A 57,671-nucleotide genomic window follows, 5' to 3' on the forward strand; every position below is an offset into this window, starting at 1 on the left:
AGCTATTTTATATAGAGAAAGGCAAAATTATAACGCAGGGCTTAGGCAATAAGCTGCGCGTTATGGGTTTAACATCGCCTCTATTGCCTTTCTATGGCTCTTATATTTTCAGCTTTATTAACCCTGTTTTAGCACCGGTGCTGGCATCGGCCGTTGGTACCGCCATTTTGTTCTACATTATGGCTACCTCATTGGTTAAGCGTAATAAAGATAATTTCTACTTGTATTTACTGGCTGCCTTGTTCATTTTGCATCCGGGTTTAATTTATACTGCAGCATCGGGCAAGTCGGTATATATGATATTGATATTTTTTTTCCTGTTCTTTTTAAATATGCTGAGGTTTTATAATTCAAACACTACCTATCACGTGAGTATTGCCAGCATATTCTTTGTTTTGCTTGTATTCAGCGATTATAAGTGTATTTGGTTAGCTTTATTTTTTATTCCACTGGTGCTATCCATATCATTGCACAGCTTAAACCTGAGCGAAAAGGAATCGGTGTTCAGGTTGCATTTGAGTTTTAATAACCCCTCATTAAGACGTAAGCTCATTAATAAGACGTTTTCTATTTACAGTATCATCTTTATATTGCCGGTTGCCTCAATAGCTATTTACAAAGTGCTTAATTTAACTCATGCTGATGATTTAAATTACTTTTTGGAAAGTCCGTACGCAACCTGGAATATCATTGCCGAAAAGTTTGAGTATAGTGCAGCTCAAACAGCAGCGCGTTTTGCCATCCCCGAACTTTCTATCCTGGTATCATTAAAGGCAATAGTTTTTTGCCCTATGATTGTGCTGGCTATTTATTTGTTCAAGCAAAACACGTATCAAATACTTACGCTATTAACACCCTTTGGCCTTATCGAATTTTTAAAGGTAAAGTATGATGGTGTAAATTTGGTTTACCAGTATTACCTGCTGTTTTTAATTCTGGCAATGCTATGTATCATTTTCAGGGCAAGGTTTATTAAAAACCAGCAAATGTTAAAGGCAGCACTCACTATTATTGTTGCCGTGCAATTGTATATAGGCTACGTCTTCCTAACCAAATCATATATACCCGAGGAGAGTAACTTTGCAAGTGTACTGCTTAATCGCACCAGTAATAAGGTTGATGAGCAAAATCGTGAAATTGCAGATTATATAAACACTTTACGTGATACCGACCATATTTTAGTTGATGATGCAGTAGCTTACTCGGTGGCATGTTATGTGAAAAATATTAAAACGCTAACCATGCCTTACCAGGAAAGCTATTTAAGCGCAGTGGAGGCGCCTGAAAAATATGATGGTTACGTGCTTATTGCCAACGAGGCCAACCCCATGTTGGGTTATACGCAGCTTACCGATTTTTATTTGGACGGTATACGTCGAAAGAACCGCAATTTGAACATCTACAAAATATACGTAACCGATTATTGGACGTTGTATAAAATACTTTAAACACATTAATTAAAGCCCCGGTACTTGGTACCGGGGCTTTCGTTTTTTAAGGTGTGTGGCTTTAAATGTAGTGCATGTGAGCGGGGTTGCTTATCTTAGTGTGCTGTACTATTAACATAAATCAATGAATAAATTTTTTTTCCTGCTTACGGTTGCTGTTATATGCTGTATTAATGCTTACTCACAGGTAACCGGCAGCTATGCTAAAGACAACTATACTAAAAAAGACTACTACATTACCATGCGCGATGGTGTTAAGCTTTTTACATCGGTTTACACCCCTAAAAACGCATCGACGGGTAAAAGGTATCCCATTATTATGCAGCGCACCTGTTACAGTGTTGCGCCCTACGGTGCCGATAAATTCCCTGTAAAACTAGGTCCATCTGAAGAAATGATGAAGGCAGGCTATATTGTAGTTTACCAGGACGTACGTGGCCGCTGGAAAAGCCAAGGCACCTGGACCAACATGACCCCGGTGATTGATAACAAGAAGAGTAAAAAGGATGTTGATGAAGGATCCGACACTTACGACACTATTGACTGGATGGTAAAAAATATACCGTTTAACAATGGCCGCGTAGGGCAGTGGGGAGGCTCATATCCGGGCTTTTATACGGCGGCCGGTTTACTGTCAAACCACCCGGCATTGAAAGCATCATCACCCCAGGCACCTATATCTGATTTTTGGTATGACGACTTCCATCATAATGGGGCGCTGCTTGAGTCGTACTTTTTTACCTATCCTGTATTTGGCGTGCAAAAGAAGGACACCACAAGTAAATCATGGTATAATTACCAAATTATAAACCCAACTACGCGCGATGGTTACAACTTTTTGCTGAACATGGGCCCCTTGACTAACGCTGATAAGTATTACAAAGACAATTTTTACTGGCAGGAGACTGTTAATCACCCTAACTATGATGAGTTTTGGCAGAAGCGCGATTTACTACGTCACTTTGGTAAAGTTAAGCCAGCAGTAATGATTGTGGGCGGCTGGTTTGATGCCGAAGATTTACGCGGTCCGCTGGCTATTTTCAAAACCATTAATAAAACCGATCCTGCTGCTTATAACACTATTGTAATGGGACCGTTTGATCATGGTGGCTGGAGCCGCGAGCAGGGGCACCACCGCCACGGCGACGTATATTTTGGCGATAGCATAGCTACATTTTACCAAAAGAATATTGAGGCTAAGTTTTTTGATCATTTTTTGAAAGGTAAAGGCGATAAGAATACGCGCCTGCCTAAAGCGTACCTGTATAACACGGGTAAAAAGGAATGGGCTCAATTTACACAATGGCCGGTACCTGCAGCAACCAAGCAAAAGCTCTTTTTGAGTGCCGACGGTAAGCTGCCTATGGCGCAGCCTTCAGCAGCAGCATCAACGTCATTTATAAGTGATCCGCTAAAGCCGGTTCCTTACACCAATGATAACACAACCACCGTAGGCTTCACACCGCGTAATTATATGAGCGAAGATCAGCGTTTTGCCGGCCGCCGTACCGACGTACTGGTTTTCCAGAGTGATGTGTTGCAGGATGACGTTACACTTGGCGGAGAGATTATGGCGCACCTTAAAGTGGCCACCACCGGCACCGATGCCGACTGGTTTGTTAAGCTTATAGACGTTTACCCTGATGATGAGCCCAACCATCCATACCTGCCAAATAAGAACATACTGATGGCTAACTATCAGCAAATGGTACGTTCTGAGATTATGCCGGGCCGTTTCCGTAACAGCTTTGAGAAGCCGGAGGCCTTTGTACCAAACCAAAAAACTAACGTAAACGTAAAGCTGCAGGATGTGTTGCATACTTTTAAAAAAGGCCATCGTATAATGATACAAGTGCAAAGCACAGCCTTCCCATTGTTTGCCCGTAACCCGCAAAAGTTTGTGGATAACCCATACAAAGCTACAGATGCCGACTACATTAAAGCCACCCACACGGTTTACAATGATAGTTATGTGGAAGTGGAGGTTTTAAAGTAACTAGGCAGGCAATGGACTGGCGGCCTTAACGTGAAAATGGCCGTTAGATTAAAGTAATATACAGTTACCTTGCATTATAAAGTCATCCTAACAAAAAAACGCCATTGCATTTGCAATGGCGTTTTTTTTTATTTGTAAAGTCACAAAGCTTTGTGACTAATAAACTTGCTTAGTTGCCAGCTTGTTGTTTACGAATGATGTTTAACGCACCACCAGCTTTAAACCACTCAATTTGCTGAGCGTTATAAGTATGGTTAACCGGGAACGAATCTTCGGTACCATCAGCATGGTGTAATACTACGGTTAATTGTTTGCCAGGGGCAAATTCGGTTAAGCCAATAATATCAATGCGGTCATCTTCCTGAACTTTATCGTAATCGGCACCATCAGCAAAGGTCAAACCTAGCATACCTTGTTTTTTAAGGTTGGTTTCGTGTATACGGGCAAATGATTTTACCAGGATAGCACGAACGCCCAAGTGACGAGGCTCCATAGCTGCGTGCTCACGTGATGAACCTTCACCATAGTTTTCGTCGCCCACTACGATAGTACCAATACCGTTGGCTTTGTAATCGCGCTGGGTAGCAGGTACAGGGCCGTATTCACCGGTCAGTTCGTTTTTAACACTGTCGGCAGTGTTGTTAAAGTAGTTGATAGCACCAATCAGCATGTTGTTGCTGATGTTGTCTAAGTGACCGCGGAATTTTAACCACGGGCCAGCCATTGAAATATGGTCGGTAGTACATTTACCTTTAGCTTTAATTAACAAGCGCAGGTCTTTAATGTCGGTACCTTCCCATGCCGCAAACGGCTCAAGAAGCTGCAAGCGTGAAGATTTAGGATCAACCTGAACCTGTACCTGGCTACCATCTTCGGCAGGTGCCTGGTAACCGGCATCTTCTACCGCAAAGCCTTTAATTGGTAATTCAATACCTAGTGGCTCGTCTAATTTAACTTGCTCACCGGCCTCGTTAGTTAAGGTATCAGTTACAGGGTTAAAAGTTAAGTCGCCCGCAATAGCAAACGCAGTAACAATCTCCGGAGAGGCTACGAAAGCGTGTGTATTAGGGTTACCGTCCTGACGTTTAGCAAAGTTACGGTTAAACGAGGTGATAATTGAGTTTTTACGGGTAGGATCATCAGTATGACGTGACCATTGACCAATACAAGGACCACAAGCGTTAGCTAATACCACACCACCAATTTGCTCAAAAGTATTTAAGTAACCATCGCGCTCAACAGTGTAACGTACTAATTCAGAACCCGGAGTTACTGTGTACTCGGCACGTGTTTTTAAGCCTTTATCAGTAGCTTGTTTAGCTACTGATGCAGCACGGCTTATGTCTTCGTATGATGAGTTGGTACATGAACCAATCAAACCTACTTCTAAAGCAGTTGGCCAGCCATTTTCTTTAACGGCAGTAGCAAATTTAGAAAGTGGCCATGCCAAATCCGGAGTAAACGGACCATTAATATGTGGCTCAAGCTCGCTAAGGTTAATTTCAATAACCTGGTCAAAGTATTGCTCAGGGTTAGCATAAACCTCAGGGTCGCCGGTTAAGTGTTCGGCAATAGCATCAGCCATATCGGCAATATCAGCACGCTCAGTACCACGCAGGTAAGCAGCGGCTTTTTCGTCGTAACCAAATATTGAGGTAGTTGCACCAATTTCGGCACCCATGTTACAAATGGTACCTTTACCGGTAGCTGAAAGTGATTGTGCACCTTCGCCAAAATATTCAACAATGTAACCGGTACCACCTTTTACGGTAAGTATACCTGCAACACGTAAAATCACGTCTTTTGCTGAACTCCAGCCCGAAAGTTTTCCGGTTAATTTAACGCCTAATAATTTAGGGAATTTAAGCTCCCATGGTAAGCCGGCCATAACGTCACAAGCATCGGCACCGCCAACACCAATGGCAACCATACCCAAACCACCTGCGTTAGGTGTGTGTGAGTCGGTCCCAATCATCATACCACCCGGGAAAGCGTAATTTTCTAACACTACCTGGTGAATAATACCTGCGCCTGGTTTCCAGAAACCCAAACCGTATTTATCAGATACCGATGACAGGAAGTTGTAAACTTCGCTGTTAATGTCTTTAGCTGTATTTAAATCTTCTACCGCACCAATTTTCGCTTGAATTAAGTGGTCGCAATGTACGGTTGATGGTACTGCCACCTGCGGACGGCCAGCTTGCATAAATTGCAACAAAGCCATTTGCGCAGTTGCATCCTGCATTGCTACGCGGTCAGGTGCAAAGTCTACATAGTCAACACCACGCTGATACGTTGCCTGGGCATCGCCTTCAGTAAGGTGGGCATATAAAATTTTCTCGGTTAAAGTTAGAGGTTTACCGGTAGCTTTACGGGCCGCTGCAATGCGGGTACCATAACGCTCATAAACCTTTTTAATCATATCTAAATCAAAAGCCATTTGATTGATTTTAAGGTAAAAAATGAACAATAGTTTGGTTCGGGGACTCTGTAAAGAGTGAACGCCGCGAATCTACAAAATTTAACACCTAAAAGGGAACGCAGGTTTGAGCAAATGCTATTTAGATTTATTCTGAATAGTTGAATTTGAGTGAGATAGAGCCGGAGTTAAAAAGTTTATAATTGCTTGTATGTGATTATAATTGAACAGTTAAGGTGTTTTTAATTATAACTTATTTGCTCAAGGCTTTTATATGTCCTTAGGGCTGTAGCAAAGACATTTGCGAAATATGTTTGTGTCTTATTTTACTCCACTAATAATTCAATCAGCAAATTTCCTAATAACTTATTTTGGGCGTTGCCTGCGGCCCGGGCTATCCGCTACAAGTCCTCACTCCGCTACGCTGCGTTGCGGGTTTTACGCTACTATCCCTAACGCAAGCTGCAACTGAACCTGAACTTTAAAAATCCATGAGATGTGCAAAAATTTGATACATATACCACCTTGTCATTTCGAGTATAACAAGAAATCCTCTTTTAACTGATAAACATTGCTCCAGTAACAAGATGGCTTACTATCTTTCAATATGACAAGGTATTGAGTAGTAAACCCTGTAAGCTGATCTAATCCCAAATGCCGTTGGCTTCGGTTAATATTACAGGTTTGTCGCCGGTAACAATGATGGTATGTTCGTGCTGGGCAACAAAGCCGCCTTTGTTTCCAAACAGGGTCCAGTCGTCGCCTTCAACTGATGCTGCAATGGTTGATTTTGTAGATATAAAGGTTTCAATAGCCACAACGCTGTTTTTGCGGAAGCGTGTGGTATTAAAGCGGTCGTAACAGTTCAGTATATCATGCGGCTCTTCGTGTAAACTGTAACCTATGCCGTGTCCTGCAAGGTTTTTAATAACGGTTAACCCACGTTTTGCGGCCTGTGTTTCAATTAGTTTGCCAATGTCGGCTATTTTAACACCGCCCTTAATTTGGCTAATGGCTAATTGTAATATCTCTTTGGATGCCTCAACAAGTGCCTGATGATTGTTAATGTCTTCCCCCAAAACAAAGGAGCCACCGTTATCGCCCCAAAAGCCGTTCAACTCGGCCGATACATCGATGTTGATTAAATCGCCCTCTTTCAAAATAATATCTGCCGATGGTTTGCCGTGTGCAACCGCATTATTTACGCTGATGCAGGTATGTCCAGGAAAACCGTAAGTAAGTTTAGGTGCCGATTTTGCACCCATTTCTTCAAGCATCTTACCGCCAAATTCATCCAGCTCCAATGTGCTCATACCTGCTTTGCAATGCTCACGCATGGCCTTTAAAACCATAGCCACACATTCACTTATTTTTTGCATTCCGGCTAATTCAGCATCAGATGATATAGACATAATTATAGTTTCTTAATAAATATATACGGGTTAGCAATAAGGTTTGTTGTTTGGGGCGCAAAGATACAGGTTTAATGTGACCATTATATGTGAAATGAAAATCCCCGCTAAGATGCATTAATTCGAGCTTTAATCATCTTCTCATTTCGAGACACAAGAAATATTGATAGAAGCGAATATGCTTTGCAACATGAGCAAAATTTCTCTCTATTGTTCAAAATGCAGGAAGATAAAAGTTAAGATTAATACTCCCTCATCATTTCGTGCTCATAGCACCACAACCAACGTTCATCCGGCTCGGCCGATGCCATTACGGGGTGGCCGCTACGGTAGTGATGCCTGGTCATGTGTTTTTGGGGGGATGAATCGCAGCAAAGCGTTACGCCACAGGTTTGGCAGGTACGCAGGTGCAACCATGTGCCGTTTTGCTTAACACATTCTTCGCATACATATTGGTCACCAATTTTGACTTCGTTAATGTCGGTAAGGTGCTCGCACAAGGTTTCTTCCGCCATGTTAAATATCTTTAGTTGTCGTCTTTAAAATTAAATAATTTTTTACGGCCTAAATCATACGTTATCCTGAACGCCTGCTGGCTGTCACCCAGTTGACCGGGCGACTGGTGAAGGCTTAGCACAAACTGCCCTTTAATGTGCTTAAACAAAAACGGCGTATAAATAATATCTAAACGGTTATAAATTTTCTTGCGGTAAAAAGCATCGCCATAAGTAACATCATGGCCCTGGCCTTTATAAAACTCATCAAAAATGGCTATACGGTGGTAGCTTGCATATAAGCTGGCTACAAAACCTAAAGGTTTTTGAAAGCCGCTAACACTACGCGTACGTTCTAACGATAGCATACCACCGGCCTCAACCGCGAGCGAATCAAACATGGTTTTCTTGCCAAAGTTATATCCTAAACGTATTTGAGCGGCGCCATTGTCGCGTATATGATCGCCCGGGATAGACACCGCCGGCCCGGCATCATGCAACAACATAAAGTAATGCGATAAGTAGAAAGGCCCGTTAGGGTTTGGCAGGTATTTACCTGCCAGGCCAAACAGAAACTGCTCACGGTCTGTAGGAGTTTGACGGCTGGTCCAGTCGAGCCAGAGGGTTTCGTAACCGTACTCAGTTTGATAGCGGGTTAACAAACCCTCTACGTTGGGGCGGTAGTACATCAGCGTATCGTTCAATATAGCACGTGGGTAATTACTAAGTAAGTCTTTACGCGGAAACATACCGGCATTAAACAACCATTTATGGCTTTCAAATTTGTAATATGCCACCGGGTCTACCTTTAAAAAGTAAGGTTTTGCTCCAAACTCATGAATGCCGTTTATACCAATAATGATATGGTTAAGGCTATCTATATTTAACCCAAAATCAATTGCGGTACGCATGCCCGAATAGGTGCGCGAGCGTTCGGTGAACGCTTTATACTCACGGTTGTCTAAGAAACCAAGACCGCTTACGTTAACATCAACGCTATGCTGTGCCCTTGCGGTAATAGCGGCTGTTAAAAAGAAAATAATTAAGTAGAACTTTTTTATCATAAAGTTTATTGAACGGTAAAGTTGATTGCGCGACTGTTGCGCCCTCCGTTAAAAGGTGTGGTACGTATAGAGAAAATCAATTCGTATTTGCCCTTTTTTAGCGGCGCTTTAGCCGCAAAGGTATAATTTGCTGTTTGATGAGGTGTAATGGTAATGCCATTAAAGTTTGAGCCGGCGGTTTCAAAAATACCATCATCGCCCTGGTAAAAGCACGCTAGTAGTTCTACTTTACTGTAAGCATTATTAGCAAAGCTTAACTGCCGGTTATACGGATTTGATATTTGCAGTTTGAAATTAATTACCTGACCAGGATGTGCCGTAATCTTGTAACTGTCTGTTTTGATATCTACTTTTTGATAGGTACGCACCTTATCAACCCAAAAACCTACCCAGATATCTTTACCTGTTTTTATGCTGTCGGTTTCAGCTCCGTTTAGTTGGATAGGGCCTGTATAAAAAGCACGTTTGTTTTGCATGCTGTCTTCAATTGGCCACAGGTCAAATTGTGTGCGGCGGTAGTTTGATGCATCGTAAGAGAAACCTTTAAGACTATGGGTGTAATAGTTATACTTGGAGGCCGATTGAAAACCTACCGGCATAATAACATAGGCATTGCCCACTTTGTGCTTAATTTGTTGCGCCCAGGTGTCGTATCCAAAGTACGTTTCCAAAAAAGCCAATTTTTTTATTGCCGGAAATCCCGGTATAAGTATCAGCCTGAAAGCAATAACCAACGCAGCATTGGCAATTGCCAGTTTATAAAGCCAGTGTGGTATTTGAGGTACACTTGCCAGCCTGATAAGTACCAGTAAAATTAAGGGTACAAAACCTATCAGCGTCCAGTGTGGTTGCACATTGCCTTTAATGGTATTAAACCAAAAAAATATAAAAATACCTGCACTGTTAAACGTTAAACAGCGGGTAAATGCATCAACAGGTTTTTTGCTGAAACCATAGTAAAATAAAAACCAGCCGATAAGTGGCCCCGCAATAAGCAGTTGGCCAGGTATAAATTCAAATGTACGTGATACCCTATAAACGTCAGAAGAGCGTTCAAACAGGTGATAGTTTACTGATGGATAATTATGATTTACCTGCCATAAAATATGCGGCAAGTATAGTAGTGCAGCTACTACAGGTATACAATAAAACGATGACCTGGTAAATAGTTTAGGGTTAGCCACCAGTGTAAGCAGCAGTACCAATACCCCGTGGTATTTGCTGTAAAGCATCAACACAATAACTATGGATAGTATCAATGCATATACAAAGTTGTTTTTCTCAAGGTACTGCAGGTAAACGTAGTAAAACAAGATAGTGAATAGCAGTAAGGGCGCATCGGGCGTGGTAATAAACCCATAAATATGGAATGCAAGCAAGCCCGATATTAAAAGCATGAACCAACGTGCATCGGTTTGGTACCGCTTAGCAATTAACCAAAGTAGATAAACCGAAACTGTACTCGCGATAACCGTAAGCATCCGTAAGCCCAATTCTGTTTTAATGAGGCTGTCGCCCACTCTGATAAAGAGCGCCACCATTGGCGGGTGGTCATAATAACCCCAGTCTAAAAAACGGGAGTATATCCAGTAGTAAGCCTCATCGGGGTGAACGCCCAGCGTTGCTGCCTGCAGTGTGTTGAGTAAAGTCCATCCGGCTAAAAAAAACAGGATATAGCGGTTGGCCTGGGCGTTACTAAGGGTAGTTTTAAACATACTGATAGGCAGATGCTGCAAAGGTAGCTAATTTGTAGTCTACTTATTGCTCACCGCCGGTCAAACTTATTACTTAAGCCACGCTAGTGGCTGTTAGTTATTTGTCAGGCCGTTAACTTTAATGTAATAGTCAAAGGTGTCAATTTCCAGATTCTCCTTAGTTAACCCCGGAAAGTTCACCGGTGCATACTCGTTGTTCAATTTTACAAAATAGAGTTCACCGCCCTTTTTGCCAAGCTTTACGGGTACGTTGAAATTTTTAACGTCGGTTGTCCACTTAGCATAAATTTTATCGTTTTCAAATTTCAGGTCGAGGATTGGAATATCTTTATAGCGCAGGTACTGGTCAAAAACAGGGGCAAGGTTAATACCGGCTTCTTTGCTCATATAATTTTCAATTTGAGCCGTAGTAACCGTTTGATGGTAGAAGGTTTTATTTAACCCACGTAATATGGCACGCCATTTATCATCGTTATTAACCAAAGTGCGTATGAGGCCCAGCATATTGGCTCCCTTAGGGTACATATCGCCCGAACCCTCTTTGTTTACATTGTACGGACCAATAATGGGTATATCATTTTGGATAATTTTGCGCAGGCCCTGTAAGTACTGCAAACCGGCCTGTTTGCCCGAGTAGGTTTCAATAAAAAGCGATTCAGAATAATTGGTAAAGCTTTCATGCACCCACATATCGGCAATATCTTTAGAGGTGATATTGTTACCAAACCACTCATGACCACTTTCATGTACTATTATAAAATCCCAGGTAAGGCCAAGACCGGTGCCCGATAGGTCGCGCCCTAAATAACCATTGCGGTATCGGTTGCCATAGGCCACAGCGCTTTGATGCTCCATGCCCAGGTGCGGCGTTTCAACCAGCTTGTAACCATCTTCGTACCATGGGTATGGGCCAAACCAATATTCAAATGATTTAAGCATCCGTTTAACATCGCGGCCAAATTGTTTTTCGGCAGCTTGCTGATGATAAGGCAGCACCCAGTAATCAATAGTGAGTTTGCCTTTTTCACCGGCGTAGCTATCTTCCATATGGGTGTAGTTGGCAATATTAGCGGCAACATCATAGTTGTTTATGGGGTTAGCAACAAACCAATCAAAGCGGGTGTAGCCGTCGGCAAGTTCTGTTACTTTACGTAAACGTCCGTTTGATACATCCTTTAAACCCTTGGGTACGCTGATGCTTATTAGCATACTATCAACCTCATCACTTTGATGATCTTTAGTAGGCCACCAAATGCTTGCACCGGCACCCTGGCATGCAGTAGCTACGTATGGTTTGCCCAATGAATCAAAAGTATAAACAACGCCCCCATCCCAAGGCGCTCGTTTGGCTATAGTTGGATTGCCCGAATAGTAAACAGTGAACTCCTCCTTACTGCCCTTGGTTACAATTTTGGGGAACGTTATAAATACCGCTGCAGCCTCGCGGGTAAAGGGCAGCTCTTTGCCTTGGTATTCTACCTTTTCAACCTTAAGGTTAGCATATAAGTCAAATTGCAGTTTATTGAAGTTTTGGGTAGCCGTAAACTTAAAAAGGTTACTACCGCTTATAAACTTCTTGTCTATGTCAAACTTAACATCGAGGTGATAGTAGTTGATATCATAAGCAGTACGCAATGGTGTAAGCATTCCCCGTAATGAATCGGCACGTGTATACGTTTCTTTTTTTTGCATTAATTGCGCCGAGGCAGTTAAGGTGGCAAACAGTATGAGAGCTAAAGGCAGAACGTTAAAACGGAGTTTCATTTGCGCGAAGATTTATTAAGCAAATAAACAAAAACAATGACATAAAAAAAGGAGGTACCTGGGTTTGTACCTCCTTTTTAATTAGCTCAACTTCAGCTAAGCTTTACCAAACATTTTTTCGATAGCTTTTGTGCGGTAGTTAAATATTTCCTCAATTTTATTTTTGACCAGTACCCGGTTTGCTATTAACCCGGCCGGGCCATATCCAATGGCGTAATTTAATATATCCGTCATCTGTACGCCTCCGTCAACTTCTTTAAAGTGATGCTGATGATGCCATAGGGCGTAAGGGCCAAAGCGTTGCTCATCTACAAAGTAAACCTTGTCTTGCACGTGCGTAATTTCGGTCATCCAGTTTAGCTTAATGCCAAACAGGGGCGATACTTTGTAAGTAATGATCATACCCGGATACATTTTAGTATCGGGCGTGTAAGGCGATGTAACAATAAACTTCATCGAAGAAGGGGTGATTTTTTCGAGGTTTAATGGCGACGAAAAGAAGTCCCAAGCTTCATTCAAACTAATGGGCATAAATTGCTCCCAGCGGCGTTCATAAGTTTTCACATAACCACAACCGTAAATTACGGTAATGGTTTTTTTAAACGGCTGTCTAACAGTGTCAGCAGCTCACTGAAATCTTTATCTGAATATCCAATCGACTGGTAGATGATTTTGCCGTCCTCGTCCAAAATTACATTGCGGGGTATTGATTGCGTTGCAAACAAGCTGAATATGGCACGGCTTTCATCGGGTAAAATATTGAAAGTGTATTTGTTGCTCTCTTTAAACGGAAGTACTTTCTCCCAGCCTTCCTGCCGGGCAAATGCCATTAAAGCAAACTTAGGATTGTCTTTATATTTTTCCCATATTTCTTTTTGCACCCGCGGAAATTCCTGCCTGCATGGCGGGCACCAAGTAGCAAAAAAGTTTAACATTACTATTTTGCCCTTGTAATCATTAATAGATGCTGTTTTGTCTTTTTTTAGTTTAAACTCAAAAGCTGGAACCTGCTGCCCAATTTTGGTTAGGGTGGTTGCATCTGTTGCAGCGTCCTGAGCTTTGGAAACAAAAGCTGTCATTCCTAAAACAAGGAACATTAAAATGTTTTTCATAAGTGAATTCAATTATTCAATCAACTAAAATAGTTAAAAGTACACTAGATTAGTAGATTTAATTTAAATGAGCGCTATTGCACCATTTTGTTAGCGCAATACGAACTGGCAAAGGCCTCGGGTTTGGCTTTAAATACAAAGCCCATGCTCAGTATATAACCCATGGCCTCGTGCAGCGCCTGGTTTGATTTAAACATAGGGTTGGTGTTAATATCGGCATGCACTTCTAAATCAACATCGTACAAATCAAGTAAGTCGCACAGGTGGTAGGCAATGTCAATTGATTTTTGAACCTCATTTAACATTCGCTCTTTGATGCTCATTTTTTTGGTGGTGCGCTCCTGATGTATGAACATAAAGCCACCGCGCTGCTCCCTCAAAAATACAATTACGGTAGCAAAGTCGGTTATCTCACCTTTCACCTGCGAGTCTGTACCAATGCAAACCTTAAGTTTGTTGCCAAGTGCGCTTTCGCGCTCAATGGCGTGCTCAACTTCTTCAATAATGGGTGTGCGCAGTACTTCACCGCTAAATTTTCTCCAGGTCATAAAATTTACGTTAGGTTAAAAATTTATTGATGACCTTTTTAGGGTCTATAAAAATAAGCGATACATATTCATATAAACGTAACGTATGTGTGATTTATTTGTTAACATTTAGTTGGTTATCAACAAATTGTGTGCGTGGTGTGGTGGCTTGACAACATCCACAGCTATATAGATTACTAAACAACTATTGTTTTATTGTAAGAGGTTATTCATCTTTAATGAAACTTTAACTTTATGAAAATAAATAAATGGTTAATACTGGCTGCGCCTACACTGGCCGTAGCTGCCTGCAATCAACAGCCTAAGGATAAATCGGCAGAGGTGCCAAAGCGTACCGTGTTTTTTGATAAATCGGCCATGGATACAACCGTAAACCCAGGCGATAACTTTTTTGAATATGCCAGTGGCTCGTGGCTTAAAAAAACTAAAATCCCGGAAAGCCAATCGGGCTGGGGTTCGTTTTTTACTTTGTATGATGACAACCTCAAAAATTTAAACAAAATTTTGGTTGACATATCTAAGCAGGAGCACGATAAGGGAAGCAATGAGCAAAAGGTAGCTGATATGTATGCCAGTGGTATGGATACAGTGGCTATAGAAAAATTAGGCTACACACCTTTAAAGCCAACCCTTGATAAGATTAAAAGCATAAAAGATTATAAAGAGCTAACCGCTTTTATGGCCGACAGCTATAAAGAGGGTGGAGGCTATATGATGGGCCTTTATGTTGGCCCCGATGATAAAAACAGCACCAAAAACTTAGCTCAATTTTCGCAGGCAGGCTTAGGTATGCCCAACCGCGATTACTACTTTAAAACCGACTCGGCATCAGTTAGTATACGTAAAGCTTATGTAGATTACATAACCAAAATGTTTACGCTTACAGGTACAGATGCTGCTACTGCTGCAAAAAATGCCGGTGACATATTAAAACTTGAAACTGAAATAGCTCAATCACATTCAACTCCGGTTGAACTGCGCGACCCTGTAAAAAACTATCATAAGTATACGGTAAATCAATTACAGCAGCAGGTACCCGAAATTGATATTAAAGATGTTTTCAAACGCATGGGTTTTAGTACCGATACTATATTGGTTGGCCAGCCCAAATATTATGTAGCATTGGGTAAGCTACTAAAAACACAACCTATTGAGGTTTGGAAAAACAAATTAAGCTTTATGGCTTTAAACAGCTGGTCTACTTATTTAAGCAAGCCATTCAGAGACGCAAGGTTTGACTTTTTTGGCCGTAAGCTTAACGGGCAAAAATCACAGCAGGAGCGTTGGAAAGCTATTGTTCAGGAAACTGACGACGATTTAGGTGAACTGCTTGGCCAGTTATATGTAGAGAGGTACTTTCCTGCGGATGCTAAAAAGCGTATGCTTGGTTTGGTGAATAACCTACAGGATGTTTACCGCGACCGCATACAAAAGCTTGACTGGATGGGTGATGAAACAAAGAAGAAAGCGGAAGATAAGCTGAACTCTTTTACTAAGAAAATAGGATACCCTGATAAGTGGAAAAAGTATGATGATGTAGATATTAACCGGGGAGAGTTTTTTAAAAACGTGCAGGCGGCAGCTAAACATAACTACAAGGAAAAAATTGACCGGATCAACAAAACTGTTGATAAAACAGAGTGGGGTATGACGCCGCCAACAGTTAATGCTTATTACAACCCAAGCTTTAACGAAATCGTTTTCCCGGCTGGTATACTGCAGTTCCCGTTCTTTGATAAAGATGCTGATGATGCGATCAATTATGGCGCCATTGGAGCCGTAATTGGCCATGAAATGACCCACGGTTTTGATGATCAGGGCAGCCAGTATGATAAAGACGGAAATCTTAAAGTTTGGTGGACCAAAAATGATGAAACTAAATTTAAGGCAAAAACTGCCGCCATTGCCACTCAATATAGCGCTTACACAATTTTAGATAATCAGCATGTAAATGGTAACCTTACCTTAGGTGAAAACATTGCTGATAACGGTGGTGTGGCTATAGCTTACCAGGCATTTAAAAATACCCCTCAAGGCAAGGGGAATACCAAAATAGATGGTTTAACGCCTGATCAGCGCTTCTTTTTAGCTTACGCACAAGTATGGCGCATTAAAAGCCGCGACGAATCATTAAGAATGCGATTAAGCGTTGACCCGCACTCGCCTGAAATGTACCGCGTAAATGGTCCGTTGAGTAATATTGATGCATGGTACAAAGCATTCAACATTAAACCGGGCGATAAGCTTTATAAGCCTGAGGACAAGAGGATAAAAATATGGTAGTTCATTATTTTTAAACTATTGGTCTTTTATGCACGTATAATAAAGCAGCCAGAAATTATTCCGGCTGCTTTGGTTATAAGATAGTTTTAAATGGCGCTAATCATTAGTTACTATGCTTTACTCTTTACTAGCAGATTATAGTAACGAATGTAAGAAGTAATGAAAAATAGAAGTCTTTGCGTAGCGATAAGCTGCTTTTTGCTGCTGAGCAGCTGCTCATTGTTTAACCGCAACCCTAACACGGCTCAACGAGGTAAGCGTTTTCCGCATGATAGTGATAAGCCTAAACAAGAGAAGAAGGAAAAGCAATGATGATAAATGAATTGCAAATTATATAAACAAAAAACGCCGGGAATATCCCCGGCGTTTTTTGTTTATATAATTTATAGTTTTACTGGCCTCCCAGTACATTGCCAAACTTGCTTTCGTAACCTTTAAAGCGGGCTGCAAGCGTTTTATTCAGCGCTGTTTCATGATAGGTTTCAGTTAACTGCATCAAGCCGTTAAGCATGTACATGCCTAACTGTATATCGCGTTGGCTAAGCTGTCCGTTGCTGTTTTGCAGCACGTTGTAGTTATAGTCAAGCGAGTTTTTAATAAAGTCATCTAACTGGTTAGTCCATTTGTTGGCTAATTGGGTTTGCCCTAGTTGATACGCATTCTGAACCAAGTAAAACTTGCGTAACGCAATTTCTCCAAATTGAATATTATCAGGCATTACCTCTTCGTAGCGTTTCAATGCTTTTATGGCCAAATCGTTGTGTCCTTCTTTTTGAAGGTTAGCTATCATGCTGTTGAATTGCTTTTGTATAATTGGGAAGAACATGGTAACTGATTCATGATCCAGGTATTTAGCCGTTTTCATGTTACCCCACTTGTACTTGGTCATCATGTTATTGTACATAATCAGGGTATTAGTTGGCTCAGGTGCGTTAGCGGCGGTATCAGGCTTAAGTGGTTGCAGGTGATATGCAAAACCTTCGTCATGCATGTACTTGTCAAGTCCCATCATATTCTCGTTACCAACGGTTATCGCAAAGTAAATTGGGCGTTTCCAATTATTATGCGCCAATAAATCTATCAGGGCAAGGTTATCTTTAGTAACATAGTTTGAATTGAACTTCCACTCCATGGCAGGCACTATCTGATCTTTTTGGTTAGCCGGAACAGTACCTGACTTAATTACCTGATCGGCATCAATAGTAAGCTTGAATTGTTTAGTAGGTAAATAATTCATGCGGGTGCCGCTGTCATATTCAACCATTGCTTCAGGTTTGTCTGATGTTATGAAGTCAAAAACTTCCTTCAATTCTACAGTGTCTTTAATATCCATTTGATCGCTGTAGTAAATGATATCACGTATACCTGCTGCAAATTTTTCATTAGGCATGCTTAACGGCAGCGGCTCCGAATCATTCATTTTTTGCTTCATCTGGCGTATATACCAGTCGGTACCTAATAGGCTCAGGTTCACAATGCGCACATCAGGCCTTACACCTTCTACCTCTTGTGCATACCATAATGGGTAAGTGTCGTTATCACCATAGGTAAATAAAATAGCGTTAGGTGCACATGAGTTAAGATAGTTACAAGCCATATCATGCGGCGTCATTTTGGTTGATCTGTCATGATCATCCCACTCTTGGAAAGCCATTAAAACAGGCACGGCCAGTAAACAAACCGTAGTGGCTATAATTCCTGCTGTTTTGCGGTTTAACGCTTTGCTAATCAAATCGGCAACAAACAAAACGCCTAAGCCAATCCATATAGCAAAAACATAAAACGAACCTACGTAAGCGTAGTCGCGTTCGCGGGGTTGCAATGGGTTTTGGTTAAGGTATAATACAATGGCTAAACCGGTAAAGAAGAATAGCACGGCCACAACACCGGCATCGCGTTTGCCATTGGTGAAGTGATAAATTAAGCCCAATACGCCCAAAATAAACGGAAGCGCATATAAACGGTTATAAGCCTTACTTTCGGTAACGCTGTAAGGTAGTTGCTTGCCAAAGTTAAGGCCGCTCGTCCAGTTACCATCTAATCCGTTGCTGTCATTCTGGCCATCCATATCGTTACTGCGGCCCCAAAAGTTCCACAAAAAGTAACGGTTATACATTTGCTGTATTTGCCAGCTAAAGAAGAAGCCCAGGTTGTGCTTCATGGTTGGAGTCTCCTCCGGACTCATTTGCAGCCAGTCGCGGTAAAAGCCGGCCTTACGGGCATCAGAGTCAAATATGCGTGGAAACAGAGTATTGTGATCGTATTTTGTTTTAAGCTTTTTACCTGCAACTTCGTATTTGGTAGCACCACGGCGGTAAATGGTAGCACCATCAGTTTGCTCAACGGGCTTACCATCAAAATACTGACCATATAACAAAGGTGTTTCGCCGTACTGATCACGGTTGAGATAGCTATTAAGTGCAAAGGCATCCTGCGGATCACTGTTATTTAAGTTGGTGCCTGCTTTTGCTCTAACCACAATCATTACAAAAGAGCTGTAGCCTAACAGTATGAACACGGTACATATAAGTACCATATTTAACGAGTAACGCTTTTCGCGTACTTTTAAAACGTACTCTAAAATTGCTAATACAACGCCTGCAGCAATAAAGCCTGCTATGCCCCCGCTTATGGTAAGTGCTATAACAAAACAGGCAACGGCAGTAATAAGGGCAGCAAACGATGTAGTTACAGAGTAGAAAATACCTGCAATAAGCGTTGCAATGACTAACAGGTAGAATATGATTGCCCCGCTGTTGAAGCTGAAACCAAACTGGTTTACAAACAATAAATCGGCGTAAGCTGCACCTTTAACGGTGTATTGAATAAGGCCCCATAGTACTAAACCTAATACAACTATACCAATAACAAATGCCCATATGATACCTGCGGTTGTAACGTTTTTTGCCCTGCGGAAGTAAAATATAAGTGCAATAACCGGAATAACCAATAAGTTCAACAAGTGAACGCCTATTGATAAACCCATAATGTAGGCTATGAAAATTATCCAGCGGTCAGCATACGGCTCATCTGCGTGTGCATCAAACTTTAAAATTGCCCAAAACACAATTGCGGTACATAATGATGATTGTGCATACACCTCTGACTCTACGGCCGAAAACCAAAAAGTATCTGAAAATGTATAAGCCAGCGCGCCAACCAGGCCTGCTCCAATAATGAGTATGGTATTGGTAGTGTTCAGGTCTTCGGCTTTCTTTACCAAAATCTTTTTGGCAAGCATGGTAATGCTCCAAAACAGAAATAGTATGGTAGCAGCACTTGACAGGGCCGAGGCCATGTTGGTCCAGTAAGCTACCTTAGTAACATCACCAAATGATAGCAGCGAAAATGCTTTGCCAATCATGGTAAACAGGGGTGCACCTGGTTGGTGAGCTACCTGCAAGCGATATATACAGGCAATAAACTCGCCGCAATCCCAAAAACTGGTTGATGGTTCAAGCGTGAGCGTATAGGTAACGGCAGCAATTAAAAAGGTAAGCCAACCGAACAGGTTATTGGTTTTGGTAAAGTTCATATTCAAATTATCAGAATTTGAGTTACTGTTTAAGCCGACGAAATTAAGAAAACTATGCACACCTTGGGTTAATTAGTTGTGCTTTAACATAATTTTAACAGCTTAAACGCACTACTGAGCCGATTGAGAAAAATTTTTTTAAAAAATATTTGCGCCTTCAAAAAAACGCCTTACATTTGCATTCGATTTCGGAAGAGGATAACAATTTCGAAAGAGGATTGTCCGATAGTATAAAGGTAGTACGACGGTTTTTGGTACCGTTTGTCTTGGTTCGAATCCAGGTCGGACAACACGAAGAAAATCGAATTTTGGAATACCGAAATTCGATTTTTTTCATTTTAAGTCGTTGTTATTTGTCTTTGCTACAATTAATACTGTTGGCGGGCAAAGTATCCCGGCTCAATTTTGTGATAATAACATCAGGCAAAAACCTGATAAAATCCGAAATAACAATAAAATGCCTTTACAATTCAATCCGGTTAAATTGTTTGCAGGTTCGGGCACAACCGATCTGGCTGAAAAAATTGCCAAGGTTTATGGCCGCGAATTAGGCGATTTGACGTTATCGCGCTTTAGCGATGGTGAGTTTCAGCCGTACATCAATGAGTCGGTTCGCGGTTGCGATGTGTTTTTCATCCAATCAACCAATCCTCCAACTGATAATTTAATGGAATTGCTTATGATGGTTGATGCTGCACGCAGGGCATCGGCACATTATGTAACAGCTGTTATTCCGTATTTTGGTTTAGCTCGTCAGGATCGTAAAGATAAACCACGTGTTGCTATTGGTGCTAAACTGGCTGCCAATTTGCTGACTGCAGCAGGTGTTAACCGTGTAATGACCATGGATTTGCACGCGGCGCAGATACAAGGCTTTTTTGACATACCTGTAGATCACTTAGATGCTTCAATCATTTTTGTGCCTTACATAAAAAGCCTAAACCTGCCTAACCTTACTATTGCATCGCCTGATATGGGCGGCTCTTACCGTGCACGTACCTTCGCCAAGTTTTTTAACGCCGAGGTTGTAATTTGTGATAAGCGCCGTAAGCGTGCCAATGAAATTGAAAGCATGAGTGTTATTGGCGATGTAACCGGTCAAGACATAGTGCTTATTGATGACATTTGTGATACCGCCGGTACTTTAGCTAAAGCTGCAGGTTTAATTATGGAGCGTGGCGCTAACAGTGTTCGTGCGGTGTGTACACACCCATTGTTATCTGGCAAAGCTTACGAAACAATTGAAAATTCGGCTTTAACAGAGCTTATTGTTACTGATACTATTCCGCTTAAGCAGGAGTGCAGTAAAATTAAAGTATTGTCAACAGCAGAGTTATTTGGTAAAGCCATTGCTAACGTAAACGAGCATGGTTCAATAAGCCAGTTGTTTAAAATAGACTAATTTAAGTGGCTTGTTTATGGTAATAACCCATAAACGGTAACTAAAATATAAAGAACTATGGTTCATGGTTAACAGGCTATGAGCTTTATAGAACAAACAATTTAAATTAAAAAAATGAAATCATTTGCTATTAGCGGTTCTCTTAGAGAGAACGTAGGGAAACGCGATGCTAAAGAGCTACGTTACCAGGGATTAGTGCCTGCAGTATTGTACGGTGGCGCAACTCAAACTCACTTTTCTGTTTCGGCTGCCGAAATTAAAAGTGTAATTTTTACTCACGAAGTTCAGTTTATTGATTTAGATATTGCTGGTACTAAAGCTCAGGCTATTATCAAGGATCTGCAGTTTCACCCATTAACTGGCGAAACGTTGCACATCGACTTTTTACAACTTGACGAGGCTAAACCAGTAACTATCGAAATTCCAATTCGTTTAACCGGTACTTCACCTGGTGTTAAAATGGGTGGTAAATTAGTTCAAAAGCTACGTAAATTACGTATTAAAGCTTTACCTAAAGATCACTTAGATACCATTGAAGTAAGCATCGAAGGTTTAGAAGTTGGTAAATCAGTTCGTGTTCGCGATATTCAAGTTGAAAACTTAACTATCACTAACACTCCTGAAGATACTATTTTATCAATCACTACTTCACGTGCTCTTCGTCAGGCTGAGCAAGAAGCAAGAGGTAAATAAGCTCATTCATCAATTTTAAATTAAAGCAGCCGTTGGACCATAAATTCAACGGCTGCTTTGTTTTTACACGCCTTGTAAGTAAACTGTTCCAATTCCCGCTTAAAGCTGTTATTTAAAAGGCGACTTGCTCATCTTGAAGTTTTTATAGCCAGAATATTTGATGATGCGATGGCAGGAGCCGCCTTGCTACAATACTGGCGCAAATAACCAAAATACCTTATAAAGCAAAAGCGGCTGGCTTTTAAGTGCCAACCGCTTCTGGTATTATATATTATTGAATGTTTAAGCTTGCAGCTCAGCTAATACGGTACGGCCGCCTTTAACCTTATCGCCAAGGTTTACGTTAATTTTGGTGCCCAGAGGTAAAAATATATCTACGCGTGAGCCAAATTTGATAAAGCCAAATTGTTCGCCTTGCTCAACCTGTTGTCCTTCTTTAACGTACCATACAATGCGGCGTGCCAAAGCACCTGCAATTTGCCTGAACAGTACTGTTACACCCGTTTTGCTTTCAATAGCAATAGTGGTACGCTCATTTTCTGTTGATGATTTTGGGTGCCATGCCACTAGGTATTTACCCGGGTGATATTTAAAGTAAGATACTACACCGGCAATAGGATTACGGTTTACGTGCACGTTAACCGGCGACATAAATACAGATACCTGGATGCGTTTATCTTTCAAAAACTCAGGCTCATCAACTTCTTCAATTACCACTACTTTACCATCGGCAGGGCAAATAACATGCTCATCATGCGTGGTAACAGCAAATTTAGGGCTGCGGAAAAACTGTAGAATAATAACAAACAGTAAAAACGATATTATATAAATAAACCATTTAAGCACCGCTGCTTCGGGGTAGTAAAAATGTACCAGCGCATTCAATACAAAAATGAACAAAATGCACAGGGCCATGGAAGTGTATCCTTCTTTATGAAAAGTCATGATGTGATGCTATTTTATATAAGTTAGCAAAATTAGTAAATAGGTCTGTTTGCCCAATAATATTTATAATAAAAGCGAATAGTTAGCGGCCGTGCTTAATTGAATATAAAATACAGATAAGCAAATACAATTGGAGCTGCCATAAATAAGCCGTCAAACCTATCAAGCAAGCCGCCATGGCCCGGCAATAAGCCACCGCTATCTTTAACGTTAATACTGCGCTTAAACATCGATTCAACCAAATCTCCAAGGGTTCCAACTATGCTTATTAAAATAGCTACTGATATCCACTGCCTCCAGGCTAGCTCCTTAAAGTAAATACTTAAAACGTAACCGGCTACGGCGCTTATAATAATCCCTCCAATAAAACCTTCCCAGGTTTTTTTAGGGGAATGGCGCTCAAAAAGCTTAGTGCGGCCAAACTGCCTGCCAACAAGGTAAGCACCAGTATCATTAGCCCACAGCATAAGCAAAAAGCCCATAGGTATGTGGCTGCTAAACCCACTATTAGTTACAAAGCCCAGCGCATGAAAAAATGCAAAGGGAAGCACCGTAAGTATAATTCCCAAAAACGTGTAGGCAATATTTTCAAACGGCTTATTGGTGTTGCGGTACAACTCCTGTATGAATATAGCCATCATAGCGGGTACGAGTAAAAATACCAGCTTATGTATAGTTTGAGCCTCGGGGTATACATCCCAATGAAATAATGCCGCAAATGCTGCATAGGTGTAAACGCCGTTAATTAGGCCTGTTGCAGTGTTTGGCGATGAACCGCTTTGTTTTATAAGACCATAAAACTCCTGTAAACATAAAACAGCAAGTATGCCGTAAAATACCGAAAATACTGCCGCTCCTGCAAAAAAGGAGCCCAGCATTACAATCACAAAAAAGAAGCCTGTTATAGCACGAGTTTTCATAAGGTTATTTGGTTCATTACCATCAGTTCAATGGCCTGGCTAAAATTCTCTTCGTGTATGTACACTTCAATATTGCCAAAATTTTGATGAGATGATGCCTGCCTGTTAAGCAATACAGCGCCAATTTCATGTTCCAACAGCACTTGCTTTATAATTTCAGCTTGGTAGTAGTTAGAAGAAGAGTAAATCTTGACCCAGTTTTTTTCCATTAAACGCTGTCGGCAATTGTTTTGCGGTTAGCTACCCTGCGGTAGCCCAGCAGCAAAGTTAAGGTAAAAGCAGCACTTAAAACTGGTAAAAAGTAATTAAACGCATGCTGTGCATCGGGGTTTATATCAATTTTTTTGTGCTGATATAGGTAGGTAAGCACAACCGCAGTTCCATTGTTTAAAAAATGGCCCCATACAGCCGGCCATATACTACCGCTCCATACCGTAAAATAGCCAAACAAAACACCGAGCATCAAGCGGGGTAGAAAACCATAAAACTCCATATGAAAGGCACTGAATAGTGCGGCGGTTATCCAAACTGCCCAGTGTATGCTATTGGTCCACTGTAAAAAAATGGTTTGCAAACACCCTCTGAACATCAGTTCCTCGGCTATTGCTGTTACAAGTGCAACCAGCATGAGGGCTTTAAACATGTCTGCCAGTGTATCCATTTTAAGTAGTACAGCTGTTACCTTTTGTGCGCTATCCTCAGCGCGGCGCAGTGCGTTTTCCAGTCCTTTTAAAAACTCAGGAAGAACCATTTTGCGATTGAAGGTAATAAGTGTTTCCATAAAGGGCATACTTACCACCATGGTAGCCAAAACTATTAACATAAGCACGGAAGGGAATTTTACCGATACTTTAAGATAATTTGACGGCTGGCGTGTAAGTAGTTTTGCAAATACTATGGGTATAAGTAAAATGGGTATGGTGGTGCCTGCAACCTGCAATATCCACAGGTTTTGAGTAACAATGGGTGAGGTTAAATCTAGGCTCACAAATTCCATAAGGCTGTTTGCGCCATATTTGCCTGCTATATAAGCCAGGGCTATAACATTGCCCAGCAGTAATAAGGCTATAGTTACTCCAATAAAAGCAGCAAATTGAAGTGCCGGGCCAAATTCCTGCTCGTAATATGGTTTTTTGCTGATCATACAGTTGTTGCAAATTATGTACTTTTGCAGTTGTTAAAGATAGGGCATGTCTGTACAAATAGGAAATATTGATTTAGGAGAGTTCCCGCTGCTGCTGGCACCAATGGAGGATGTGAGCGATCCGCCGTTCCGTTATGTATGTAAGCAAAACGGGGCCGATATGATGTATACTGAATTCATATCATCTGAGGGGTTAATACGCGATGCTGCCAAAAGCCGTAAAAAGCTGGACATATTTGATTATGAAAGGCCTATAGGTATTCAAATATTTGGCAGCGATATCAATAGCATGCGCGAAGCTACCGAAATATCAACCCAGGCAGGCCCTGATTTGATGGATATTAATTACGGATGCCCGGTAAAAAATGTAGCCTGCCGTGGTGCAGGTGCAAGCCTTTTGCAGGATATTGATAAAATGGTGGCCATGACCAAAGCTGTTGTTGAGGCAACGCATTTGCCGGTTACGGTAAAAACGCGTTTAGGTTGGGATGATAACACCAAAAACGTTTATGAGGTTGCCGAACGCCTGCAAGATGTAGGTATTAAGGCTTTAACTATACACGGCCGTACACGCGCTCAAATGTACAAGGGCGTGGCTGATTGGTCGCTCATACGCGATATTAAAAAGAACCCGCGCATCAAAATTCCTATTTTTGGTAACGGTGACATTGATTCGCCCGAAAAAGCGGCAAACTGGCGGCTTGAATACGGAGTTGATGGCATGATGATAGGCCGTGCAGCTATTGGCTACCCTTGGATTTTCAGAGAAGTGAAGCACTTTTTTGAAACGGGTACGCACCTTGAAGGCCCAACAATAACCGAGCGTGTTGACGTTTGCAAAACCCACTTACAAAAGTCAATTGAGTGGAAAGGCCCTAAAACCGGGGTTTTTGAAATGCGGAGACACTATTCAAACTATTTTAAAGGTCTCGAAAATTTTAAAGAATTCAGAACCAGGCTGGTGAGTACTGAAAATATAGATGAGCTTTTTGAAATACTTGAACAAATTACCAATCGTTACACTCACGAACTGGCGTGATTATTGATTTACAAGTTTTTTAACCTTAAACATATGGCAACAACTATTATTACAGATGGGGTTAAAGTTTCGGTTGAAACACAATATCAACCCGAATACTCAAACCCGGCGAATGAGCATTTCATGTTTGCCTACAAAATTCATATCGAAAATTTAAGCGATTATACCATTCAGCTTATGCGCCGTCATTGGAGCATATTTGATTCAAATGGTACTCACCGCGAGGTTGAGGGTGAAGGTGTTGTAGGTTTGCAACCGGTAATTGAACCGGGTGAATCGCATGAATATATATCTGGCTGTAACCTTAAAACTGATATGGGCAGCATGAAAGGCGAGTACCAAATGCTGCGTTTGTTAGATAATACCGTTTTTGACGCGCAGATTCCTGAATTTTACCTCATCGCACCGTTCAAAATGAATTAAGGTGTCACAAACGCTTACCTGTTTATTTTAAAGCCTGGGGGAACGTAGTCTTTAGGCAAATATTCAGGCGGCGTAGTGGTTGCATTACCATCTCTCACGGCATGGTAGGTTGGCGACAACAATTCAATTCCCGCCTCATTAAATGTATCTTGCAGGTTTTTATACAGTTCTGAATATATCAGGGCTTGTTTGCTTGCGTGTTTGGTGTAGCCATTTATCTGGTAAGCTACGCTGAAATCATCAAAATTTGTTTGTAGAACAAAAGGTTCAGGTTCATGCTCAATCATGGGAGTGGCTTTTGCTGCCGCTATGAGCAATTCATGCACCTTGCGCCAGGGCACATCATAGCCAACAGTAACGGTTTTATAGATGATAAGTCCTTTGTCTGCCGTTTCAACTGTGAAATTCACGGTATGGTTATTCATCACCATTGAATTTGGTATGGAAATAACCTCGTTTTTTATGGTGCGTATTCTTGTTACCAGCAATGATTTTTCAATGATGTCTCCTGTAGCATCTCCAATTTTCACACGATCACCAATTTTAAAAGCCCGCATATAGGTTAACACCAGGCCTGCTACCACATTGCTCAAAGCACCTGCCGAACCGAATGTGAAAAGAACGCCCACGAACACCGAAACACCCTTAAATATAGGCGATTCGGACCCAGGCATATAAGGAAATATAACAATTAACATAAACGCCAGCACCAGTATGCGTATAATTTGAAATGTAGGGTTTGCCCAGTCTGTATAAAAGCCAGGTATGCGCAATACGCCACGTTCAATTTCATCCTTAATAAAACGTAAAAAACGTATAATATACCTGAACACCAAAACCAATACAATGATGGTAATGAGGTTTGGAATGTAATTCCAAATAGCTACCAGGATTCCTTTTACGGGAGTAGTGAAGTAGCTTAACAGCTTCACCGAGTAGTCTTTAGTCCAGGGGAAAATGCCGAATAAAATAGGTAAAGCAAGGTAGATGATGATAATTACAAATACCCATTTTACCAAGGTTGCAACAATATTTAAAACATATACCGACCGGTCTGCCGTTAGCAACTCATAGTTTTTAATACGCAGCCCTTTTATAAGATGGTCTTTTTGCGCAGCTATTTTCTGTTGTATCCAATTGAATATGCGTTGCAGAAAGTATATGATAAGCAGGGCAACAACTATCACCAAAAGTGCCAGTCCGGCTTCTTTAAGTAATGTGTCCCAACTGGTTTCATTTTGGTAGTTGATGATTGCCTTAGCTATTACATCTTTATATTGCATAGCCAATACCGAGCGCTTTTTTTCGGCCCACAAGGCATCTATTTCGGCAATACTCATTATAAGCATTTTGCCATACTGCAAGTCAATGGTTTGTTCTGCCTCAGTAATTTTTAGTGAGTCGGCAGCAAAAAGATGATCATGACTAATGGTTTCCAGGCGGTCAATTATTGCAGCGGCACGGTCTGAAGCCGAAAAGCTGCCTTGGCGGTTATAGATAGTGAACAAGGTATCCTTAAAGAATATAACTGGATAACCCTTTACAAATCTACGTAACGAGTCTACCTGTCGCTTCTGCTTTGCAGCTCTTACTGAATCCTGACTTCTAAGTTCGACTAGTTCGCGCTGTAAGGCCGACTTGCGTGTGTTATCAGATGACTTGAGCATACTTATTTGTATTTCAAGAGCTTCTTTCTTTAATGAATCGGCAACGTGCTCGGCCTGTAATTGCTGTAATCTGTTTAGTTGCGCACCTAAAACCTTGTTATTAATAGTATCTGTAGTTTGTTGTTTTTTACCTGCAGTGTCTTGTGCTTTGCTTTGGCATATAAGCAAACTAAAAGTTACGGCTAATAATAAAGTACTGATGCGCATAATAGAGGGTTGGTTTATTGATAACCAAAAGTAAAGGATAGTGTTTAAAAGTGCATGGTTAAGCAATGGTTGAATTTGCAGTTCACAATTTTAACAGGAACAAAACTTGCAATTGATGTTAGAACCGGGCAACGCTCCAAAATAACTCCTGGTACATTAATTAATTATTTATGATCAAGTTTAAATTTTTTTCCGATCCTAAGATCACCAAGAAAGACACCGGCGATTTGCAGGCGCTAAATGTTTTGTTTAACTATCAAGCTACTGACCTTGAAGTATTAGATAAGACACAGGAAATTTTAGAGCGGGTAGTGTCATTTCGTAACGCTGGAAAATACGATGGCTATGAACTCAGTAAAAATGGTGAAAGTGGTGTTTTCTTTTTCAAAGCACAAAGCAGTGAAAACTTATACAAAATGATACTTCCTGTATTAAAGGATATTCCATTTTTGAAAGGGGCCGAAGTGCAGTTGCAAACTCATTCAAGCCAGGATAATGAGAATTTAGTAAAAACATTCGTTATATAGCTTTTGACGTAATAAATGTCTTTACAGTTTGATCTGTCGAGGTTAATTTTAGGTTAAAATATTTTAACAATCCTAGTTGCGATTTTGTTAAATATAGTTTGGCATAGTTTCAGATTACGGTCACAAAGCAAAATGGATTGTAAAGCTTAAGCGGCCCGTTTTTATCATTATTAAGCTTAACAAAACTTTACAAACGTGAAAAATTTTGCCTGGAATGTAGCGCTTTGGGTAAGAAAGTTCCATCCAGTTTGCCACTTTTAACATCATTCGCAATCGGAGATTTGGTTATTACACGAAAAAAGGCTAACCACTTGGTTAGCCTTCATTTGTTTTATTTAATTAATCTCTGCGGCTGTTGAGTATTTGCAGATAGTAAAGCAGCGTTGCCAGGGAGCTTAGTGCTGCAACCACATACGTCATGGCTGCCCACCAAAGCGCATCTTTCGCTTCTGAATGTTCCTGGCGGGTTTGCATTACCGTGTAGTTATTTTCTAACCATGCTAAAGCACGTCTGCTGGCGTCAAACTCTACCGGCAAAGTTATAAAGCTAAATACGGTTACAACGCCCAATGCAATAACACCTATGAACAGTACGGTAGGACTGTTTGAAAAAATCATCAGCATAACACCAATCATTAAGGTCCATTGTACAAGGTTTGAAGCAAACTGCACCATTGGCACCAGCGCCGAACGTAACCTTAACCAACTGTAAGCTTTAGCGTGCTGAACAGCGTGCCCGCATTCGTGTGCTGCTACGGCTGCCGCTGCCACACTACGGCTGTGGTAAACATCAGGACTTAAGTTAACGGTACGGTTTTCAGGATTATAGTGGTCAGTTAGCTGGCCTTCAACCGACATAATTTGTACGTTGGTTATACCGTGATCGCGCAACATGCGCTCAGCCACTTCGGCACCCGACATACCCGACGATAGCGGAATCTCGCCATACTCCTTAAACTTGCTTTTAAAACGCCATTGAACAATTAAACTTATTATGGCTATGGCTATCATTAGCAGCCAGCCTGAATTAAATCCGCCAGCACCAATGTAGCCCAAAATCATATTCAAATTCATCATAATCTTTCCTATATACCTGTATACAATCAAAAAGCATTCCGCTTAGCGTTCATGCAATTAACCATATAATAATGTACAAATAGCTGTCAAATGTTCAGTAAGGCGTGTAAATGTGTCGCGAATTCTTAAAAAATTCTAATAAGATGTAGCACTCGACCGAGTGATTGCGTACGGTATTTAACTCACCATTTTGGCAGGGTAACTCGTGTAAACTTTATCACAGGATGCAGCGCTTAGGTGTACGCTTATTCCGATTATTCAAGTGTAAAGCCGGTGAACATAAGGGGTTGTGTTTGCCGGCACATGAGTAAGCACTATAAATATTGAACAAGTTGTTCAAGTGCCATGCCTCTTGAGCCTTTTAGCAAAACTGTTGAGTTAGTTATTTGATCAGCTTTGAGTGCCTGCATAGCTTCATCTGCGGTTTCGTAAAAGTTGCCTGATCCGGCGTTGTGTTTTAAAAACTCCTTACCAATAAAAATATGCTTATCTGCATTTACTGCTAAAGCAAGGTTTACAATGGCTTTATGTTCTGCGTATGCTTCGTCACCCATTTCAAACATATCACCCAAAATCATTACCTTATTGCCGGCCTCAAGGTTGTTTAAATTGGCAATTGCAACGGCCATACTGCTTGGGTTAGCATTGTAGTAGTCACATATTAGCGTATTGGTAGCAGTATTAAGAATTTGAGAACGGTTATTTTTTGGTTGATAACCTTCGATGCCATCGTTAATTTGAGTTTCGGATAGCTCAAAGTAATTGCCAATGCAAATGGCCGCTAAAATATTATCAAAGTTGTATTCGCCGGTAAGTTGAGAGGTAATGTAATGCTCTGTTAAGTTGCTGGCGGTTGCCCATTGCAACTTAAGGTATGGCGCATTGCCGGTAAGGTTACCGTGCACTGCCGCAGTTGCCGATTGCCCATAGTAAACCACATTTTCAAGCTCGCGTGATTGCTGCATTTGCATTAAATCGGTACTGCTACTGTTTACAAAAGCAACACCATTGGTGGCTTTGAGGTAATCATACAATTCGCCTTTGCCTATTTTAACACCTTCAACACCGCCAAAACCTTCAAGGTGGGCTTTGCCAACGTTAGTAATCAAACCGTGCGTAGGCTGGGCTATGGTACACAAGAAGCCAATTTCTTTTTGATGATTAGCGCCCATTTCAATAACTGCCATTTGATGATTGTTGTTAATGCTCAAAATGGTAAGCGGAACGCCAATATGGTTATTTAAATTGCCTTGCGTAGCCAGCGTTTTAAATTGTTGTGACAGTACAGCGTTAATAAGCTCCTTAGTGGTAGTTTTACCGTTAGTGCCTGTAAGCCCAATTACAGGTATTTGCAATTGCTTGCGGTGGTAACGGGCTAAATCCTGCAGCGCGGTTAAAACATCTCCAACCAAGATGAACTGTTCAGATACGCGGTAAGCAGCGTTATCAATAACAGCATAGGCGGCGCCGGTTTCAATTGCTTTTGCAGCAAAGGTATTGGCATCAAACTTATCTCCCTTTAAAGCAAAAAACAAACTGCCTGGCACAATCCTGCGTGTATCAGTACTGATAACAGGGTGCTGTTTATAAAGCTCGTATAATTGTTCGATGACCATAAGGCAAATATAATGGAGAAAAAAATTAAACGGGTGTTGCTAATTAATGTACCTTAAAAAATATAAGGTAAACCTGTTTACCTATATGATAAAGTGCAAGCACAAAAAATAGGGCCGCAATACTTTTATTAATAATTTGTGTGCTTAGCGCAAATTTGCTTTGAATATATTTGGCGAAATGCGCATAAGCATACAGGCACAAAAACGAACCGCAAGCCGAGCCCAGGCTGAATATGCATAGAGCAAACAAACCGGGTAAAATCCATTCATGGGCAAGCAGATATGTGCCAGCTATCATCCAAAACGGTACTTGCATAGGGTTAATAAATCCCATAATAATGCCGTAACGAATGCTTTCACGGTCGGAATACTTAGGTTTGGGTGGTTTGTTACGGTTGAGCCAGGTAATGGTACCCATTATGCTGAACAAAAAAATCATTACCCAGTCAATGATTGTCCCTACCCGGGGCTGCCCGGCCAGCCATTGCGCGGCCTGCATAATAAATAAGGTAAAAAAGAATTCAACGCATGAAAATGCTGTGATAAAGCGCAATGCCTGGCGCATACCACGGTTGATGGTAATTTGCGTAAGGGTTAGATTGATATTGCCCGGCGGAATATAACCTATAAAATTGGCTACCAATCCGAGGATGAACGTCAGGAAAATCATTAGGTCAAAAATAAACCGTTTTTTGAAATTAGAGCGACCAATTTATTTTGAGTTACAAACTAAAATAAACTTTCTTTGCACATAATTTAATAGAGATTGAATGCCCGCTGACAACATTATATCGCTTATTTCCATTACAGACGAATTGGTATTAGAAGAGCTGCAAGAACGCCTGGATATTATTGAGCATAAGTTAAAGTTTATAGATAAGAAACCTACTACGTTATGCCTTGAATGGCTTGACCCGTTAACTGTCGCCGGCAACCTGCTGCCAGAACTGGTTGAAATGGCAGGCGGAACACCTGTGTTGGCAACTTTAGGTATGCCATCATTAGTTGTTGATTGGGATGAAGTTCAGCAGACTGATCCTGATGTTATTATGATAGTAGCTCGCGGCTTATCGGTAGAACAAAGCATGCGCCAAGTTAGCGCTTTGTTACAACAACCCGGTTTTGCCGATTTGCAAGCTGTTAAAAACAAGCGCTTGTATATTGCTGATGGCGAAGCGTATTTTTACCATACGGATGCCGGTTTAGTTGATTCAATTGAAATGCTGGCCGAGATCATTCAACCCAAGCAATTCATTTTTGGTAATGAAGGGGAGGGGTGGATTAAGTTTGAAATGTAAATGGGCAAGCAGTATCATATCAGAAAATATGAGAGCATTGTTTGAAAGTGATGTAATTTTTAGCCTTACTCCGCCAGTACCGTAAACTTAAAGTTTAACGGTTCAAAGTTGCGGATCAACTCATCTATAAATACCTGCCCCCATTTTACGTAGTACAGTCCAAAGTTTTCGCTGCGTTCCTGTAAGCTGTTTTTAGGGAATATTTCGGCTTTAATGGCATCAATCTGGCGCAATGATGTTTCGTGGTTGCGTTTTTCGGCCTTTACCAGTTTGCGTTCGAGGTTATCAATGGCATGTTTTAAACGGGCCTGTACAGCACTGGTTGAAGGTGAAAGGGTAGGGTCGATTTTGTGAGCGCGCAGTTTCATCTTTTCAAAAATACATTGCAACTCGCGCCACTCTTCTTTAAGCGATAAGTCGTGCTGTGTGTTTTTCTTAACCCAGTCGTTTTTTATGCTGTCAGCATCGTTAAACAGCTGCACTGCTTTCAATTGCATTTTATTGATTTTGGCCGTGGTTTCCTTACGGATAACAAGCCCCGAATTACGAAGCATCAAAATAGGGAAGGATACACCATAGTGGTCAAAATTAGCTTTAAGTTGTAGCCAGTAAACAATTTCGGCACCACCACCTATGTAGGCAAGATTAGGTAAAATATATTCCTGGTAAATCGGGCGCATCACCACGTTAGGACTAAAACGCTCTGGATGAGTATCTATCTCCTGTTCTAACTGCTCCTTGTTGAAACGAATTTCAGTATTGAGCACATGAAACTCTTCGCCCTCTTGCACAATGCGCTCGCGCAGGTTATCTTGCAAGTAAAAGAAATTGATTTCTCGTGGATTTACCTGTGTGTGTACGCCTAATGATTGTAAGGAGGCATTACTTTTAGTAATGTGTTTAAAGCTGTTTTGCTCAATTATGTCTTGCTTAATAATACCTGAAAAGTGCTTTTTTAAACGGCTGTCATCGGCATCAATAACTACCAGGCCGTACTGGCCAAACAAAGCGTTAACCAAATATCGCATGGCATCAGCAAGGGTTTGGTGTTGACCGTAGGCGGTTTCAACAATTTGTGCAAGTTCTTCGGCATGACCTTCCAGACCCAAAATGCCTTTATATTGTATAAGGCAGTTGCGGAAAGTTTCAATACTTAATCGGCCGGTAGCACCGCTAACTTCCTCGTTCCACTGAATTTTTTTGCCTCCTATATTGGTATAATTTATTTCGGCAAAATCATGGTCTTCAGATGCCATCCAGTAAACCGGAACAAAATTTTTGTCGGGAAACGCATCTTTTAACTGCCTCGACAGTTTAATGGCGGTTACTATCTTGTATAAAAAATACAACGGACCAGTAAACACATTTAACTGGTGGCCTGTGGTTACGGTAAAAGTGTTGTCTAGTTTAAGCAGATCAATATTGCCTTGCACAAAAGGCAAAAAAGGCATTTCCGGAGCACTTGGTTTGCTGTACTGCTCGGTTAAAACCTCAGCAAGCAAAGTGCGTTTGGCATGAACCCGCTTATGTTCAAGCAGTTCATGAAAGCCTTTTAAATCAGGACGATAACTGTAAAATGATTTAAGCTCGGGTACGTCCTCCAAATAGTCGGTTACTGTTTTGGAGAAAAATCCGGTTTCATGATAATCAATACAGGTAGCGTCCATAGCGTCAAATGTAGAAGCATTATTGAAAATGCTCCCATATGCTGATTTTATTTTACAATTTGTCCATAAAGATCAAAGTCCTCGGCACTGTCAATCTTTACGTTTACAAAACTACCAACGGTTGCATATTGTTGTGTAGCATCAATTAAAACTTCGTTATCAACCTCCGGCGAATCATATTCGGTACGCCCGGTCAAATAGCCTCCGTCAATTTTATCAATAAGTACTTTGTAAGTGTTACCAATCTTTTCCTGATTCTTTTCGTACGAAATGCCCTGTTGCAGTTCCATTATAGCATCAACACGCTCTTGTTTGGTTTCCTCAGGCACGTCATCTATCAGGGTATGCGCATGAGTTTTCTCTTCGTGCGAGTAAGTGAAGCATCCCAAACGATCAAAACGGGTTTCTTCAACCCAATCGTACATTTCCTCAAAATCCTGCAAGGTCTCGCCAGGGTAACCGGTAATCAAAGTAGTACGCAGGGCTATGTGTGGCACCTTATCACGTATTTGATTGACCAGGTCAATGGTTTTTTGCTTGGTAATACCACGACGCATTGATTTCAGCATGTTATCGCTGATGTGCTGCAACGGCATATCCAGGTATTTGCAGATGTTGCTACGCTCGTTCATGGCATCCAAAATTTCCATTGGGAAGCCCGATGGGTAAGCATACTGTAAACGAATCCACTCAATCCCATCCACATCGCTCAACCTGCGCAGTAACTCATCCAAATTGCGTTTTCCGTACAAATCAAGGCCGTAATAGGTCAAGTCCTGAGCAATGAGGATTAGCTCTTTGGTGCCTTGCTTTGCCAAACTTTTAGCCTGGTTAACAAGGTCTTCCATCGGCGTACTCAAATGTTTGCCACGCATCAACGGGATAGCACAAAATGAACACGGACGGTTACAGCCCTCTGCAATTTTAAAATAAGCAAAGTGCGATGGGGTAGTGAGCATACGCTCGCCCAATAACTCGTATTTATAGTTTGCACCAACACTTTGCAATATGTTTTGCAAATCATTTGTGCCAAAAAAAGCATCTACGTTGGTAATTTCTGCTTCTAATTCGGGCTTATAGCGTTCTGATAAACATCCGGTTACAATTACTTTCCCAACCTTTCCCTGCTCTTTAAGCTCGCTGTATTGTAGTATGGTGTCAATTGATTCCTGTTTAGCGTTATCAATAAATCCGCAGGTATTAATTACTACAATATCATTACTCGATACGTTTTCGGCCTCGTGCACCACATCAAACATGTTGCCCTTAAGCTGACCCATCAGCACTTCCGAATCGTATATGTTTTTTGAGCAGCCCAAAGTAACCACATTAACACGGGGTTTAGCAGTTAGTATCGGCTTTTTTATAGTCTTGGTATTCATCTATCTACGCTTATCGTTCTCAAGCCCCTTCTAAATCTCACTCGGTAGAGAAGACTTTAAGACTTGTCATTTTATTTTGAAGCCATCCCTTAAAGGGGAGGGCCTGGGTGAGGCATTTATTTATTAAATAAGCTATTCACAAATCCCTTGCGGTCAAACAACTGCAAATCATTCATGCTTTCGCCTACACCAATATATTTAACTGGTATTTTGAATTGATCAGATATACCGATTACTACGCCACCCTTTGCAGTGCCATCAAGCTTGGTAAGGGCAAGTGCATTTACATTGGTGGCTTCAGTAAACTGTTTACATTGTTCAATGGCGTTTTGGCCGGTTGAGGCATCCAGTACCAACAATATCTCATGCGGGGCACCCGGAATAACCTTTTCCATAACGTTCTTAATCTTAGTGAGCTCGTTCATTAAGCCTACCTTGTTATGTAGACGACCAGCAGTGTCAATAATTGCCACGTCCTCACCGTTTGATACAGCCGAGCGAAGGGTATCATAAGCAACCGAAGCAGGGTCAGACCCCATGGCCTGGGCAACCACGCGTACGCCTACACGTTCGCCCCAAAGTTGTATCTGGTCAACCGCGGCGGCACGGAAAGTATCAGCAGCGCCAAGTACAACTTTATTGCCGGCTTGCTTAAGTTTATGAGCCAGTTTACCAATGGTGGTGGTTTTACCTACACCGTTAACACCTACTACCATAATTACATATGGCTTGTGGTTACCGTACTCAAAGTTTTGAAAATCGTTACTGTTGTTTTCGGCAAGCAGCGTCTGAATCTCATCACGCAGGAGGGTATTCAGCTCGGAGGTGCTTACGTACTTGTCGCGTGCTACGCGGGCTTGTATACGCTCAATAATTTTGAGCGTAGTGGTAACCCCAACATCTGATGTTACCAGCACTTCTTCCAGGTCATCCAGCACATCATCATCAACGGTTGATTTACCGGCAATAACCTTGGTTATTTTTGAAAAAAAGCTGTCTTTAGTTTTCTCCAAACCGGTATCAAGTGCCTCTTGTTCCTGAGGCGTGCTTTCTTTCTTCTTAAAAAAATCAAATAATCCCATTTATAATGTGCTGATTAAAGATGTGCTGATGTGCAAATATACCAACTTATGAAGAGAGTCAGGAATCAAGAGTATACAGTAAAGACAAACATTACAATAGTTTGAGGGTCTTTACTCCTTATTCGATGCCCGTGATTCTGTTTTTAAATCAACAAAAAAAGCCCTCTTGCAAAACAAGACGGCTTTAGTGTATCAACTAAGTGCTAAAACTTATGCTTTAGCTTGTTCAATCGCATCTTTAACGTGGTCGTTATGTACGATAGCTTCTTTGAATGAATAAGCACCGGTTTTGGTTGATTTAACCATGGTAATTACTTTAGAGTACTCTTTACCTTTACCGGTTTTCAGGGTTGCAACTACTTTCTTTGCCATATCTTTTTGAGTTACGAGTTGTGAGTTGTCAGTTACCAGCTGGATGTAAATACACGCAACTTAAAACCGGCCTCCCGCAACCAGAAGTTATTACTTAATTTCTTTGTGAGTTGTTACTTTACGTAGTACAGGGTTAAATTTCTTTAACTCTAAACGCTCAGTAGTGTTCTTTTTATTTTTGGTGGTAATGTAGCGAGACATGCCTGGCATACCGCTTTCTTTGTGCTCAGTGCACTCCAGAATTACCTGAACTCTATTGCCTTTTTTAGCCATTTTGTTGCTTATTATATTGTTGGTAACTGAATTATGGTGTGTGAGTTATAAAGCCAATAAAGCGAACAACTCAATCAACTTAAAACCCGGTCAAACCAATAATTATCTACTATATGTATCCTTTTTTAACAAACTTATTCAAGCAAGCGGTGATACCGTTTTTGCTGATGGTTTTTACTGCAGAAGTAGAAACTTTTAAAGTAATCCATTTATCTTCTTCAGGGATATAAAACTTCTTGATCTTCAGGTTAGGATAAAACTTACGGTTAGTCTTAACGTTTGAGTTAGAAACGTTATGGCCATTCAGTGGGCTTTTTCCTGTTAAATCACAAATTCTTGACATGACAAAACTTTTTAATGTGTCTTTTTCTAAAAGAGTGTGCAAATATCAGGAAATTAAGTGAATAATTCAATAGTGCCTAAGAAAAATTTTTCAAATAGTTCTGTATTGTTCTTGTGCATGTACTCAAATCATTTCACGGTTGCACAAAGTTAACTAAAAGTATTTTTAAACAACGGGCGTTTGCTGAGGCAACAGTGTAAATTACTATCTTGCGCGTACCAACCATTATAATCTATAGCATGAAAATATCTTCGTTTGAGCATTACAAGCAGGTATACCAACAAAGCGTTAGCCAACCCGAGCAATTTTGGGAAGGTGTAGCCGAAACTTTCCAATGGCGTAAAAAATGGGATAAGGTATTGGAATGGAATTTTAAAGAGCCTGATATTAAATGGTTTCAGGGTGGTAAACTTAACATTACTGAAAACTGCCTTGACCGCCACCTCGAGAAAGACGGTGATACACCGGCCATTATTTGGGAACCTAATGACCCAACCGAAGATCACCGCGTATTAACCTATAAACAACTGCACGAAAAAGTTTGCCAGTTTGCAAATGCATTAAAAAACAACGGCGTTCAAAAAGGCGACCGTATATGTATTTATATGCCAATGATACCCGAGCTGGCAATAGCTGTATTAGCTTGTGCCCGTATCGGCGCAGTGCACTCGGTTATTTTCGGTGGGTTTTCGGCTCAATCAATTGCTGATCGTATACAGGATGCTGAATGCAAAGTTGTTATTACAGCCGATGGTGGTTTCCGCGGACCTAAAGATCTGCCCCTTAAGTCAGTAATTGATGATGCCCTGGTGCAGTGCCCATCAGTTAAAAGGGTAATTGTGCTTACCCGCAGCCGCACTCCTGTGAGTATGATTAAAGGCCGCGATGTGTGGTGGGAAGACGAAATTAAAAAAGTAGAAACTCAGGGTAACCCCGATTGCCCAGCCCAAGAAATGGATGCTGAGGACATGCTTTTCATCCTGTATACTTCGGGTTCAACCGGCAAACCTAAAGGCGTAGTGCATACCTGCGGCGGCTACATGGTTTATACAGGTTTTACCTTTGACACTGCTTTTCAGTACAACAAAGGGGAGGTATATTTTTGTACTGCTGATATTGGCTGGATAACCGGCCACTCGTACATTGTGTATGGTCCGTTATCGCAGGGTGCAACCGCTGTAATGTTTGAAGGTGTGCCAACCTGGCCGGATGCAGGCCGTTTTTGGGATATTGTAGATAAGTTCAAAGTAAACATTCTTTACACAGCGCCAACGGCCATACGGTCACTCATGAGCTTTGGTACCGATTTGGTAAAATCGCACGATTTAAGTTCGTTAACCAAATTAGGATCGGTAGGTGAGCCTATTAATGAAGAGGCCTGGCACTGGTTTGATGAGAACGTTGGTAAAGGAAATTGTCCTATAGTTGATACCTGGTGGCAAACAGAAAACGGCGGATTTATGATTTCGCCTATTGCCGGCGTAACGCCACTAAAGCCGGGTTATGCAAGTTTGCCGCTGCCGGGAGTTCAGCCTGTTTTGGTTGATGAAAACGGAAAAGAGATAGAAGGTAATGACGTAAGCGGAAACCTGTGTATCAAGTTTCCATGGCCTGGTATGCTGCGCACCACTTATGGCGACCATGAGCGCTGCCGTCAAACATATTTTTCTACCTATGGTGATATGTACTTTACCGGTGATGGTTGCCTGCGCGATGCTGATGGCTATTACCGTATAACCGGTAGGGTAGATGATGTATTGAATGTATCGGGCCATCGTATTGGCACTGCCGAGGTAGAGAACGCTATTAATATGCACTCCAGCGTGGTAGAATCTGCCGTAGTAGGTTATCCGCATGATATTAAAGGCCAGGGCGTGTATGCGTTTGTAATATCGCCTGATAAGCATGATAATGAGGATTTAACCCGCAAGGATATACTCATGACGGTGAGCCGCATTATAGGGCCAATAGCCAAACCAGATAAAATTCAGTTTGTAAGTGGTTTGCCTAAAACCCGCTCTGGCAAAATTATGCGCCGCATTCTTCGCAAAATTGCCGAAGGTGATGTAAGCAATTTGGGCGACACCAGCACGCTGTTAGATCCGGGTGTGGTTGATGAAATTAAGGCTGGGGCCTTATAGAAAGCTTTTTGATAAACATGAGTCCGCATTATTAATGCGGACTTTTTTTATTTAAAAAAACTACCATTGCCTACACCAAACGCTTGTTTAGTTGTTAATGCATCTAACTTTATGAAATACTTTTTTTTTAGCATAGCACTTTTATTTTGCATACAGGCTTATGCGCAGGTTAATCGATGCGATAGCATAGTATGGCGGCCAAACAGGCCACTTGTTTGGACCGATTATAAGGCGCGGCCCGATACCAATTCAATAGTTGCAGCTTATACTAACTCAGGGTTTATAAGAACATGGTCGGCCAAAGATTACAGGTTATATACTTCAATGGTTACCTACTTTTACCCGTGCGTTTCATGGAGAAAGGGAGAGGCTTCGGAAAGGCTTTTGGCTCATGAGCAGCTTCATTTCGATATCACCGAATACTTTAAGCGCATGTATTTTAAAAAGGTGGTGCGTGCCAGGTATACGCCTGCTACGCTACCCCAACTTATGGATTTGATATACCAGGACGTTATTGCCGGTTTACAGGTTATGCAACGCGAGTATGATATACAAACTAAGCATAGCCTTGACGAAAAGCAGCAGGCAATTTGGCAGCGTAAAGTAAAACGCCTGCTTAATAGTACAAAAGCATATGATAAGCCGGAGTTAATTGTACAGCTGCCGAAGTAACAAGCTTTAATTAAAATGCATGTTCTCCATCCGGAGCTTCTTTTGTAAATCTTGCTTGTAATTGCGGCCAATAGGTAATTGGTGGCCGTTTATTTCAATGGCCCCTGAGTAAAATGACCCTATTTTATTGAGAGAAACAATAAAAGAGCGATGTATACGCACAAAGCGGCGTTCGGGCAGCATTTCTTCTAAAAAGCTAATCTTTTGCTTGCTTATATAAACCTCGCTGTCGGTTACTACTTTTACGTAATCGCGTAAACTTTCAATCCACAAAATATCATTTATGTTAAGTTTGATGGTTTTACGGTCAACCTTAATATACAAATAAGCATCGGTATTAACGGCGAGGTTTTCATGAGCCAGATGAACGCCCGATTTGCTATCATTTAATTGGTATACTTTATCCATAGCCCTCAAAAAGCGCTCAAAGGGGATAGGTTTTAACAGGTAATCAACCGCATTGAGTTCAAAACCTTCTAAAGCATACTCGCTGTAAGCCGTAGTAAAAATTACTTTTGGCGGGTTTTTTATACTGCGCAATAAATCAGTGCCGTTTATTCCAGGCATTTTGATATCCAGAAACATCAGGTCAACATGCTTTTGTTGCAGCATCTTGAAAGCCTGCATAGCATCGCTGCAGCGGCCGGTTACCTCCACATCTCCAAAGTTTGACAGGTACTTGTCAATAATTTCTATAGCGTGGGGTTCATCGTCAACTATAAGCGTGCGTATCTTCATGGGTTAATAATTGCGGTTTGGTTTGGTTTAGTTGTTTTAATTCAATTTGCAATACAACCAGGTAAGCTTCATCGTCATCAAATATTTTGAGCTGATAAGCCGACGGGTAAAGCAAATCGAGCCTTTTTTGCACATTTTGTAATCCAATATGTCCATGATGTTTGCCGGCATCGGCCGGCAGGTCATCAGGTTTACTATTAGACACCTTAAATTTTAAAACGTTACCGCTTACTAACAAATTAATATTAATCCATACCTGTCCCTGGGTTTCACTTGTTCCGTGTTTAAAAGCATTTTCAATAAACGGCAACATTATAAGCGGCGCTATATATTTATCATCCAAATCACCTTCAATATTAAAGGTTAAATCCAAGCGGTCTTCATAACGCAGCTTTTCAAGGCTGATGTATTGCTGCAATACGAGTATCTCCTGTTTGAGTGAGGCATTTTCGGTATTGCATTCGTAAAGCATATAGCGTAAAATATCTGACAGGCCAAGCACCACCTCCGGCGATTTAGGAGAGTTGGATAACGTTAGGGCATACAAATTATTCAGCGTATTAAACAAAAAATGCGGATGTACCTGTGCCTTAAGTGCGCTTAATTCCGCCTGCAGTGCGGCTTGCTTGCGTTCGGCCCATAGTTTAACCATTTTAAGCACAAGCGCAAACCAAACCACCATGTTTATGGCTTTCCAGGCGTTTACAAAGGTTAAAAGGTTGAACAGTTGTTTATGCAAAGGCCATCTTTGCTCTTCAATAAAGCTCCAGTCGGTAGGATGCTCACGTTGTAGTATGTATGGGTTGGCTATATAAATACCAACCAACCTGCTCATAACGGTTGACACTAACATGAGTACTAAAAGATATATTTCAAACTTTACATATTGCCCATTAAATAAATACTTGGGCAATAACCAATATGCCAGTGTGTAGTAGTAAAACATATGTACCGGCACATAAAACAGATTGTTACGTAACGATGTGGTGTAAGTAAGCTGTATGGCGTAAATACCCGTATACATAAAGTATACAACTGCCCAAAAAGCCAGGTGCAATGCAACCCTTTTAAGCGGCCAGGTACCAATTTTTAGTTCGAGCCAGTTTTTCATATAGCTAATTTACAAGCAAATAAGCTTGCGAGGCTATTTCACATACCAACAACACGATATTATCGACAAAATGCACTAAAGGTAGGGGTGTACCGCAACTTTTTCATACGAACGGTATTAATGGCCTATACTTTACGCTTAGTATTCAAAAATGTACCTTGTATATGCTTTACTATAAAGTGGTTGGATGGCTGTATACCTTCGGTACATAATCAAACACAATTTAAAATAAGACGCCATGAAAAAGATAATTATAACCTTAAGCCTCAGCCTGATAGTATTTGTAACCGTAAACGCTCAAGATGTTAACAACGTAAATCAGGCAACCTGGGTAGTTGAAAGTGAAAACGCAAATGCCAAAGTGCAAACTGTAAAGTTTTACGATAGCAATGCGCAATTAATATATGCAGAAACAGTAAATACTAAGCTGAATATAAGCCGCAAAAAAATACAAAAGACACTTAACCAGCTTTTAAATAATCTTTTAACGCAGCAAGGCTACCGTGAAAACAAAAATTTGCTCACTGCCTCGTTGAAACTAAAAAATTAAAGACTTTGTTTTTTAATGAACGTGAAGGGGATTAGCGCGAGGCCGATCCCCTTCTTTAGTTAAATTACTACAGGTTCAACCCAGTTGCCGTCTTCCTGTATAATGCCTATCAACTCATCAAGGGCGTTTGCGGTATTAACGTTTTTCTTTACTACTTCTTTACCCCTGTATAACGTTATTTTACCTGGACCTGCGCCAACGTAACCATAGTCAGCATCGGCCATTTCGCCCGGACCGTTTACAATGCAGCCCATGATGCCAATTTTTAGACCTTTAAGGTGGCTTGTGCGGCTTCTTATCATTTGCGTAGTTTCCTGCAAATCAAATAAGGTACGGCCACAGCTTGGGCAGCTTATATATTCTGTTTTAGAAATACGCGAACGTGTGGCCTGTAAAATACCAAATGCGGTTGATGTAATAACAGCAGCAGGCATTGCAGGTGCATCAATCCAAATACCATCGCCAAAGCCATCAACAAGTAAAGCACCCATATCTGTTGCTGCATATAGCTGTAATTTGGTTACCTCTTCAGGTGCTGCCTGCATACTGTCCGCAACATTGATGTTAATTTGGTTTGCTGGTTTTGATATTTCACTTGCCCCGGAAGAGTAACTGCGTTTGATTACCACAGGTGTATCAATGCCGGCAGTATTCAGGTTAAAGAAGAATGTACGTTGCTCGGCCATACCGTGCAGCGCATCGGTCTCAAGTACAAAAACAAGTGTTTTATTTTGTGCTAACTCTACGAAGAGTTCTGCGGTGAAGTCTTTTGGTTTAACGCAAACAAAATTCAGATCAGATGATTGGTCAACGCCCTCAGCAACATACTCTTGCAGGTTAAAAACCGGATGACAATTTTTCTTGTTAGCAAGTGTTAACCAGGTAGGGTAGTTGTACAGTTGCTTTAAATTACCCGGAAAAGTGAATGATGGGAGATTGTTAGCCAGATAAACAAAATCAACCGATTGGTCGGCCATATTGTATTTATCAAGTGCTGGAGAATAAATATAACCCGCATCATTAAGAACTGATGGATCTTTTAAATTACGGTTACTCAGGTCAACAACCACACGCGGAACCATGTGCCCACCAATGAAAGCATTGGCTTCAAAGGTTTGGCGTTTTTGATATTCGTAAGGGTTGTGAAGAGTGGCGGATAGTGAGTGGTGAGTAGTTTGCTCAAATGTCTTTATTCCTGATTCTTCATTCTTGTATTTATTTGAAGCTCTATTTGAATATCTCTCCACCAACGCAATAGCAACAGGCGCTTCGGCTTCAGGCTCCTCAGTTAATGAAACGCGTACGGTATCACCCAGACCATCTTCAAGCAAGGTGCCAATACCTACTGCCGATTTTATTCTGCCATCCTCACCGTCGCCGGCTTCGGTTACACCCAGGTGAAGCGGATAATTCATACCCTCAGCTACCATAGTCTTTACAAGCAAACGGTATGCTTGCACCATAACCTGAGGGTTACTGCTTTTCATGCTAATGCAAAGGTTATGGAAGTTAAGCACCTCGCACATGCGTATAAACTCCATGGCCGATTCAACCATCCCTTGTGGCGTATCGCCATAGCGGCTCATAATACGGTCGCTAAGTGAACCGTGATTGGTGCCTATGCGCATGGCGGTTCCGTATTCTTTACAAATGTTTACCAGTGGCGTAAATTTTTGAAAGATACGGTCAAGCTCACCCTGGTACTCAAGGTCAGTATATTCTAACTCGTCAAATTTCTTTTTATCGGCATAGTTGCCTGGGTTAACACGCACCTTTTCAACAATACGTGCTGCAACCTCAGCTGCATTAGGTGTAAAATGTATGTCGGCAACCAGGGGCACAGTATAACCGCGGGCGCGGAGTTGCTTTTTTATTTCGGCTAAATTTTGTGCCTCTTTTATGCTTGGTGCTGTAATGCGTACATACTCGCAGCCGGCATCAACCATACGTATGGTTTGTTCTACAGTACCAATGGTGTCCATGGTATCGGTAGTGGTCATACTTTGTATTCTTATGGGGTTGTTGCCACCCATAGGTACATTACCAATATTAACCTCACGGGTAACAAAGCGCGAATACTCGGTTAACGAATTACAATATCGGCCAGGCAGTGCCTTTACAGCTTCACCATTCATCATATATGCAGAGAGTTGCTTTAAATAAACAAAGGTAAGCATTAAACCGCAACCAAGGTTTCAACTTAATATTAATTAATATAACAGTAGTTAAAACGTTTATACCCAAGTGAGAATTGATCTCGGGAGTAGAATGAATATTGGAAGGAATAAATAAAAAAAGCCATCATGAAGATGGCTTTTCTAGTGGAGAATATCGGAGTCGAACCGATGACCTCTTGCATGCCATGCAAGCGCTCTAGCCAGCTGAGCTAATCCCCCCGTCGTGGGCTGCAAATATAGTAGTTAGCAGTTAACTTGGAAAGAAAAAAATAAATTGCCAATAGGTTTTTGCTAAACTAGTCATTGTTAAGTAGTTAATTTAGACTAGTTGCGCTGTTTTAATGTATTTCATGCATGATTAGTTGGTTAAAGTCATCATTTAAATAGTTAGAAAACGTCTCTAATATATTTTTAATTTTAAGGCCAACTGATTTTAGTTTCAGGTGTTTAGAGTGTTGCTATGCTTATCAAAAAACGTATTTCAATTGTTTACTTCCTGCGCAGTATAAGATGGGATGTCATTGCCATTATATGCTACGCCATATTAGCCGGTGCGTATGATCATTTCAGTATTCTGAGCCAGGTAACAGTTCCGCTGGCGGTGACTGCATTTACCGGTACGGTATTATCACTTTTACTGGCTTTTCGTATTTCACAATCATACGAGCGCTGGTGGGAAGCCCGCATTGTTTGGGGAGCTATTGTGAATGACAGTCGTACTTTGGTGAGACAGGTAAAGCAGTTTTTACCGCAAACCCCCGAAGCCCTTGAAGTTGCTAAAGATTTTGCCCGCAGGCAAAGTGTGTGGTGTTTCACCCTTTCAGAATCGTTGCGCAAATGTGAACACAGCGAAAAGGTAAAAAAATACTTTGATGAAAAAGGGGAGGATGCGGCCAATAAGCCCAATCGTATAATTGATCATCATGCTGATGCTTTGGTAGCTGCGACACAAAAGTTCGACTTAAACCCTAATAAGCAGGTGCAAATTGATTCGACCCTGGTAAAGCTTTGTGACTCAATGGGGAAATGTGAGCGTATAAAAAATACGGTGTTCCCCCGTGCTTACAGTGTGCTTATACACTTCCTTATTTATGTATTAATGACCATGCTTCCTTTTGGCCTGGAAGATCAAAGTAAGCTGGTTGAAGTTTCGTTAACTATTATTGTGCCAGTACTGTTTATTGCCATTGAGCAAACGGCCATATTTATGCAGGATCCGTTTGAAAACCGGCCAACCGATACCCCAATGACCACACTATCAAAAGGTATTGAGAATACCCTGATGGAGATGGTGGGTGAACCACCGGTAAACGTAATTGAACCGCCTAAAACTTATTATATTATGTAAGGTTGAAGCGTTTTGCATTACCTTATATCAGTCATCAGCAATAAGTTTCTCAATGCCGAATTTTTCGGCAACTGCGTTCAAATCGTCAACTACGGCTTGTACCAGCGGTATGCCATTAGTTGTGCGTTCAGCCTCGGCCTCCCTTTCCGGCTCGCCGGGAATAATAACTTTTTGGTTGTTATTGATGGTTTCTGAAGCCTTGAAGCGTTCAATCCAGTTGTCGAGGTTTGTTTTAAAGTCTTCAATCGGGCGGAAACCATCAACGCGCATTGCTCCTACAAAGTGACCAATTCCCTCGCCGGGCGCGTTAGCTGCAGGTTCCATAAATGCTACAAACGGAGGTACCCAAGGGCCGTAATTAGCACCCGAAAGTACGCCCGACAAAATATCAACAGTTGCGCTCAAGCCGAAACCTTTATGGCTTCCATGTTCTCTGTCACTTCCTAAAGGTAATAAGGCGCCACCCGTTTTCAATGCATGTGGATCAGTAGTATATTTACCGTCCGCGTTCTGAATCCACCCTTCAGGAACATTTTTCCCCGTGCGCTGGGCTATTTCAAGCTTGCCGTTTGCCGCCGCCGATGTAGCCATATCAACAATTACCGGCGGGTATTTGCCTGCCGGAAAAGCATAACACATTGGATTGGTACCTAACATACGTTCATTGGCAAATGTTGGTGCCACTAAAGGGCTGGCGTTAGTCATGGCAAAACCAATCATATCTTTTTCTACCGCCATTAATGCATGGTAACCTGCAATACCAAAATGATTTGAGTTTTTTACAGATACCCAACCCGATCCGTATTTCTCAGCTTTTTCAATAGCAACTTTCATTGCAAAAGGGGCTACTACTAAACCCAGGCCGGCATCACCATCAACGGTTGCGGTGGTGGCAGTTTCATGCACAATTTTAATGTTGGGTGTTGCATTTATACGTTGCTTTTCCCATAACCTAACGTAGCCGCTTAAGCGTGCCACGCCATGCGAATCTATACCACGCAGGTCTGATTTAAGCAGCACATCTGCAGCCAGTGTTGCATGCTCAGATGAGCAGCCCATGGCCTTAAATATATTTTGGGTAAAGCTGCGTAACGTTGATTGGGTAAATGTTAAATACATGGCGGTAAAGTTATCGCCTTAACAAATACAAATCAATTGCTTATTAATTTACTTGCGTTGCGCCATCACAGGTTCAACTGCACCGGGTATGGGTTTGCAATTTTTTAATTCCTGTAATGCAGCCTGCATTTCCATTTGTTTTTCGGGCTTGTCCAAAAACATCTTTTTCAGTTCGGCACCTGCAAAATAAGCGTTGATGTGCTGCTGAATATCGGGTGTTAAACAGGCAAACTTGTTTTGTTTAAGCTTGGTAACCAATTCGCAATAAGTATTGTCGGCAAGGCTGTACTCGCCAAATTTAAGCTCATGACCGGTGTCGAGGTTAATGTCATTAAGTTTTAGCTGATTGCCGTCCCATTGTTTTATAGCCGTTGCATATTTAACAATGATGGTATCAAAAACTTTTTCAAACCTCTTTTCGCCTTCCACGCCTGGGTAAACAAATTTTAAATTTTTAAGCGGACCAACCTTGGGTAATATATTTACCAGGAATGATACCAAGCGCGCTTTAATGTCAGGCTTTTCGCGTTTGCCGGTAAATTCTTTATTGTACATGCGCCTGCTCATTTTATATTTAAAGCTGCGTTTGCTGGCGTGGCTGTCATGTTTAACAATGTCCCCCTTTTTTGAGTTCCATGCGCGTTTAGTCATCGCCGGGAAAAGGTTTTTTACTCCCCAGCGCATGGTGTTTATGCTCGAATCGAAATTTTTAAAAATAACGCTTAGTTCTTGTCCGTATGTTTTTAAAAAGGCACGTTCAAGAGGGGCGGTGGCTACGTTAAAGCCAATAAAATCATGATAAGCCACGGATGCATAGTTGCTTCTGCCAATTTGAACCACGTCATAAGCAAACTCCATACGGCTGTGCGATGTGTGGTCATTATCATAAGTAACCACATTGCCAAATTTGGCTTTCAACTCAGGGTATAGCTGTGGTACAGTAACGTTTGTTGCCATACTATGGCCGTACTTATCGGCAATATAGTGAGACATAGCACCCAGTGCAAATGCATATTCGTTTAGGCTTCTTGCTTCATTGAGTAAATTAATAATAAAGTCGCCGCTTCGTACGTAGTGAAGTAAATCAGTAAAGTAACTGTTACCGCCAGGCATGTAACCCATATCAGCTACCAAACTGCCTCCGTAGGCAAAAGAATGCGCTTTTATAAGCTCATCAAGGGTTGATTGTGGATATCTTTTAAGCAGTACAGGTTTCAATGTTCTGTCCCATTCGGCGTCAATAATAGCTTCATGAGCCAAAATTGAAAAGCATTGCCCGCTAAATGGTAGAAACATTAAGGCAGCAACGGCGATAGACTTAAGGTTATATTTTAATTTAAGCAACAGCATATAGTATGTCAAAGCACCTATTACAACATCACTTTTACTAATGTGTTTGGTTACGTTTACACACTTCTTGTTTAAACATCTAATTTTCATGTAACACCAACAAAGTTTGGGTGTCTATTAAGTGTTACTCAAGTTGGATGATGGGTTTAGCTAAAAAATGTATTGCCGTATGGATTTAAATAGTTTACCGGAATTTTTTTTAGCTGTAGTTGCTTTCACGGTAACTGTATTTTTGGGCTTACTGATTTTGACCTCGTACTACAAAAACGGCAGGGAAAAGTCTTTATAAAAAGAAAAGCCCGGTAGAAGTACCGGGCTTTTCTTTTTATGATTATAAGCTTTTAATCCAGCTTACCAATTCATCGCGGCCTTTGCCCGTTTTTTGTTGAAGTCGGCCAAGTAACTCATCGTCCTTGCCTTCTTCATGTTTTAAATCATCATCTGTAAGGTCGGCGTAGGCTTGTTTTATTTTGCCTTTCAACTCATTCCAGCCACCCTTTATTTCTAATTTATCCATGGTAGTATGTTTTAGTTACTATAGTAACATGAGCCGCCTGTTATGGTTTGCTTTAAGTGCAATATCGATGTCATCAAACTAAAGCAATCAGCAAAACTTAAAACTTACTGTGTTGCAAAACGGTTATCCAATAAATTAAATTTTATGGCTAAAAATGTAGCAGAACAAGTGGTAGATATGCTTGCCAATGCAGGCATCAAAAGAATATATGCAGTAACCGGTGATAGCCTTAATGAGATTAATGATGCAGTACGCCGCAGCGATGGTAAGCTTGAATGGGTGCATGTGCGGCATGAAGAGGCTGGCGCGTACGCTGCCGCAGCCGAGGCCGAATTAAATGGTATTGCCTGCTGTGCTGGAAGCAGCGGACCGGGCCATGTGCATTTGATTAATGGCTTGTATGATGCTCACCGTTCAGGAGCGCCTGTTATTGCGCTTGCTTCAACTTGTGCATCGCATCAATTTGGTACAGAGTATTTTCAGGAAACTAATACCATAAAACTTTTTGACGATTGCAGTCACTATAATCAAATTGCCGTTACGCCTAAACAGCTGCCGCGTATGCTGCAGGCCGGGGTGCAATACGCCATTAGTAAAAAAGGTGTTTCGGTAGTAGGCATACCCGGAGATCTTACTTCCATGGATGCCGAAGAAATTGTGTCTTCTACCGCTAATTACTACGCGCAGCCTGTTATTCGCCCCGCCGATCATGACTTGCAAAAAATGGCTTCGCTTATTAGCGAGTGCAGTAAAATTACTTTGTTTTGCGGAATAGGATGCGCCGACGCACATACTGAGGTGATACAGTTATCACAACGGTTGAATGCACCGGTAGGATATTCGTTCCGCGGTAAAATGTACGTGCAGCACAACAACCCTAACGAAATTGGCATGACCGGCTTGCTGGGTTTACCGTCGGCTTATCATAGTATGCATGATTCTGATTTAGTTATTTTACTAGGTACCGATTTTCCGTATGAGCAGTTTATGCCTACCGACTGCAAGATAATTCAAATAGATGCTAAACCCGAACGTATTGGCAGGCGGGCAAAGGTTGATTTAGGTTTATGCGGAAATATTAATCATACCTTACAGGCGTTACTGCCTTTACTTCCTCAAAAGGAAGATGATAGCTTTTTAAAGGATCAGCTTGAGCTTTATGGAAAAGTTAAAGACAATCTCTTTACCTATGTTAAAGATAGGGGAGAGAGCGGAGCTATACAGCCGGAGTTTGTAGCGCATACTATAAATGAGCTTGCTGACGATAATGCAATATTTACTGTTGATACCGGTATGTGCTGCGTTTGGGGAGCCAGATACATAACCTCAACAGGAAAGCGCAGTATGCTGGGTTCATTCAATCACGGGTCAATGGCCAATGCTATGCCACAGGCCATTGGTGCAGCTATGGCATGCCCCGACAGGCAGGTGATTGCCTTAGCTGGTGATGGCGGACTTTCTATGCTTTTAGGTGATTTGGCTACTATTTCGCAATATAAATTACCTGTTAAAATTGTAGTTTTCAATAATCGGTCGTTAGGTATGGTGAAATTGGAGATGGAAGTTGCCGGACTGCCCGATTGGCAAACCGAAATGCACAACCCTGATTTTGCCTTACTTGCACAGGCCATGGGTATTAAAGGTGTAACAGTAAATGACCCGAATGATGTAGAAGCGGCACTACGTGATGCATTTGCTCACAACGGGCCTGTATTGCTTAATGTAATCACTAATCCAAACGCTTTAGCTATGCCACCTAAAATTGAATTTACTCAGGTTAAAGGTATGGCTCTTTCAATGTCGAAATATATTTTGAACGGCGAGGCCGGCGAAGTATGGGATACCATAAAGGCCAATTACAAACACATTAAAGATGTGCTGTAATAAAAGCAAAATTTGCGTCAGGAACTAAAAGTAAAAAAGCCAATGATTATAATCATTGGCTTTTTTACTGCGTATCATTACGATTTGTACTTTTCCCACCAGCCCGAATTATAATTACTTCCTGTTGCTTCGGTTGGTTTACCGGGTTCGGGCACAAATAGGTTCAGATTTTCTTTGGCCGCTAGTTCAAGTAAAATGTCAATTGGTTCGTGCCAGGCATGCAAGGCAAGGTTAAATGTTCCCCAATGTATGGGCATCATTTGTTTGCCTTTTAAAGCCAGGTGTGCATTTACCGCACTCAACGGACCCATATGTATATCGGGCCAGCTTTTGCCGTAGGCGCCAATTTCAAGTATGGTTAAATCAAATGGGCCGTAAGCGTTTCCAATATCTTCAAAGCCGTTAAACCAACCCGAGTCGGCACCAAAAAATATATTATGTGTATGGCCTTTAATAGCAAAGGCACTCCAAAGTGTTTGGTTACGGTTAGTAATACCCCTGCCCGAAAAGTGGCGTGTTGGAGCTGTTGTAATTGTGCAATCATTACCCACTTGTGCAACATCGCCCCAGTCCATTTCAGTAATTAGTTCAGCTGCAACTCCCCATTTTTTCAAGTATCTACCTACACCTAATGAGGTATAAAAAGGAATATTTTGTGGTGCCAGTGCGCGTATGGTTGCCTCATCAAAATGGTCATAATGGTCATGCGATATAATGACAGCATCTAATTGCGGCAATTTATCAAGTGGTAATGGGGCATCAAAAAAGCGTTTAGGTCCGGCCCATTGTATAAAAGATGCACGCTTACTCCAAACGGGGTCAGTTAATATGCGCTTGCCATCTATTTCAATTAGGAGGCTTGAGTGCCCTACCCAGGTTATACGCAGACCGCTTTCAGGTGGTGTGTTATATGTTGAGGCATCGGTAACAAAAGGTCCTAATGTTTTTTTGGGTGTACCTTCAGATCTGGTGGTTAAGTATTCCCAAAATACAGCAGGCATCTTGTCAAGGCCGGCATCGTCGGTGGGTATTGGATTAATGAATTTCTTGCCTTGTTTTTTTGCGCCCTTTAGTTGCATTTTAGTTGATATGGTCTTTGATTGCAGTTACTGTTTTAAAAAAGCTATTGCCTTTTCACATAACTGATGTAAGTGTGTTGGCAGCTCCGACTGCAAATATGGATGACCTGCACCAAAAACATGGTCGGCGTTAGGTAATATTAATAATTGCGCATTGGGTTGCATAGCTTTTAGTTCATGCGCATGGCTTAAGGTAACCACGCTATCGGCAGTGCCGTGTATTAGTAGCCAGGGCTGCTTAACGTTGGCTGCATTGGCAAGTATATTAAGGCGACCCGGGTTGCGGTCAAGGTCATCTAACAATGTTGACTTTACCGGCATTTGTTGCCCCGTGCGATAATTAGGAAAGTGAATTACGCCACTCAACCGCCATTGCCTTTCGGCTATAGGTGGCCAAAGGTTGCGGAATGATGCAACAGATGCCATAGTAATTAAATGACTTACCCGTTTATCTTCAGCTGCCTTTATTATACTTATGCCACCACCCATGCTATGCCCTATAAGCGCAACAGATTGTGCTACAGGTATTACCGAGCCACTGCAAACCCAGTCAATTACGTATTGCAAGTCTTCCAGCTCAATACTGAACGTGTTTTCGCTGAAGGCTATTAAATCGGCAAAGTCCGTAGGCTGTTCAGGCGTGGTACCGTTATGCGAAAAATTGAATTTTAAAAACCTGAAACCTTGCGCGGCAAAATATTTGGCAACCAGGTGGTGTGTTCCCCAATCTTTGAAGCCCTTAAAGCCATGTACAAATATGACTAGCGGCGCATAGCGGTTTGCCTCATCATAGGTTAAATCCATTGACATTATGCGGCCTTTAGAGCCGGGCAGCGTATAGTTTTCAGTAGTAATCATGTAACTAAATAAGTGTTTGACTTACTTTTTTGTTTCAAGGTGCCATGCCAGCCACAACATTAATAGCGGTTGTAAAAACACCTAAGCCACGCCGTTAGTAAAGTTATTGTAGTACCGTTTACGCGCATAGGGGCTTGCTGTACCATGGCAATATGCACTGGTAAAAATGCAGCCAGCATAATAATGAGCAAGGTTAAGCCTAAATTGCGGCTTTGTTTAAATATAAGCATCAAACCAAATACAACCTCGCAAATACCCGCAATATAATTTAAAGCTTGGGGTTGGGGTAAATAGTCGGGAATAATATCAATGTAAAAATCGGGATTTATGAAATGGTTTATACCCGCAGCAACGTAAGCTGTTATGAGTATAATAAGACTTACTTTTTTTAACATTTAAGAGTTGATGATTAGTGTGTGATGAAGAAGGTATGGTAAATATATATTAAAATTTGATAAGGAATTGGTTGGTAATCACGGCTAAATCATGTCATTGCTGTTAATTTATACTCATTCTAAATTGCGGTGTTTGACAAAGTGTTGACAGTAGCGCATTATATAAGATAGTACTTTTGTGGGTCAGAATTTTTGTACTAATAAATAAGCTTTGAAGTATTTAAAGGTAATAGCTTTTACGCACAAGCAAATTGAACTGAAGGAACTTGGGAAGCTGGTGCTTTGTCAGGAAGACCTTACCGGTAAATTACAACAGGTAAAGGAGCAATTTAACATTCCTGAGCTTTTTTACCTTTCTACCTGTAACCGGGTTGAATTTGTAATGGCAACTTCACAGCCTGTTGACAGAGATTTTGCACAGCGTTTTCTTCAGTCATTAAGTATGGGGCTATGTCCTTACTACATGAATACCTTTATTGATGCTGCATCAATTTATGAAGATCAGGAGGCGTTAACGCACTTATTAAGAACATCCTGCTCGCTTGAAAGTTTGGTAGTTGGCGAAAAAGAGATATTAGCCCAACTGCGCAAAGCTTATGAAAACTGCCGCGCAAACGGACTTACCGGCGATTACCTGCGAATGGTAATGAACTGTGTAGTTAAAACCGCCAAAGAAGTTTACACCCACACTAATATTTCACGTAACCCAATTTCGGTAGTATCATTAGCTTACCGTAAATTAAAAGAGTTGAAGCAATGCTCAAACTCAAGAGTACTGATTATTGGTGCAGGCGAAACTAACCGTAATATCTCAAAATACCTGCAAAAACACAAGTACAGCAACTTTGCAGTATTTAACCGTACACTGGCCAATGCACAAACAATGGCTGCCGATTTAAACGGAGAGGCGTACGATTTGGATGCCCTTAAAACCTATAGCAAAGGTTTTGATGTTATTATTACCTGTACATCGGCTACACAACCTATTATTACTGCCGAAATTTATAAATCGTTACTAAACGGCGAAACCGAGCGTAAGACAATTGTTGATTTAGCTGTGCCTAACGATACCGCACCTGAAGTTTTAGAGCAGTTTGCGGTAAACTTTATTGAGGTAAGCACGCTGAATGAAATTGCTAAAAAGAATTTACAGGAGCGCTACCAGGAATTGGTACATGCCGAGCGTATCATTAACCAAAATATAGACGAGTTTTTGCCTTTGCTAAAACAACGCCGTATTGAGGTGGCTATGCGCCAGGTGCCCGAAACAATTAAGCAAATAAAGCATAAAGCCCTTAATACCGTTTTTGCCGACGAAGTACAGGCTATGGACGAACAATCACGCCAGGTACTGGAGAAAGTAATAGCTTACATGGAGAAAAAGTACATAAGTGTTCCCATGGTAATGGCTAAAGAAATCATGATCAACAATAATTGATCAAGCATAATACAAAACAGTAATTACTCGCAATGACTCCCTTTTACAAAAAGCCCTGCATGTTATTGCTTCACGGAACAGTGTTTATTTAGCATTGTAAGCGTAATTTTCCTTTTCCCTAACTTCCTTTTCAGGGAATAGCCGGCAACAAGCCGGATTTGATTTTTAGTGCGGCCGCGCTTTGCGTTATTTATTACGCTTGCTGCTGCTTTATTAACTGTTTACATTATTACGTTTACCATGTTCTCTACCATATTAACACCCAAACCTATAAAACAACAAAACCAAGGCATTGCAACCGTACTAGCTTTTGCATTATTGCCATTGTCTGGCTTTGCTACCGATATTTATATACCATCGCTACCCTCAATGGCCGCATCGTTGAAGGCCAGCAGCATTCAGGTTCAGTTTACTTTAACACTTTTTTTAATAAGCTACGGCTTTGGTCAGCTGTTTATAGGCAGTTTGCTTGATAGTTTTGGCAGGTATAAAATAAGCCTCATATCATTGGTTTTGTTTGTGCTGGCCAGTTTGGTTATTGCTAGTACCGAAAGCGTCTATCTGATATATGCCATGCGCATAGTGCACGGCCTTACCGTAGCAGCCATTATTGTAGCTAAAAGAGCTTATTTTATTGATATGTTCACCGGCGATAAGCTGAAGCACTATCTCAGCATGTTCTCTATCATTTGGTCTACCGGGCCAATTGTAGCGCCGTTTGTAGGTGGCTACTTCGAAGTTGCTTTCGGCTGGAAGTCAAACTTTTATTTTTTAGCTTTATTTGGGGCGATACTTTTTGTGTTAGAGGTATTGTATAGCGGCGAATCCTTACAGCACTTTTCAGAATTTGCAATAAAAAAGATTACGAGTATTTACGCCTCCATGATAACAACAGCCAGCTTCACTTTGGGTATCGTAATGCTGGCGCTGGCCTACGGCATGGTAATGGTTTACAACATGACAGGCCCTTTTATTATTGAGCATGCATTGCACTTGTCGCCCATTGTATCGGGCTACAGCTCACTGGTGCTGGGCTTTGCCTGGATGGTAGGCGGACTAGTTGGCAAGGCTACCATTAACCGTCCATTTTTTGGCCGTATGGTGGTAAATATTGTGGTGCAGGTAATTTTTGTAATTGCCATGCTGGTAGTAATGCCGCACTTGTCAAACCTGTATACACTCATCCTGTTCGCTTTCCTTATTCATGTGGCGGCCGGGTTTACGTTCAATAACTTTTTTACCTTTTGTTTAAGCCGTTTCCCTAAAAATGCAGGCATAGCCAGCGGATTAACCGGCGGCATCAATTACGTGATCATATCGTTTTTAAGTTACAGTGTGGTAGCTGCGCTGCCTGCAAACGATTGGCACAATTTAGCGCTAAGCTACTTATCTATGGTGGTACTATCGGTGCTGGTAATGTTGGTGCTGAGAAGTAAAAGGGATGGATTAGCAGCGGCGTAAATGTTTGAACCGGAATTTAAAAAATTTTTGAAAGTGGCAGAATTGATTAAACAGGTTTCAGTATTCTAATCTGTCATTTCGAACGATAGAGAGAAATCTTGTTCAGTTAGTAAAGCAGCTCGCTAAGCTAATTGAGCAAATTTCTTTTCGGCGTTGCCTCTGGCCCGGGCTATTCGCTGCAAGTCCTCATTACGCTATGCTACACTGTGGGCTTTCCGCTACTTCCCCTAACCCAAACTTCGGGTTGTAGCTAATGCAAGGTTTTTCTATCTTTAAAGCTCATTTAAACCTTATGTTTAAAACTGTTACGGCATATGAGGCCATTAGCAGGGGAGATAAAATTATCTCTACTCCTATCTCCATAATTTTTATAATATGTATTGGTTTGCCTGCAATATTGTTTCATGTTGCAGAGCTATCGCCATGGTATATATTGTTAGGCTTTGTACTTGGTTCAATAACATCATGGATATATTGGAGTTATGCTATTGTGAAGTGGCGTGTATGGGCGTTTACAAATGTTAATGATATACACAGGCTTAAAGAATTAGCAAAAAAACATAAGTTTATTGGAGTAGGGGACTGGATGTCTGCTAAAACCGAAATATGGGATACGGAACAAAGAGAGCATTGGGAGCAAATAGAGAAGAGGTTGTCAACAACCGAAGCATCTTTTATTGATAATTTAAAAATTCCTAATGAAACCATTTTAGTTGAGTCAAAAAGAACAAGCATGATTATAAGTACTAGCTTGCTTCTTTTTTTATTGATAGGACTGTTTTCCGCGATTTTAAATAAGCATTACTTTGTAGCCGTAGGGCTTTTTACAACAGCTGCAATTATTGCTTTTTTTATGTACAGAAATTATATCAAAAAGAAATATATAATACTGAACGAAGAGGGCATAAGTACTGATAAAATTCAATTTTATAGTTGGGGTCAAATTCGCCACGAAGAGGTTAATCA

At 41.3% G+C, this 57,671-nt stretch carries 51 protein-coding genes and 1 tRNA gene (2 of these 52 only partly in view); 18 read left to right on the plus strand and 34 right to left on the minus strand.

Annotated features, from left to right (window positions below; all coding sequences use genetic code 11):
- Both QZ407_RS04440 and QZ407_RS04445 read left to right on the plus strand, forming a co-directional pair.
- Positions 1–1,448, plus strand: the 3' portion of a protein-coding gene (locus QZ407_RS04440; protein WP_295767995.1) for a hypothetical protein. It extends 109 nt beyond the left edge of the window; only the last 1,448 of its 1,557 coding nucleotides appear in the window; its start codon lies off the left edge, out of view; its stop codon occupies positions 1,446–1,448.
- A 124-nt stretch (positions 1,449–1,572) separates the two neighbouring features.
- Entirely contained in the window at positions 1,573–3,444 is a 1,872-nt protein-coding gene (locus tag QZ407_RS04445; RefSeq protein ID WP_295767997.1) for a CocE/NonD family hydrolase, read from the plus strand.
- Between the two features lie 169 nt (positions 3,445–3,613).
- Here QZ407_RS04445 and QZ407_RS04450 read toward each other — a convergent pair whose 3' ends face one another.
- From QZ407_RS04450 to QZ407_RS04490, 9 genes are all read right to left on the minus strand, one after another.
- Positions 3,614–5,884, minus strand: a complete 2,271-nt coding sequence (locus tag QZ407_RS04450; protein ID WP_295767999.1) for an aconitate hydratase — start codon at positions 5,882–5,884, stop codon at positions 3,614–3,616.
- Positions 5,885–6,507: 623 nt separating this feature from the next.
- Positions 6,508–7,275, minus strand: coding sequence for a type I methionyl aminopeptidase (map, locus tag QZ407_RS04455; protein ID WP_295768001.1), 768 nt, complete (start codon positions 7,273–7,275; stop codon positions 6,508–6,510).
- 242 nt (positions 7,276–7,517) lie between these two features.
- Positions 7,518–7,790, minus strand: coding sequence for a UBP-type zinc finger domain-containing protein (locus tag QZ407_RS04460; protein WP_295768003.1), 273 nt, complete (start codon positions 7,788–7,790; stop codon positions 7,518–7,520).
- Positions 7,791–7,801: 11 nt separating this feature from the next.
- Positions 7,802–8,833 carry a hypothetical protein gene (locus QZ407_RS04465; RefSeq protein WP_295768005.1) on the minus strand — a complete coding sequence of 344 codons (1,032 nt, stop codon included), beginning with the start codon at positions 8,831–8,833 and terminating at the stop codon, positions 7,802–7,804.
- Between the two features lie 5 nt (positions 8,834–8,838).
- Entirely contained in the window at positions 8,839–10,548 is a 1,710-nt protein-coding gene (locus QZ407_RS04470) for a glycosyltransferase family 39 protein (protein ID WP_295768007.1), read from the minus strand.
- A gap of 93 nt (positions 10,549–10,641) precedes the next feature.
- Entirely contained in the window at positions 10,642–12,312 is a 1,671-nt protein-coding gene (locus QZ407_RS04475; protein WP_295768009.1) for a M1 family metallopeptidase, read from the minus strand.
- A gap of 96 nt (positions 12,313–12,408) precedes the next feature.
- Positions 12,409–12,876, minus strand: coding sequence for an SRPBCC family protein (locus tag QZ407_RS04480; protein WP_295768012.1), 468 nt, complete (start codon positions 12,874–12,876; stop codon positions 12,409–12,411).
- Positions 12,877–12,893: 17 nt separating this feature from the next.
- Positions 12,894–13,424, minus strand: coding sequence for a TlpA disulfide reductase family protein (locus tag QZ407_RS04485; RefSeq protein WP_295768013.1), 531 nt, complete (start codon positions 13,422–13,424; stop codon positions 12,894–12,896).
- A 74-nt stretch (positions 13,425–13,498) separates the two neighbouring features.
- A complete protein-coding gene (locus tag QZ407_RS04490; protein WP_295768015.1) occupies positions 13,499–13,972 on the minus strand; it encodes a ribonuclease H-like YkuK family protein in 474 nt (157 codons plus the stop codon).
- Positions 13,973–14,206: 234 nt separating this feature from the next.
- Here QZ407_RS04490 and QZ407_RS04495 point away from each other — a divergent pair, with 234 nt between their 5' ends.
- Positions 14,207–16,255, plus strand: coding sequence for a M13 family metallopeptidase (locus QZ407_RS04495; protein WP_295768017.1), 2,049 nt, complete (start codon positions 14,207–14,209; stop codon positions 16,253–16,255).
- 159 nt (positions 16,256–16,414) lie between these two features.
- Positions 16,415–16,567, plus strand: a complete 153-nt coding sequence (locus tag QZ407_RS04500; protein WP_295768019.1) for a hypothetical protein — start codon at positions 16,415–16,417, stop codon at positions 16,565–16,567.
- A gap of 79 nt (positions 16,568–16,646) precedes the next feature.
- On the opposite strand, the gene QZ407_RS04505 is transcribed toward QZ407_RS04500, so the two are convergent.
- Positions 16,647–19,790, minus strand: a complete 3,144-nt coding sequence (locus QZ407_RS04505) for a DUF2723 domain-containing protein (protein ID WP_295768022.1) — start codon at positions 19,788–19,790, stop codon at positions 16,647–16,649.
- A 457-nt stretch (positions 19,791–20,247) separates the two neighbouring features.
- Between QZ407_RS04505 and QZ407_RS04510 the strand changes: the two genes are divergently transcribed.
- Entirely contained in the window at positions 20,248–21,192 is a 945-nt protein-coding gene (locus tag QZ407_RS04510; protein WP_157539973.1) for a ribose-phosphate pyrophosphokinase, read from the plus strand.
- A gap of 114 nt (positions 21,193–21,306) precedes the next feature.
- The gene (locus tag QZ407_RS04515; protein ID WP_295768025.1) at positions 21,307–21,885 is read left to right on the plus strand and encodes a 50S ribosomal protein L25/general stress protein Ctc; all 579 of its coding nucleotides are present in this window, start codon (positions 21,307–21,309) and stop codon (positions 21,883–21,885) included.
- A gap of 282 nt (positions 21,886–22,167) precedes the next feature.
- On the opposite strand, the gene QZ407_RS04520 is transcribed toward QZ407_RS04515, so the two are convergent.
- From QZ407_RS04520 to QZ407_RS04535, 4 genes are all read right to left on the minus strand, one after another.
- The gene (locus QZ407_RS04520; RefSeq protein WP_295768026.1) at positions 22,168–22,830 is read right to left on the minus strand and encodes a phosphatidylserine decarboxylase family protein; all 663 of its coding nucleotides are present in this window, start codon (positions 22,828–22,830) and stop codon (positions 22,168–22,170) included.
- A gap of 95 nt (positions 22,831–22,925) precedes the next feature.
- Positions 22,926–23,750, minus strand: coding sequence for a phosphatidate cytidylyltransferase (locus QZ407_RS04525; RefSeq protein WP_295768028.1), 825 nt, complete (start codon positions 23,748–23,750; stop codon positions 22,926–22,928).
- Positions 23,747–23,959 (minus strand): DUF2007 domain-containing protein, encoded by a 213-nt coding sequence (locus tag QZ407_RS04530; protein WP_157539969.1) that lies wholly within the window; start codon positions 23,957–23,959, stop codon positions 23,747–23,749. Before QZ407_RS04530 ends, QZ407_RS04525 begins: the two co-directional genes overlap by 4 nt.
- On the minus strand, positions 23,959–24,894 hold the full coding sequence (locus tag QZ407_RS04535; protein ID WP_295768031.1) for a CPBP family intramembrane glutamic endopeptidase: 936 nt from the start codon (positions 24,892–24,894) through the stop codon (positions 23,959–23,961). The genes QZ407_RS04530 and QZ407_RS04535 overlap by 1 nt, the downstream gene beginning before the upstream one ends.
- A gap of 46 nt (positions 24,895–24,940) precedes the next feature.
- Between QZ407_RS04535 and dusB the strand changes: the two genes are divergently transcribed.
- Entirely contained in the window at positions 24,941–25,933 is a 993-nt protein-coding gene (gene dusB / locus QZ407_RS04540) for a tRNA dihydrouridine synthase DusB (protein ID WP_295768033.1), read from the plus strand.
- Between the two features lie 33 nt (positions 25,934–25,966).
- Entirely contained in the window at positions 25,967–26,356 is a 390-nt protein-coding gene (gene apaG, locus QZ407_RS04545; protein ID WP_295768035.1) for a Co2+/Mg2+ efflux protein ApaG, read from the plus strand.
- A 14-nt stretch (positions 26,357–26,370) separates the two neighbouring features.
- Here apaG and QZ407_RS04550 read toward each other — a convergent pair whose 3' ends face one another.
- Positions 26,371–28,230: a mechanosensitive ion channel domain-containing protein gene (locus QZ407_RS04550; protein WP_295768037.1), complete on the minus strand. Its 1,860-nt coding sequence runs from the start codon at positions 28,228–28,230 to the stop codon at positions 26,371–26,373.
- Between the two features lie 170 nt (positions 28,231–28,400).
- Here QZ407_RS04550 and QZ407_RS04555 point away from each other — a divergent pair, with 170 nt between their 5' ends.
- Positions 28,401–28,757 (plus strand): hypothetical protein, encoded by a 357-nt coding sequence (locus QZ407_RS04555; RefSeq protein ID WP_295768039.1) that lies wholly within the window; start codon positions 28,401–28,403, stop codon positions 28,755–28,757.
- A 339-nt stretch (positions 28,758–29,096) separates the two neighbouring features.
- Here QZ407_RS04555 and QZ407_RS04560 read toward each other — a convergent pair whose 3' ends face one another.
- From QZ407_RS04560 to QZ407_RS04570, 3 genes are all read right to left on the minus strand, one after another.
- Positions 29,097–29,834 (minus strand): zinc metallopeptidase, encoded by a 738-nt coding sequence (locus QZ407_RS04560; protein WP_295768041.1) that lies wholly within the window; start codon positions 29,832–29,834, stop codon positions 29,097–29,099.
- Positions 29,835–30,148: 314 nt separating this feature from the next.
- Positions 30,149–31,450: a UDP-N-acetylmuramoyl-tripeptide--D-alanyl-D-alanine ligase gene (gene murF / locus QZ407_RS04565; protein WP_295768043.1), complete on the minus strand. Its 1,302-nt coding sequence runs from the start codon at positions 31,448–31,450 to the stop codon at positions 30,149–30,151.
- Positions 31,451–31,493: 43 nt separating this feature from the next.
- Positions 31,494–32,120, minus strand: coding sequence for a LysE family transporter (locus QZ407_RS04570; protein ID WP_295768045.1), 627 nt, complete (start codon positions 32,118–32,120; stop codon positions 31,494–31,496).
- 100 nt (positions 32,121–32,220) lie between these two features.
- On the opposite strand from QZ407_RS04570, the gene QZ407_RS04575 reads away from it, so the two are divergent.
- Complete coding sequence (locus tag QZ407_RS04575) at positions 32,221–32,748, plus strand: ABC transporter substrate-binding protein (protein ID WP_295768047.1); 528 nt, start codon at positions 32,221–32,223, stop codon at positions 32,746–32,748.
- A 65-nt stretch (positions 32,749–32,813) separates the two neighbouring features.
- On the opposite strand, the gene bshC is transcribed toward QZ407_RS04575, so the two are convergent.
- From bshC to rpmB, 6 genes are all read right to left on the minus strand, one after another.
- On the minus strand, positions 32,814–34,415 hold the full coding sequence (gene bshC, locus QZ407_RS04580; RefSeq protein ID WP_295768049.1) for a bacillithiol biosynthesis cysteine-adding enzyme BshC: 1,602 nt from the start codon (positions 34,413–34,415) through the stop codon (positions 32,814–32,816).
- Between the two features lie 47 nt (positions 34,416–34,462).
- Entirely contained in the window at positions 34,463–35,797 is a 1,335-nt protein-coding gene (gene rimO / locus QZ407_RS04585) for a 30S ribosomal protein S12 methylthiotransferase RimO (RefSeq protein WP_295768051.1), read from the minus strand.
- 116 nt (positions 35,798–35,913) lie between these two features.
- Positions 35,914–36,879, minus strand: coding sequence for a signal recognition particle-docking protein FtsY (gene ftsY, locus QZ407_RS04590; protein WP_157539957.1), 966 nt, complete (start codon positions 36,877–36,879; stop codon positions 35,914–35,916).
- Positions 36,880–37,089: 210 nt separating this feature from the next.
- Complete coding sequence (locus tag QZ407_RS04595; protein WP_157539956.1) at positions 37,090–37,251, minus strand: DUF4295 domain-containing protein; 162 nt, start codon at positions 37,249–37,251, stop codon at positions 37,090–37,092.
- Between the two features lie 90 nt (positions 37,252–37,341).
- The gene (gene rpmG, locus QZ407_RS04600) at positions 37,342–37,524 is read right to left on the minus strand and encodes a 50S ribosomal protein L33 (protein WP_157539955.1); all 183 of its coding nucleotides are present in this window, start codon (positions 37,522–37,524) and stop codon (positions 37,342–37,344) included.
- A 109-nt stretch (positions 37,525–37,633) separates the two neighbouring features.
- Positions 37,634–37,867 carry a 50S ribosomal protein L28 gene (gene rpmB / locus QZ407_RS04605; RefSeq protein ID WP_157540162.1) on the minus strand — a complete coding sequence of 78 codons (234 nt, stop codon included), beginning with the start codon at positions 37,865–37,867 and terminating at the stop codon, positions 37,634–37,636.
- A 239-nt stretch (positions 37,868–38,106) separates the two neighbouring features.
- Here rpmB and acs point away from each other — a divergent pair, with 239 nt between their 5' ends.
- Positions 38,107–40,008, plus strand: a complete 1,902-nt coding sequence (gene acs / locus QZ407_RS04610; protein ID WP_295768057.1) for an acetate--CoA ligase — start codon at positions 38,107–38,109, stop codon at positions 40,006–40,008.
- 111 nt (positions 40,009–40,119) lie between these two features.
- Positions 40,120–40,680 (plus strand): hypothetical protein, encoded by a 561-nt coding sequence (locus QZ407_RS04615; RefSeq protein ID WP_295768059.1) that lies wholly within the window; start codon positions 40,120–40,122, stop codon positions 40,678–40,680.
- A 6-nt stretch (positions 40,681–40,686) separates the two neighbouring features.
- On the opposite strand, the gene QZ407_RS04620 is transcribed toward QZ407_RS04615, so the two are convergent.
- Both QZ407_RS04620 and QZ407_RS04625 read right to left on the minus strand, forming a co-directional pair.
- Positions 40,687–41,418, minus strand: a complete 732-nt coding sequence (locus QZ407_RS04620; RefSeq protein WP_295768061.1) for a response regulator transcription factor — start codon at positions 41,416–41,418, stop codon at positions 40,687–40,689.
- Positions 41,393–42,529, minus strand: coding sequence for a histidine kinase (locus QZ407_RS04625; RefSeq protein ID WP_295768064.1), 1,137 nt, complete (start codon positions 42,527–42,529; stop codon positions 41,393–41,395). Before QZ407_RS04625 ends, QZ407_RS04620 begins: the two co-directional genes overlap by 26 nt.
- Before the next feature lie 238 nt (positions 42,530–42,767).
- On the opposite strand from QZ407_RS04625, the gene QZ407_RS04630 reads away from it, so the two are divergent.
- On the plus strand, positions 42,768–43,079 hold the full coding sequence (locus QZ407_RS04630; RefSeq protein ID WP_295768066.1) for a hypothetical protein: 312 nt from the start codon (positions 42,768–42,770) through the stop codon (positions 43,077–43,079).
- 59 nt (positions 43,080–43,138) lie between these two features.
- Here QZ407_RS04630 and ispG read toward each other — a convergent pair whose 3' ends face one another.
- Complete coding sequence (ispG, locus tag QZ407_RS04635) at positions 43,139–45,214, minus strand: (E)-4-hydroxy-3-methylbut-2-enyl-diphosphate synthase (protein WP_295768355.1); 2,076 nt, start codon at positions 45,212–45,214, stop codon at positions 43,139–43,141.
- A 187-nt stretch (positions 45,215–45,401) separates the two neighbouring features.
- Positions 45,402–45,475, minus strand: a tRNA-Ala gene (locus QZ407_RS04640).
- A gap of 241 nt (positions 45,476–45,716) precedes the next feature.
- On the opposite strand from QZ407_RS04640, the gene QZ407_RS04645 reads away from it, so the two are divergent.
- Positions 45,717–46,604, plus strand: a complete 888-nt coding sequence (locus QZ407_RS04645; protein WP_295768069.1) for a bestrophin family ion channel — start codon at positions 45,717–45,719, stop codon at positions 46,602–46,604.
- Positions 46,605–46,631: 27 nt separating this feature from the next.
- Here QZ407_RS04645 and QZ407_RS04650 read toward each other — a convergent pair whose 3' ends face one another.
- The 3 genes from QZ407_RS04650 to QZ407_RS04660 form a co-directional block, all read right to left on the minus strand.
- Positions 46,632–47,723 carry an Ldh family oxidoreductase gene (locus QZ407_RS04650; RefSeq protein WP_295768072.1) on the minus strand — a complete coding sequence of 364 codons (1,092 nt, stop codon included), beginning with the start codon at positions 47,721–47,723 and terminating at the stop codon, positions 46,632–46,634.
- Positions 47,724–47,771: 48 nt separating this feature from the next.
- On the minus strand, positions 47,772–49,163 hold the full coding sequence (locus tag QZ407_RS04655; protein ID WP_295768075.1) for a zinc dependent phospholipase C family protein: 1,392 nt from the start codon (positions 49,161–49,163) through the stop codon (positions 47,772–47,774).
- 241 nt (positions 49,164–49,404) lie between these two features.
- Entirely contained in the window at positions 49,405–49,590 is a 186-nt protein-coding gene (locus QZ407_RS04660) for a CsbD family protein (RefSeq protein ID WP_157539946.1), read from the minus strand.
- Between the two features lie 144 nt (positions 49,591–49,734).
- On the opposite strand from QZ407_RS04660, the gene QZ407_RS04665 reads away from it, so the two are divergent.
- A complete protein-coding gene (locus QZ407_RS04665) occupies positions 49,735–51,474 on the plus strand; it encodes a thiamine pyrophosphate-dependent enzyme (protein WP_295768079.1) in 1,740 nt (579 codons plus the stop codon).
- Positions 51,475–51,551: 77 nt separating this feature from the next.
- Here the strand turns inward: QZ407_RS04665 and QZ407_RS04670 are convergent, their stop codons facing one another.
- From QZ407_RS04670 to QZ407_RS04680, 3 genes are read right to left on the minus strand one after another with little or no spacing between them, the layout of a single operon-like run.
- Positions 51,552–52,553: an MBL fold metallo-hydrolase gene (locus QZ407_RS04670; RefSeq protein ID WP_295768081.1), complete on the minus strand. Its 1,002-nt coding sequence runs from the start codon at positions 52,551–52,553 to the stop codon at positions 51,552–51,554.
- Between the two features lie 27 nt (positions 52,554–52,580).
- Complete coding sequence (locus QZ407_RS04675) at positions 52,581–53,411, minus strand: alpha/beta fold hydrolase (protein WP_295768083.1); 831 nt, start codon at positions 53,409–53,411, stop codon at positions 52,581–52,583.
- A gap of 59 nt (positions 53,412–53,470) precedes the next feature.
- Positions 53,471–53,806 carry a MauE/DoxX family redox-associated membrane protein gene (locus QZ407_RS04680; protein WP_295768085.1) on the minus strand — a complete coding sequence of 112 codons (336 nt, stop codon included), beginning with the start codon at positions 53,804–53,806 and terminating at the stop codon, positions 53,471–53,473.
- A 211-nt stretch (positions 53,807–54,017) separates the two neighbouring features.
- On the opposite strand from QZ407_RS04680, the gene hemA reads away from it, so the two are divergent.
- From hemA to QZ407_RS04695, 3 genes are all read left to right on the plus strand, one after another.
- Positions 54,018–55,244 carry a glutamyl-tRNA reductase gene (gene hemA / locus QZ407_RS04685; protein ID WP_295768088.1) on the plus strand — a complete coding sequence of 409 codons (1,227 nt, stop codon included), beginning with the start codon at positions 54,018–54,020 and terminating at the stop codon, positions 55,242–55,244.
- Between the two features lie 168 nt (positions 55,245–55,412).
- On the plus strand, positions 55,413–56,705 hold the full coding sequence (locus QZ407_RS04690; protein WP_365334627.1) for an MFS transporter: 1,293 nt from the start codon (positions 55,413–55,415) through the stop codon (positions 56,703–56,705).
- Positions 56,706–56,958: 253 nt separating this feature from the next.
- On the plus strand, positions 56,959–57,671 hold the 5' portion of the coding sequence (locus tag QZ407_RS04695; protein WP_295768090.1) for a hypothetical protein. Its footprint extends 157 nt past the window's final position; 713 of the gene's 870 nt are visible here — the first part of the coding sequence; its start codon is at positions 56,959–56,961; its stop codon lies beyond the right edge, outside the window.

The organism is uncultured Mucilaginibacter sp. (assembly GCF_913773635.1).
GTDB lineage: Bacteria > Bacteroidota > Bacteroidia > Sphingobacteriales > Sphingobacteriaceae > Mucilaginibacter.

Coding starts and splice junctions, on each gene's coding strand:
- QZ407_RS04445 (WP_295767997.1), top strand. CDS start 1,573: ATGAATAAATTTTTTTTCCTGCTTACGGTTGCTGTTATATGCTGTATT.
- QZ407_RS04450 (WP_295767999.1), bottom strand. CDS start 5,884: ATGGCTTTTGATTTAGATATGATTAAAAAGGTTTATGAGCGTTATGGT.
- map (WP_295768001.1), bottom strand. CDS start 7,275: ATGTCTATATCATCTGATGCTGAATTAGCCGGAATGCAAAAAATAAGT.
- QZ407_RS04460 (WP_295768003.1), bottom strand. CDS start 7,790: ATGGCGGAAGAAACCTTGTGCGAGCACCTTACCGACATTAACGAAGTC.
- QZ407_RS04465 (WP_295768005.1), bottom strand. CDS start 8,833: ATGATAAAAAAGTTCTACTTAATTATTTTCTTTTTAACAGCCGCTATT.
- QZ407_RS04470 (WP_295768007.1), bottom strand. CDS start 10,548: ATGTTTAAAACTACCCTTAGTAACGCCCAGGCCAACCGCTATATCCTG.
- QZ407_RS04475 (WP_295768009.1), bottom strand. CDS start 12,312: ATGAAACTCCGTTTTAACGTTCTGCCTTTAGCTCTCATACTGTTTGCC.
- QZ407_RS04485 (WP_295768013.1), bottom strand. CDS start 13,424: ATGAAAAACATTTTAATGTTCCTTGTTTTAGGAATGACAGCTTTTGTT.
- QZ407_RS04490 (WP_295768015.1), bottom strand. CDS start 13,972: ATGACCTGGAGAAAATTTAGCGGTGAAGTACTGCGCACACCCATTATT.
- QZ407_RS04495 (WP_295768017.1), top strand. CDS start 14,207: ATGAAAATAAATAAATGGTTAATACTGGCTGCGCCTACACTGGCCGTA.
- QZ407_RS04500 (WP_295768019.1), top strand. CDS start 16,415: ATGAAAAATAGAAGTCTTTGCGTAGCGATAAGCTGCTTTTTGCTGCTG.
- QZ407_RS04505 (WP_295768022.1), bottom strand. CDS start 19,790: ATGAACTTTACCAAAACCAATAACCTGTTCGGTTGGCTTACCTTTTTA.
- QZ407_RS04510 (WP_157539973.1), top strand. CDS start 20,248: ATGCCTTTACAATTCAATCCGGTTAAATTGTTTGCAGGTTCGGGCACA.
- QZ407_RS04515 (WP_295768025.1), top strand. CDS start 21,307: ATGAAATCATTTGCTATTAGCGGTTCTCTTAGAGAGAACGTAGGGAAA.
- QZ407_RS04520 (WP_295768026.1), bottom strand. CDS start 22,830: ATGACTTTTCATAAAGAAGGATACACTTCCATGGCCCTGTGCATTTTG.
- QZ407_RS04525 (WP_295768028.1), bottom strand. CDS start 23,750: ATGAAAACTCGTGCTATAACAGGCTTCTTTTTTGTGATTGTAATGCTG.
- QZ407_RS04530 (WP_157539969.1), bottom strand. CDS start 23,959: ATGGAAAAAAACTGGGTCAAGATTTACTCTTCTTCTAACTACTACCAA.
- QZ407_RS04535 (WP_295768031.1), bottom strand. CDS start 24,894: ATGATCAGCAAAAAACCATATTACGAGCAGGAATTTGGCCCGGCACTT.
- dusB (WP_295768033.1), top strand. CDS start 24,941: ATGTCTGTACAAATAGGAAATATTGATTTAGGAGAGTTCCCGCTGCTG.
- apaG (WP_295768035.1), top strand. CDS start 25,967: ATGGCAACAACTATTATTACAGATGGGGTTAAAGTTTCGGTTGAAACA.
- QZ407_RS04550 (WP_295768037.1), bottom strand. CDS start 28,230: ATGCGCATCAGTACTTTATTATTAGCCGTAACTTTTAGTTTGCTTATA.
- QZ407_RS04555 (WP_295768039.1), top strand. CDS start 28,401: ATGATCAAGTTTAAATTTTTTTCCGATCCTAAGATCACCAAGAAAGAC.
- QZ407_RS04560 (WP_295768041.1), bottom strand. CDS start 29,834: ATGATGAATTTGAATATGATTTTGGGCTACATTGGTGCTGGCGGATTT.
- murF (WP_295768043.1), bottom strand. CDS start 31,450: ATGGTCATCGAACAATTATACGAGCTTTATAAACAGCACCCTGTTATC.
- QZ407_RS04570 (WP_295768045.1), bottom strand. CDS start 32,120: ATGATTTTCCTGACGTTCATCCTCGGATTGGTAGCCAATTTTATAGGT.
- QZ407_RS04575 (WP_295768047.1), top strand. CDS start 32,221: ATGCCCGCTGACAACATTATATCGCTTATTTCCATTACAGACGAATTG.
- bshC (WP_295768049.1), bottom strand. CDS start 34,415: ATGGACGCTACCTGTATTGATTATCATGAAACCGGATTTTTCTCCAAA.
- rimO (WP_295768051.1), bottom strand. CDS start 35,797: ATGAATACCAAGACTATAAAAAAGCCGATACTAACTGCTAAACCCCGT.
- ftsY (WP_157539957.1), bottom strand. CDS start 36,879: ATGGGATTATTTGATTTTTTTAAGAAGAAAGAAAGCACGCCTCAGGAA.
- QZ407_RS04595 (WP_157539956.1), bottom strand. CDS start 37,251: ATGGCAAAGAAAGTAGTTGCAACCCTGAAAACCGGTAAAGGTAAAGAG.
- rpmG (WP_157539955.1), bottom strand. CDS start 37,524: ATGGCTAAAAAAGGCAATAGAGTTCAGGTAATTCTGGAGTGCACTGAG.
- rpmB (WP_157540162.1), bottom strand. CDS start 37,867: ATGTCAAGAATTTGTGATTTAACAGGAAAAAGCCCACTGAATGGCCAT.
- acs (WP_295768057.1), top strand. CDS start 38,107: ATGAAAATATCTTCGTTTGAGCATTACAAGCAGGTATACCAACAAAGC.
- QZ407_RS04615 (WP_295768059.1), top strand. CDS start 40,120: ATGAAATACTTTTTTTTTAGCATAGCACTTTTATTTTGCATACAGGCT.
- QZ407_RS04620 (WP_295768061.1), bottom strand. CDS start 41,418: ATGAAGATACGCACGCTTATAGTTGACGATGAACCCCACGCTATAGAA.
- QZ407_RS04625 (WP_295768064.1), bottom strand. CDS start 42,529: ATGAAAAACTGGCTCGAACTAAAAATTGGTACCTGGCCGCTTAAAAGG.
- QZ407_RS04630 (WP_295768066.1), top strand. CDS start 42,768: ATGAAAAAGATAATTATAACCTTAAGCCTCAGCCTGATAGTATTTGTA.
- ispG (WP_295768355.1), bottom strand. CDS start 45,214: ATGAATGGTGAAGCTGTAAAGGCACTGCCTGGCCGATATTGTAATTCG.
- QZ407_RS04645 (WP_295768069.1), top strand. CDS start 45,717: ATGCTTATCAAAAAACGTATTTCAATTGTTTACTTCCTGCGCAGTATA.
- QZ407_RS04650 (WP_295768072.1), bottom strand. CDS start 47,723: ATGTATTTAACATTTACCCAATCAACGTTACGCAGCTTTACCCAAAAT.
- QZ407_RS04655 (WP_295768075.1), bottom strand. CDS start 49,163: ATGAAAATTAGATGTTTAAACAAGAAGTGTGTAAACGTAACCAAACAC.
- QZ407_RS04660 (WP_157539946.1), bottom strand. CDS start 49,590: ATGGATAAATTAGAAATAAAGGGTGGCTGGAATGAGTTGAAAGGCAAA.
- QZ407_RS04665 (WP_295768079.1), top strand. CDS start 49,735: ATGGCTAAAAATGTAGCAGAACAAGTGGTAGATATGCTTGCCAATGCA.
- QZ407_RS04670 (WP_295768081.1), bottom strand. CDS start 52,553: ATGCAACTAAAGGGCGCAAAAAAACAAGGCAAGAAATTCATTAATCCA.
- QZ407_RS04675 (WP_295768083.1), bottom strand. CDS start 53,411: ATGATTACTACTGAAAACTATACGCTGCCCGGCTCTAAAGGCCGCATA.
- QZ407_RS04680 (WP_295768085.1), bottom strand. CDS start 53,806: ATGTTAAAAAAAGTAAGTCTTATTATACTCATAACAGCTTACGTTGCT.